Source organism: Streptococcus sp. IMAU 99161 (genome assembly GCF_014435245.1).
Classification (GTDB): domain Bacteria; phylum Bacillota; class Bacilli; order Lactobacillales; family Streptococcaceae; genus Streptococcus; species Streptococcus lactarius.
This window is the reverse complement of record NZ_JAAPAW010000014.1, coordinates 85,987-143,657: the sequence shown is the minus strand read 5'-3', so window position 1 is coordinate 143,657 and position 57,671 is coordinate 85,987. Positions and strand designations below refer to the sequence as shown.

At 42.5% G+C, this 57,671-nt stretch carries 58 protein-coding genes and 1 pseudogene (1 of these 59 running past the window's edge); 6 read left to right on the top strand and 53 right to left on the bottom strand.

All coding sequences use genetic code 11. From position 1 onward, the window contains the following. The 15 genes from HA044_RS09200 to HA044_RS09130 form a co-directional block, all read right to left on the bottom strand. Nucleotides 1–1,034, bottom strand: partial view of a peptide ABC transporter substrate-binding protein gene (locus tag HA044_RS09200; RefSeq protein ID WP_187540894.1) — the 5' portion only. 934 nt of this gene lie to the left of the window's left edge; the window shows 1,034 of its 1,968 coding nt (coding positions 1–1,034); the start codon lies at nucleotides 1,032–1,034; its stop codon lies off the left edge, out of view. A 265-nt stretch (nucleotides 1,035–1,299) separates the two neighbouring features. Next, nucleotides 1,300–1,923, bottom strand: a complete 624-nt coding sequence (nth, locus tag HA044_RS09195; RefSeq protein WP_187540893.1) for an endonuclease III — start codon at nucleotides 1,921–1,923, stop codon at nucleotides 1,300–1,302. Nucleotides 1,924–2,084: 161 nt separating this feature from the next. Beyond that, complete coding sequence (locus HA044_RS09190) at nucleotides 2,085–2,777, bottom strand: 5'-methylthioadenosine/adenosylhomocysteine nucleosidase (protein WP_187540892.1); 693 nt, start codon at nucleotides 2,775–2,777, stop codon at nucleotides 2,085–2,087. A 24-nt stretch (nucleotides 2,778–2,801) separates the two neighbouring features. After that, on the bottom strand, nucleotides 2,802–3,137 hold the full coding sequence (gene macP / locus HA044_RS09185) for a cell wall synthase accessory phosphoprotein MacP (protein WP_187540891.1): 336 nt from the start codon (nucleotides 3,135–3,137) through the stop codon (nucleotides 2,802–2,804). A gap of 11 nt (nucleotides 3,138–3,148) precedes the next feature. Continuing rightward, a complete protein-coding gene (locus tag HA044_RS09180) occupies nucleotides 3,149–3,694 on the bottom strand; it encodes an NUDIX hydrolase (RefSeq protein ID WP_187540890.1) in 546 nt (181 codons plus the stop codon). 9 nt (nucleotides 3,695–3,703) lie between these two features. After that, the gene (gene glmU, locus HA044_RS09175) at nucleotides 3,704–5,083 is read right to left on the bottom strand and encodes a bifunctional UDP-N-acetylglucosamine diphosphorylase/glucosamine-1-phosphate N-acetyltransferase GlmU (protein ID WP_187540889.1); all 1,380 of its coding nucleotides are present in this window, start codon (nucleotides 5,081–5,083) and stop codon (nucleotides 3,704–3,706) included. Nucleotides 5,084–5,467: 384 nt separating this feature from the next. Next, nucleotides 5,468–5,908, bottom strand: coding sequence for an ASCH domain-containing protein (locus HA044_RS09170; RefSeq protein ID WP_187540888.1), 441 nt, complete (start codon nucleotides 5,906–5,908; stop codon nucleotides 5,468–5,470). Further along, nucleotides 5,905–6,753, bottom strand: a complete 849-nt coding sequence (locus tag HA044_RS09165) for a putative PEP-binding protein (protein ID WP_187540887.1) — start codon at nucleotides 6,751–6,753, stop codon at nucleotides 5,905–5,907. Before HA044_RS09165 ends, HA044_RS09170 begins: the two co-directional genes overlap by 4 nt. Before the next feature lie 38 nt (nucleotides 6,754–6,791). Then, entirely contained in the window at nucleotides 6,792–7,523 is a 732-nt protein-coding gene (locus HA044_RS09160) for a GNAT family N-acetyltransferase (RefSeq protein ID WP_187540886.1), read from the bottom strand. A gap of 7 nt (nucleotides 7,524–7,530) precedes the next feature. Next, nucleotides 7,531–8,010, bottom strand: a complete 480-nt coding sequence (locus HA044_RS09155; RefSeq protein ID WP_187540885.1) for an NUDIX hydrolase — start codon at nucleotides 8,008–8,010, stop codon at nucleotides 7,531–7,533. A 9-nt stretch (nucleotides 8,011–8,019) separates the two neighbouring features. Further along, entirely contained in the window at nucleotides 8,020–8,718 is a 699-nt protein-coding gene (locus HA044_RS09150) for a 3-oxoacyl-ACP reductase (RefSeq protein WP_187540884.1), read from the bottom strand. After that, nucleotides 8,711–8,947, bottom strand: coding sequence for a DUF2829 domain-containing protein (locus HA044_RS09145; RefSeq protein ID WP_000141913.1), 237 nt, complete (start codon nucleotides 8,945–8,947; stop codon nucleotides 8,711–8,713). Before HA044_RS09145 ends, HA044_RS09150 begins: the two co-directional genes overlap by 8 nt. 109 nt (nucleotides 8,948–9,056) lie before the next feature. Next, a complete protein-coding gene (locus HA044_RS09140; protein ID WP_187540882.1) occupies nucleotides 9,057–9,887 on the bottom strand; it encodes a hypothetical protein in 831 nt (276 codons plus the stop codon). Further along, nucleotides 9,884–10,684: a hypothetical protein gene (locus HA044_RS09135; protein WP_187540881.1), complete on the bottom strand. Its 801-nt coding sequence runs from the start codon at nucleotides 10,682–10,684 to the stop codon at nucleotides 9,884–9,886. The genes HA044_RS09140 and HA044_RS09135 overlap by 4 nt, the downstream gene beginning before the upstream one ends. After that, nucleotides 10,681–11,007, bottom strand: a complete 327-nt coding sequence (locus HA044_RS09130; RefSeq protein ID WP_187540880.1) for a PadR family transcriptional regulator — start codon at nucleotides 11,005–11,007, stop codon at nucleotides 10,681–10,683. Before HA044_RS09130 ends, HA044_RS09135 begins: the two co-directional genes overlap by 4 nt. Before the next feature lie 259 nt (nucleotides 11,008–11,266). Between HA044_RS09130 and HA044_RS09125 the strand changes: the two genes are divergently transcribed. Beyond that, entirely contained in the window at nucleotides 11,267–13,231 is a 1,965-nt protein-coding gene (locus tag HA044_RS09125) for a peptide ABC transporter substrate-binding protein (protein ID WP_187540879.1), read from the top strand. A gap of 528 nt (nucleotides 13,232–13,759) precedes the next feature. On the opposite strand, the gene HA044_RS09120 is transcribed toward HA044_RS09125, so the two are convergent. From HA044_RS09120 to HA044_RS09100, 5 genes and pseudogenes are all read right to left on the bottom strand, one after another. Further along, a complete protein-coding gene (locus HA044_RS09120; RefSeq protein ID WP_187540878.1) occupies nucleotides 13,760–15,763 on the bottom strand; it encodes an FtsX-like permease family protein in 2,004 nt (667 codons plus the stop codon). Then, the gene (locus HA044_RS09115; RefSeq protein WP_187540877.1) at nucleotides 15,756–16,523 is read right to left on the bottom strand and encodes an ABC transporter ATP-binding protein; all 768 of its coding nucleotides are present in this window, start codon (nucleotides 16,521–16,523) and stop codon (nucleotides 15,756–15,758) included. Before HA044_RS09115 ends, HA044_RS09120 begins: the two co-directional genes overlap by 8 nt. 175 nt (nucleotides 16,524–16,698) lie before the next feature. After that, the gene (locus HA044_RS09110) at nucleotides 16,699–17,253 is read right to left on the bottom strand and encodes a hypothetical protein (RefSeq protein ID WP_187540876.1); all 555 of its coding nucleotides are present in this window, start codon (nucleotides 17,251–17,253) and stop codon (nucleotides 16,699–16,701) included. A gap of 215 nt (nucleotides 17,254–17,468) precedes the next feature. Then, nucleotides 17,469–18,587, bottom strand: coding sequence for a DUF4767 domain-containing protein (locus tag HA044_RS09105; protein ID WP_187540875.1), 1,119 nt, complete (start codon nucleotides 18,585–18,587; stop codon nucleotides 17,469–17,471). Between the two features lie 44 nt (nucleotides 18,588–18,631). After that, nucleotides 18,632–18,970: pseudogene (locus HA044_RS09100) on the bottom strand (PTS sugar transporter subunit IIC); the annotation flags it as partial. Nucleotides 18,971–19,172: 202 nt separating this feature from the next. On the opposite strand from HA044_RS09100, the gene HA044_RS09095 reads away from it, so the two are divergent. Continuing rightward, entirely contained in the window at nucleotides 19,173–19,868 is a 696-nt protein-coding gene (locus HA044_RS09095) for a VIT family protein (RefSeq protein WP_187540874.1), read from the top strand. A gap of 289 nt (nucleotides 19,869–20,157) precedes the next feature. On the opposite strand, the gene HA044_RS09090 is transcribed toward HA044_RS09095, so the two are convergent. The 16 genes from HA044_RS09090 to HA044_RS09015 all read right to left on the bottom strand — a co-directional run bounded on the left by HA044_RS09090 (nucleotide 20,158) and on the right by HA044_RS09015 (nucleotide 34,628). Beyond that, complete coding sequence (locus tag HA044_RS09090; protein ID WP_187540873.1) at nucleotides 20,158–20,697, bottom strand: NADPH-dependent FMN reductase; 540 nt, start codon at nucleotides 20,695–20,697, stop codon at nucleotides 20,158–20,160. Nucleotides 20,698–21,059: 362 nt separating this feature from the next. Then, nucleotides 21,060–21,983: an L-lactate dehydrogenase gene (locus tag HA044_RS09085; RefSeq protein ID WP_187540872.1), complete on the bottom strand. Its 924-nt coding sequence runs from the start codon at nucleotides 21,981–21,983 to the stop codon at nucleotides 21,060–21,062. Between the two features lie 154 nt (nucleotides 21,984–22,137). Then, the gene (locus tag HA044_RS09080) at nucleotides 22,138–22,347 is read right to left on the bottom strand and encodes a transposase (protein ID WP_222935360.1); all 210 of its coding nucleotides are present in this window, start codon (nucleotides 22,345–22,347) and stop codon (nucleotides 22,138–22,140) included. Between the two features lie 31 nt (nucleotides 22,348–22,378). Then, nucleotides 22,379–22,624 carry a transposase gene (locus HA044_RS09075; protein WP_187540871.1) on the bottom strand — a complete coding sequence of 82 codons (246 nt, stop codon included), beginning with the start codon at nucleotides 22,622–22,624 and terminating at the stop codon, nucleotides 22,379–22,381. A gap of 29 nt (nucleotides 22,625–22,653) precedes the next feature. Next, on the bottom strand, nucleotides 22,654–23,529 hold the full coding sequence (locus HA044_RS09070; RefSeq protein WP_187540870.1) for an Rpn family recombination-promoting nuclease/putative transposase: 876 nt from the start codon (nucleotides 23,527–23,529) through the stop codon (nucleotides 22,654–22,656). 86 nt (nucleotides 23,530–23,615) lie between these two features. Further along, complete coding sequence (locus HA044_RS09065; RefSeq protein ID WP_187540869.1) at nucleotides 23,616–24,701, bottom strand: HigA family addiction module antitoxin; 1,086 nt, start codon at nucleotides 24,699–24,701, stop codon at nucleotides 23,616–23,618. After that, entirely contained in the window at nucleotides 24,694–25,032 is a 339-nt protein-coding gene (locus tag HA044_RS09060) for a type II toxin-antitoxin system RelE/ParE family toxin (RefSeq protein WP_187540868.1), read from the bottom strand. Before HA044_RS09060 ends, HA044_RS09065 begins: the two co-directional genes overlap by 8 nt. Before the next feature lie 118 nt (nucleotides 25,033–25,150). After that, nucleotides 25,151–26,752 (bottom strand): type I restriction-modification system subunit M, encoded by a 1,602-nt coding sequence (locus tag HA044_RS09055; protein WP_187540867.1) that lies wholly within the window; start codon nucleotides 26,750–26,752, stop codon nucleotides 25,151–25,153. A 21-nt stretch (nucleotides 26,753–26,773) separates the two neighbouring features. Further along, nucleotides 26,774–27,067, bottom strand: a complete 294-nt coding sequence (locus tag HA044_RS09050; protein WP_021144391.1) for a helix-turn-helix domain-containing protein — start codon at nucleotides 27,065–27,067, stop codon at nucleotides 26,774–26,776. Continuing rightward, nucleotides 27,057–27,422 carry a type II toxin-antitoxin system RelE/ParE family toxin gene (locus HA044_RS09045; RefSeq protein WP_187540866.1) on the bottom strand — a complete coding sequence of 122 codons (366 nt, stop codon included), beginning with the start codon at nucleotides 27,420–27,422 and terminating at the stop codon, nucleotides 27,057–27,059. The genes HA044_RS09050 and HA044_RS09045 overlap by 11 nt, the downstream gene beginning before the upstream one ends. A gap of 162 nt (nucleotides 27,423–27,584) precedes the next feature. Beyond that, nucleotides 27,585–28,817, bottom strand: a complete 1,233-nt coding sequence (locus tag HA044_RS09040) for a restriction endonuclease subunit S (protein ID WP_187540914.1) — start codon at nucleotides 28,815–28,817, stop codon at nucleotides 27,585–27,587. 138 nt (nucleotides 28,818–28,955) lie between these two features. Next, a complete protein-coding gene (locus tag HA044_RS09035; protein WP_187540865.1) occupies nucleotides 28,956–29,852 on the bottom strand; it encodes a hypothetical protein in 897 nt (298 codons plus the stop codon). 395 nt (nucleotides 29,853–30,247) lie between these two features. Further along, nucleotides 30,248–33,241, bottom strand: coding sequence for a type I restriction endonuclease subunit R (locus tag HA044_RS09030; protein WP_187540864.1), 2,994 nt, complete (start codon nucleotides 33,239–33,241; stop codon nucleotides 30,248–30,250). Between the two features lie 126 nt (nucleotides 33,242–33,367). Then, the gene (locus tag HA044_RS09025; protein ID WP_187540863.1) at nucleotides 33,368–33,733 is read right to left on the bottom strand and encodes a TIGR02328 family protein; all 366 of its coding nucleotides are present in this window, start codon (nucleotides 33,731–33,733) and stop codon (nucleotides 33,368–33,370) included. Further along, complete coding sequence (locus HA044_RS09020) at nucleotides 33,734–34,141, bottom strand: YbgA family protein (protein ID WP_187540862.1); 408 nt, start codon at nucleotides 34,139–34,141, stop codon at nucleotides 33,734–33,736. Nucleotides 34,142–34,370: 229 nt separating this feature from the next. Further along, the gene (locus HA044_RS09015; RefSeq protein ID WP_003011864.1) at nucleotides 34,371–34,628 is read right to left on the bottom strand and encodes a SemiSWEET family transporter; all 258 of its coding nucleotides are present in this window, start codon (nucleotides 34,626–34,628) and stop codon (nucleotides 34,371–34,373) included. Between the two features lie 288 nt (nucleotides 34,629–34,916). On the opposite strand from HA044_RS09015, the gene HA044_RS09010 reads away from it, so the two are divergent. Further along, complete coding sequence (locus tag HA044_RS09010) at nucleotides 34,917–35,180, top strand: SemiSWEET family transporter (protein WP_003012241.1); 264 nt, start codon at nucleotides 34,917–34,919, stop codon at nucleotides 35,178–35,180. Between the two features lie 367 nt (nucleotides 35,181–35,547). Here the strand turns inward: HA044_RS09010 and HA044_RS09005 are convergent, their stop codons facing one another. The 5 genes from HA044_RS09005 to HA044_RS08990 all read right to left on the bottom strand — a co-directional run bounded on the left by HA044_RS09005 (nucleotide 35,548) and on the right by HA044_RS08990 (nucleotide 40,196). Next, nucleotides 35,548–37,533 (bottom strand): FtsX-like permease family protein, encoded by a 1,986-nt coding sequence (locus tag HA044_RS09005; RefSeq protein ID WP_187540861.1) that lies wholly within the window; start codon nucleotides 37,531–37,533, stop codon nucleotides 35,548–35,550. Beyond that, nucleotides 37,534–38,292 (bottom strand): ABC transporter ATP-binding protein, encoded by a 759-nt coding sequence (locus HA044_RS09000; protein WP_187540860.1) that lies wholly within the window; start codon nucleotides 38,290–38,292, stop codon nucleotides 37,534–37,536. A 15-nt stretch (nucleotides 38,293–38,307) separates the two neighbouring features. Then, the gene (locus HA044_RS10055) at nucleotides 38,308–38,436 is read right to left on the bottom strand and encodes a hypothetical protein (protein WP_262407562.1); all 129 of its coding nucleotides are present in this window, start codon (nucleotides 38,434–38,436) and stop codon (nucleotides 38,308–38,310) included. 115 nt (nucleotides 38,437–38,551) lie between these two features. After that, on the bottom strand, nucleotides 38,552–39,526 hold the full coding sequence (locus HA044_RS08995; RefSeq protein ID WP_187540859.1) for a sensor histidine kinase: 975 nt from the start codon (nucleotides 39,524–39,526) through the stop codon (nucleotides 38,552–38,554). Then, entirely contained in the window at nucleotides 39,519–40,196 is a 678-nt protein-coding gene (locus HA044_RS08990; RefSeq protein WP_187540858.1) for a response regulator transcription factor, read from the bottom strand. The genes HA044_RS08995 and HA044_RS08990 overlap by 8 nt, the downstream gene beginning before the upstream one ends. A 146-nt stretch (nucleotides 40,197–40,342) precedes the next feature. Between HA044_RS08990 and HA044_RS08985 the strand changes: the two genes are divergently transcribed. Next, entirely contained in the window at nucleotides 40,343–41,527 is a 1,185-nt protein-coding gene (locus HA044_RS08985) for a DUF2974 domain-containing protein (protein WP_187540857.1), read from the top strand. Nucleotides 41,528–41,613: 86 nt separating this feature from the next. Here the strand turns inward: HA044_RS08985 and HA044_RS08980 are convergent, their stop codons facing one another. The 3 genes from HA044_RS08980 to HA044_RS08970 all read right to left on the bottom strand — a co-directional run bounded on the left by HA044_RS08980 (nucleotide 41,614) and on the right by HA044_RS08970 (nucleotide 47,475). Beyond that, the gene (locus tag HA044_RS08980; protein ID WP_187540856.1) at nucleotides 41,614–44,880 is read right to left on the bottom strand and encodes a pneumococcal-type histidine triad protein; all 3,267 of its coding nucleotides are present in this window, start codon (nucleotides 44,878–44,880) and stop codon (nucleotides 41,614–41,616) included. 7 nt (nucleotides 44,881–44,887) lie between these two features. Beyond that, nucleotides 44,888–45,820: a metal ABC transporter solute-binding protein, Zn/Mn family gene (locus HA044_RS08975; RefSeq protein WP_187540913.1), complete on the bottom strand. Its 933-nt coding sequence runs from the start codon at nucleotides 45,818–45,820 to the stop codon at nucleotides 44,888–44,890. A 392-nt stretch (nucleotides 45,821–46,212) separates the two neighbouring features. After that, nucleotides 46,213–47,475 carry a DUF6287 domain-containing protein gene (locus HA044_RS08970; protein ID WP_187540855.1) on the bottom strand — a complete coding sequence of 421 codons (1,263 nt, stop codon included), beginning with the start codon at nucleotides 47,473–47,475 and terminating at the stop codon, nucleotides 46,213–46,215. Between the two features lie 251 nt (nucleotides 47,476–47,726). Here HA044_RS08970 and HA044_RS08965 point away from each other — a divergent pair, with 251 nt between their 5' ends. After that, nucleotides 47,727–48,248 (top strand): DUF2975 domain-containing protein, encoded by a 522-nt coding sequence (locus HA044_RS08965; RefSeq protein ID WP_187540854.1) that lies wholly within the window; start codon nucleotides 47,727–47,729, stop codon nucleotides 48,246–48,248. Between the two features lie 10 nt (nucleotides 48,249–48,258). After that, nucleotides 48,259–48,465, top strand: coding sequence for a helix-turn-helix transcriptional regulator (locus HA044_RS08960; RefSeq protein WP_003006064.1), 207 nt, complete (start codon nucleotides 48,259–48,261; stop codon nucleotides 48,463–48,465). Nucleotides 48,466–48,668: 203 nt separating this feature from the next. Here HA044_RS08960 and HA044_RS08955 read toward each other — a convergent pair whose 3' ends face one another. From HA044_RS08955 to HA044_RS10050, 9 genes are all read right to left on the bottom strand, one after another. Continuing rightward, nucleotides 48,669–50,540: an acyltransferase family protein gene (locus tag HA044_RS08955; RefSeq protein ID WP_187540853.1), complete on the bottom strand. Its 1,872-nt coding sequence runs from the start codon at nucleotides 50,538–50,540 to the stop codon at nucleotides 48,669–48,671. 87 nt (nucleotides 50,541–50,627) lie between these two features. Then, nucleotides 50,628–52,619 carry a methionine--tRNA ligase gene (gene metG, locus HA044_RS08950; protein ID WP_187540852.1) on the bottom strand — a complete coding sequence of 664 codons (1,992 nt, stop codon included), beginning with the start codon at nucleotides 52,617–52,619 and terminating at the stop codon, nucleotides 50,628–50,630. Nucleotides 52,620–52,781: 162 nt separating this feature from the next. Further along, nucleotides 52,782–53,474, bottom strand: a complete 693-nt coding sequence (locus tag HA044_RS08945) for a phosphoglycerate mutase (RefSeq protein ID WP_187540851.1) — start codon at nucleotides 53,472–53,474, stop codon at nucleotides 52,782–52,784. 170 nt (nucleotides 53,475–53,644) lie between these two features. Beyond that, on the bottom strand, nucleotides 53,645–54,169 hold the full coding sequence (locus tag HA044_RS08940) for a hypothetical protein (protein WP_187540850.1): 525 nt from the start codon (nucleotides 54,167–54,169) through the stop codon (nucleotides 53,645–53,647). Between the two features lie 2 nt (nucleotides 54,170–54,171). Further along, entirely contained in the window at nucleotides 54,172–54,999 is an 828-nt protein-coding gene (locus HA044_RS08935) for a hypothetical protein (RefSeq protein WP_187540849.1), read from the bottom strand. Between the two features lie 25 nt (nucleotides 55,000–55,024). After that, nucleotides 55,025–56,071 (bottom strand): hypothetical protein, encoded by a 1,047-nt coding sequence (locus HA044_RS08930; RefSeq protein ID WP_187540848.1) that lies wholly within the window; start codon nucleotides 56,069–56,071, stop codon nucleotides 55,025–55,027. Then, a complete protein-coding gene (locus HA044_RS08925) occupies nucleotides 56,040–56,486 on the bottom strand; it encodes a Fur family transcriptional regulator (RefSeq protein ID WP_187540847.1) in 447 nt (148 codons plus the stop codon). Before HA044_RS08925 ends, HA044_RS08930 begins: the two co-directional genes overlap by 32 nt. A 429-nt stretch (nucleotides 56,487–56,915) precedes the next feature. Then, nucleotides 56,916–57,191 carry an HU family DNA-binding protein gene (locus HA044_RS08920; protein WP_187540846.1) on the bottom strand — a complete coding sequence of 92 codons (276 nt, stop codon included), beginning with the start codon at nucleotides 57,189–57,191 and terminating at the stop codon, nucleotides 56,916–56,918. 111 nt (nucleotides 57,192–57,302) lie between these two features. After that, a partial coding sequence (locus HA044_RS10050) for a DegV family protein (RefSeq protein ID WP_262407561.1) occupies nucleotides 57,303–57,671 on the bottom strand: 369 nt, incomplete at its 5' end.

The window sequence follows — 57,671 nt, the reverse complement described above, 5'->3', positions numbered from 1 at the left end:
TTACGGTCAAAGGCAAAGTTCACTGCTTGACGGAAGTCCTTGTTCAAGATAGCTTTCTTGGTAGAAGCTTTCTGTTCATCGGTCGTTTTGCCTGTGTGGTCGTACTTTTGACGATCCAAGTTAAAGCCAAGATAGTAAGAAGTTCCCAGCTGTAAGCCATAAACGATATTGTTGCCAAAGTTCTTCTTCACATTCTTATAAGTCGAGCTGTTTGGCATCACACCCGCAAAGGAGTATTGACCTTTTTCAAAGCCTTTGATAATTGAATCTGGGTTTGATCCATCATTGAAGGTTAATTTAACATTGTCAATGTGAACATTTTTAGCATCGTAATAGTCTTTGCTTTTCACCAACTCGATTTCAGATTTAGAAGTTAATGATTTCAAGTAGTAAGGACCATTGTACAAGATGCTACTCGGTTTCAAAGAACCAAAGTCTTTTCCTTGAGATTCCAAGAATTTAGCGTTAACAGGGAAAAGAACACCTGAGGTTGTTTTTGAGTTCCAGAAGCTTTCAGGACGGACCAAGGTATATTGGATGGTGTGGTCATCTAAAGCTTTGACCCCGACGGTATTAAAGTCCTTGGTTTCCCCTTTGACGTAAGCATCCAAACCTTTGATCGAATTTTGAATCAAGAAGAGACCTTCTGATTTTGCTGCGACGGCATGTTGGATCCCTGTCACGAAGTCTTGAGCCGTCACTTTTCCATACTCTTCCCCTTCACTGGTATACCATTTGGCATCCTTGCGAAGTTTGTAGGTATAGGTTAATCCATCTTCAGAGACAGTCCAATCTTCTGCTAGACTTGGCACAAAGTTCCCGTATTGGTCATTTTCAAGAAGACCATCCACCAGGTTACTAGTGATATCCGAAGTTGTTGTACGAGTCGCTGTAATGTAATCCAAGGTATTTGGATCAGCCGAATAAACAAACGAGTAGGTTGCTTGTTTACTACTACCACCGCCACATGCTGCTAAGAGAAAAGCACCTGCAAGATAAACTCCTGCAAGAGCTAACAGTTTTTTTGCTTTCATCACGATCTCCTTATGTTAGATTTTTTATCATTATACACTATTTCTTAAAAAAAACCAAATAATTTTAGAAAATGTTCGTTATTTATGAATGAATATAATAAGATATCAAAAAGGAGAAGATGGACATCAGTCGCAATAAAAACAGTTATAGTCAGCTAAGTCAGAACATCCTATCCGATCAACTAGTCCCTTGTCCGCTCTTTTAATAAATATGCGTTTTAGTACAAAAAAGAACCTCTGCTCTTTTGAACAGAGGAACTGATTCCTAATCAAAATGATATAGTTGTGGGTACTGATCGCATTCAGGATTTTTAGGATGGCAGATAGCTCGTCCAAAGTATATCATGGCTTGATGGGCAGCTAGCCATTCGTTTTTTGGCAGAACATCCATGACCCGCTTTTCAACTTCCAAGGGTGTCGCTGATTTCTTGACAATCTCATGGTGCTTACAGATCCGTTCCACATGGGTATCGACAGCAAAAGCTGGAATTCCAAAGCCTACACTCAATACGACATTAGCCGTCTTGCGTCCTACTCCTGCCAGGCTTTCTAACTCTTCACGGGTCTGAGGGACTTGCCCATCAAAGTTGTCTAGCAGTTGTTGGGCACATTTTTTGAGAAATTTGGCCTTATTGCGATAGAGACCTAATTTGGAAATATGCTTGGCGATGTCTGCTTCACTAGCTACTGCCATGGCTTGTGGGGTTGGAAATGCCGCAAACAGACCAGGTGTCGCTTTGTTAACAGCCGCATCAGTCGTCTGGGCAGAGAGCATGACTGCCACTAATAATTCAAAATGATTACGAAAATCTAGACTCGGTTTAGCATCCGGAAAGAGGGCAATAATTTCTTCAATCACATGACGGGCCCGTTTCTTTGATAACACCATAATTTCTCCTTTACTTTACTAATCCCTATTATAGCATGAACGTTTCCTATTTCTGAAAAAATCCGCTTCAGAAAAGTAAGAGGGATAGAATGAATTTTAAATGAAATTCACCCTATCCCTCTTCTATCTATCTGAGAGACTCCTTCAGTCTATTATTTATTTTACACCAATCTCTTCAAGAAAGTAATCAAAGTTTGAGCCGATCGTTCGCCAGCTTCTACGATAAATTCATCAAAAGAGATATTGGCTGCGTGATCTGCTGTATCGCTCATGGCGCGAATGACCATGAAGGGACGTCCAGTCGCGTGCGCCGCTTGGGCAATGGCTGCCCCCTCCATCTCAACTGCCAATACTTCTGGGAACTGCTCCCGAATCGCTGCAACCTTTTCTTCGCTCGCGATAAAGCTATCCCCAGTTGCAATCAGGCCGACATGAGTCGTTGCAGCTTCCTCAGCTAAAACTTTTTTCATTTCTGATACGAAATAACGACTAGATTCAAAGTAAAGTGGTTGGCCCACCATCTGGCCATACTTGTAGCCAAAAGCCGTCACATCCACATCGTGATAGGCCAATTTGTCCGCAAGGACGATATCCCCAACAGACATTCCAGGTGCAACGGCACCTGCAGAACCCGTATTGATAATGGCTTCCACTTTGAAATCATTGGCTAGGATCGCTACACTCATAGCAGACATCACTTTCCCGATGCCACTTTCCACCAGAACCACTTCATGGCGACCAATCGATCCCGTATAGTAGACTTTCCCAAGACGCAGATGCTTTTCCCCATTTTCAAGGGCTTCAACCAGGATCTTTAACTCCTGTGGCATGGCTGCGATAATTCCAATTTTCATGTCAGTTTTCTCCTTGTGATGACCTTACAAACGCCAAATCGCCAGAATCAAGACGATGAGGAGCGCAATAATCCAAAATAAAATGGTATTGAGTTTGGATTGGAGCACACTTTCTTTTTGCTCTTCAATGCGACGACTCTTTGTGACTGTTGGTTCCACTTGGATCTGCAAGGTATCTTGCGAATAACTGGCCCTTGGGCGTTCCATGCGTTTTTCTCTCACGGGACGTTCATAACCAAATCCTCTATGGTCTGTCCGAATGATTTTTGTCTCTTCCTCATCGACCATTCTTGGCCCTCTGACATCCTCACCACGTCGTGCCCGCTCGATCATTTCATCGGTTAATAAAGGTTTTCCCATCGGATCCTCCTCTATTTATTGGTTAATTCCCAGTATTGGATCGCCATAATCGTCTTGGCATCACAGATTTCGCCAGACTGGATCAAATCTTTGGCTTCCGTCAAAGTCACTTCTAAGAGTTCCAAGGTCTCATCTGCATCTTGCGGACGAGGATTTTCCACCTTTTTCAAGTTGGTCGCAACATAGAGTTTAATCCGTTCGTTACAAAATCCAATGGCTGAATAAAAATCATAGAGCAACTTTAGATCCGCTGTGTAGCCAATTTCTTCTTCCAATTCACGCAGAGCAGCCGCTTTGGGATCTGCATTTTCTCCTTTTTCCAACTTTCCAGCCGGAATCTCTACAGAGGTCTTTTCGATCGCCTTGCGGTACTGTTTGACCAAGATGGTCTTTCCTTCTTCTGTGATGGGCAAGACAGCTACAGCTCCATTATGGAAGATAAGATCGCGCTGCGCTTGACCTTTTCCATCAGGCAACTCTACTTGATCAGTCACCACTTTGAAAATCGGTCCTTGATAGAGTTCCTTGCGTTCAAGGGTTTTTTCTTCAAAATTCATACGAATCTCCTATTTATTTTTAGGATGATGGGGCAAACGAAGAGCATATTCTTCTTTGTTCACTTGACGGCCACGACCAATGGCAATCGCATCAGCTGGCACATCCTTGGTAATGGTTGAGCCTGCTCCAACTAATGAATTGTCGCCTAATTCAACTGGCGCAATGATGGTCGAATTCGAACCAACAAAGACATTGTTTCCGATGGTCGTTTTAAACTTGTGTTGGCCATCATAATTCACCGTGATGGTTCCCGCACCAAAATTGACGTTGCTGCCGACTTCACTATTACCGATATAGGTCAGGTGACCTGCCTTAGTATTTTCGCCAATAGACGAACCTTTGACTTCGACAAAGTTTCCAATATGGACATCTTTAGCGAGGCTAGAAGCTGGACGAATATGAGCGTATGGTCCTACTGTCACGCCGTCGGCTACCGTGCTCTCCTCAATCATGGAGTTGGTAATCACGGCACCTACTCCAATTTCACTGTCCGAAATATAAGTTCCATTGGTTAAGACGGTTTCAGCCCCAATTTTTGTGTGCCCTTTTAGGGTAACATTGGCTTCGATTTGCACTTCCGGTGCGATTTCAACATCGACATCGATATAGGTCGCATCTGGATTAACAAAGCTCACTCCATTCACCATATGAGCTTGGTTGATACGGCGACGCATGATGCCTTCTGCTGTCGCAAGGGCCACACGGTCATTAACCCCAAGACTTTCATCAAAGTCTTTGAGCGTATAGGCCCCGACTTTTTCACCTGCTTCTCGGAAAATACCGATGACATCTGTGATATAGTATTCACCTTGGGCATTGTTGGTGTTGATATTCTTCAAAGCTTCAAAGAGGCGCGCATTGTCAAAGACATACGTCCCTGTATTGATTTCCTTGATTTGTTTTTCAAAATCTGTCGCATCTTTTTGCTCGACGATGCGAAGCACTTCCGCATTGTCATTACGAACAATCCGACCATAGCCAAATGGATTGGTTGCTTCGGCTGTCAGAATCGTTGCCACATTTTTGTGGTTGATATGAAAGTCGATCAAGTGTTTGAGGCTTTCACCGGTAATCAAAGGAGTATCTCCTGCAATGACAAGGGTGTGGCCTTCAAGACCTTCCAAGACTGGCTCTGCCATCATGACCGCATGACCAGTTCCCAATTGCTCGGTTTGTTTGACAAACTCTGTTTGACCTTCTAATACCTTTTCTACCAATTCCGCCTTGTGACCCACAACCGTTACGGTCTTTTCAGGTGAGATAGCTCCAACACTACGGAAGACATGCTCCAACATAGAGATCCCTGCAACCTTATGAAGAACCTTGGGCAGATCTGATTTCATACGGGTACCTTTCCCCGCTGCTAAAATAATGGCATAATTTGGCATAACATTTCTCTTTTCTGTACAATATCGTACTTATTATACCATTTTTCACCCCTTTTGGAAAATAAGATCCAAACCAAAAAGAAAGTGGGAAAGAACTTCGACTAATTAAACAAAAGTTGAAAAGGTTCCCCAAACCTTTTCAATTTTCCCACCCCCGCACAGCTCCAACAGTCTGGGAGACTGTTGGAGGTTGCAGATAAAGAAAACATTGTTTTCCATCTTCATAGGTCATCTTTGGAGCTAAGTAGCGAACAAATACTTAGGAACCTTGCTTCGCAAGTCCTATCCACCACCTAAAAGCAGTGCTTTGAGCAATCAACCACTGCGTCATACAGTTATTCCCATTAAACATCGAAGGCTGGACAGTTTTTGCCCAGCCTTGTTCTATAATGGATAAACTTTACGAAATTCTTCTAAAACCACCTTGCTGTCAGGTGTAAAAGCCAGACCAGCTTCCTCCAGCCACTCCGTGAAAAATTCCTCATGAACCTGACGCCAATAGGCGAGGGATTTGTCACCTTCCCCTTCTTTGAAGGCATGATCAGCTGACACTTGATGGAAGGGCTGAACAGAAACCTTGGTAATTTCGATAATGCAGACAGCTTGATCTTGACTGTCTAAAACAACATCAAAGGTTCCTTCTTGGGGAAGGGGTTCGTCCTCTAGTGCGTAAAGGTCATAAGCTGAAGCTGTTGCTGTTTTTTCGCCTGTAAACACCAGTTCCGCTAAAAGGTCTGGTTCCACTCCAAAAGCCCAGGCATCTATCTCATCTCCGATAGAGGGGTTCATTTGCTTATAGGCATTCCACATTTCTTGAGGTGTCATAGGTTACTCCTTTGTAATTTTTTACTTTTTTCTTTTATGTGTTTAAGGTGATCTGGATGGTCAATTTCTAAATCAAAAATCTCTGGAATAGAGCTGTAATGGAGAATGCATTCGATACCCATCTGATTCATTTGTTGTATGAAAGAAGTATTCAGATAGCCTGCTACAGCAAAATCAATCTTGTTCTTCCTTGCTTTATCCTGCATCTGTCTTAACATATCTAACATAATTGGATTTTCCATATCATGCCATTGACTGTTCCTCACAGTCGCAAAAATAAAAGAAGTTAAATCATTCATTCCAACTACAATCTTTGAAATGCCCGTTTCCAGTATCCTGTCCAAGTCGAAATAAGCTGATGGTAATTCAATCATCGTGCCGACTTTCCCAGTAAAACCATACTGACGCAATACTCTAATAGCTTGTTTTAATTGTTCGGCACCATTGACAAAAGGAAAAACAACAGACAGATTGGGATTGGTTTGATAAACTTCTGTAACAACATTTGTCTCAGCCTGAAATTCATCTGGACAAGCCAACAAACGCCTGATACCTCTGTATCCAAATAAGGGGTGGCGTTCGTCAAAATACTCTTTAGTCCCATCTAGAATATTTGCTTCTGCATTTGTTAACTCTGAAAAGCGATACCAAACTTCTTCATCTGAGTACAAATGACAAATAGTGTCTAGATAATCTTTCACAAATTGCTGACAATTTGGTAATAGTATGTTTTGGTTTAGTTCTCTCAACAAGTATTCCCCACGAATCAAGCCGACGTGGTGCAATAAATGGGGATAAACTTTTTCAACAATTTTTTCGCCACTAAGAGCTAGTTGATTTTGCATGTTCATTCACCTCGTCTTAAAAGATACAATATCAGATATCAGTATACGACACTTTCCTCTAGTTCAAAAGCTTCATAAGGTTCAACTAACTTATATCCTAAAAATTCTGCTACTTTTTTAGAAGCCTCGTTATGAGCATCCCAAAGTGGAAACATATCTCTATTTAAACTCTCTAGAATCATTGCAGCACCAAGTTTTTTAGCAAATCCATTTCCTTGTTTGTCTGGTCTAGTTGCAACTTCCACTTCAACTGCTCCATGGTAAACTAACCCTGAGGAAATCCCAGCAATCACTTCATTATTTTTAAGAATCACAAAGCCAAATCCACCTTTTAAAGCAAAATCCTGGTAAGACTCAAAATTCCCCTGTAAATCTTGTGACCATTCTTCCTCAGAAAGGCAGTTATAAATACGATTATCAATAGGTACAAGATTGTAATCTTCCTCTAACTGAGTAACCAGATCATTTAGAAATTCAACTTGAAAATTTGCCTTATCCTTAAAAGAATAGCGAGTAAAAGAAATTAATCCAACTTGCCGATGCAGAAAATCTTGCCACTTAGTGTCTTCTGAAATAATAATCTTATAATCTAAACCATATTGCCTAACAAAATCTTCCCAAAATCTGGAATCCAACTCCCCTGCTAGGTATAGAAAATTCCCAATATCATAAAAACTAGTTGTCCTATCACCGTTTCGATAAACAGTCCCGATTTGAGATTTAAGGCCATAGAGAACCATATATTTCTTCCATGTTTTAAATAGTTCCATTATCCCTCTATTTTACCTTCCAATTCATGTAAGAGGTCTTGTCCAATTCTGGAAATCCTCGTAACTCTGCCTTTAGCTTTAATACTAAGGGCGAAGCATTTTCTTGGGTCATCTGCTCAATAGGGACCCAAACTGCCTTTGCTGAATCATTACTTCCATCAAGAACCTCCTGAGGAAGGGTTTGTTGAGAGCTCTCGAAATCGAGTACGATATCATAAAAGGCCATGATATGATGCACTGAGAAATCTTTCCCCTCTTCTTGAACCAGCACGTCATAAATTCTAGGATTTGAATAAGAGCTAAGCGTATAGCCCGTCTCTTCCAAAACTTCTCTCTTGAGGGTTTCTGTCAACCCCTCACCGAGTTCCTGACTACCACCAGGTAAATCAAAACGATGCTGATAAGGTCCTCTTGTTTTTTCAGTACAGAGAAGTTTCCCCTCTTGAAGACAGACTCCGTATACACCAAAGTGATGCTTGATTTCCATCAAATCCTCCTACTTCAAACTCCATCCGCCGTCAATCGTCAGGATTTGCCCCTGCATGGCGGATGCCTTCCCGCTAGCCAAAAAGAGGCTGACTTCTGCCACTTCTTCTGGCTCTATCCAGCGCTTGATGGGGGTTTCGCTAGCCACCCAGTCTGCTAGGCCACCTGGCTCAAAGTCCGCAGCGGTCATGCCCGTTTTGACAGCACCTGGTGCGATGCCAAAGACCTGAACTCCAGCTTCTGCATAATCCAGCGCCAACTGCTTGGTAAAGCCCGCCAGAGCATGCTTAGACGAGGTATAGGCGTGACCGCCACCTCCAGCTAGACTGGAGGCAATGGAGCACATATTGATGATGATCCCTTGTTTCTTCTCCAACATTTGAGTCAGATAATGCCGTGTCATCTCTACCGGAGTCACATAATTGATCTCAAAGATCTCTTGAATTTCCTGAGCGCTTTGCTCAAGAAGCGGTTTGTAATCATCCAAAACGCCAGCCGTATTACACAAGACGTCGACCTCAGGACACCAGTCAAAAATTGGTTCCAAGTCAAGAGTTAAATCACGTTGTAAAAAGTGAAAATCGCCTTGTAAGTCAGGATTCCGGCCCTGATCCACCCCATAAATCTGGTAGCCCTTTTCTAAAAATAGACGAGCTTGGGCCAGGCCAATCCCTGAGCTCACGCCCGTAATCAAGACCCGTTTAGTCATGGACTTCCACCCAATCTGTCGCTAAGACATCACAAGGAGTCGGGCTCCACATAGAAAAACCTTCCCCTTCGCCAGAGACGTTAATGAGGAAATAAGGCGTCACTTCTAGAGCTACCCCATTTTGCTCGATGGTATCAAACAATTGAACATAGTTCTCTGCTCCACCCCAGCCCGTACGTACATACTTTTTCTTGGCCTTTAAGCCTGGTAAAATCTCTTCAAATGTCATGATTTTCTCCTTTATTATCATTCCTAGTTACACCTTTCATTATACCAAAAATCAGGCTTGCTCGTTGGTTTCCAACAGTAAAAAGGGGAGCGTCCTCCCCCTTTTCTTTCTATTCACCACTTTTCTCCTTGTCCTTTTTCAAGTCACGAATTATGAACCGATAGTAAATCATCAATCCTATACCAATGATCACCGTAGGCAAAATGATGGTCATGCTAGGATTCTGAATTCCTTGCACCAAGGTCCAGCGATGTAAGAAGCCAACCACTAAAAAGGCGACGATAGGAAAGACGAAGGCTCGGCCAAACTCATCTCTCCATTGCCAAAGAATAAGAGCTCCACTAGCCCCTGTCATAAGGAGAGTATCCCAAGGATTTGGCACTGTCAACCAAGCAAGGGCTGGTAAGAAACGAACTCCCACTATTTCACTGAAAAAATAGAATCCTAGAACCAAAACGATTGCCACATGGATTGCTTTTTTCGACTTTTCTTCTGCAAAAATGAGGCGACGAAGGAGATAGAAGAGTAGCCCAATTGCTAGGAGTCCCAACATGATGTCAGTCAAATAGACTAGTGGTTTGAGCACAAGGACCGCTTGGGAGGCAAACTCACTTAAGAGGCGATAAAAAATGACGATTCCTGGGACAATCGCTCCATATTGCAGAATAGACCGAGCCGATTCTCTAGGCATATTCTCGATAATTTGGTCTGCCATTATCTTTGGATCGAGACCAAAATAGTCCTTTGCCGTCAAGCCATCCGCTCCTGCTTGCGAAAAATCTACCGCTAAATTATAGACCTGCTCTCTTAAAGCCTCCTCCTTATATAGGAAACCTGCAAGATTGAAATAATCCCATAGGTCTTGGAAATAGACTTGATCCTCCTGGCTAAAGGTTTGTATCAAGGCCTGCGTTTCTTCATAATAACTAACGGTTTTCATACTTCTTCCTTCTTTCTTTGGAGACGAAATACAAGGAGGGTCAGGACGAGTCCCATGAGAGGAAGGAGCCAGCCTAATAAGTGAGCAGTTCCCTGATTCACAAGACGAATCCAGCATCCAGTAACTAGGAAAGTCAGACCCATGACTAGTAGACTCGTCATCAGACGATCTCTGCTTCTATAAGCCATAACTACAAATCCAAGTAAGACTAGGACAGCAAGAGCAATCCCCCAACCATCTGATAAGAAGAGACTCCCAATGTGGCCAAAATTGATCGAAAATAGTCGGACGATGTTCAGAAACACCATCAGGGTGATCACACTGATAAAAGCAGCCCAAGACCACTTCATTTCTCCATAGCTCTGTTTGGACCAAAGCCACGTGATGAACTGGCTAAACACCAAGAAATTGAATAAAATAACAACATAGGTTAAAGGTTCGATTTTCAGTGGCATCATCCAGGTAAAATCCATTAAATAACGCATGCCAACTAAGATCACCCCAAGTAGGAAGACGAGTCCCACATAAGATCCTAAAGAACGTTTAGGTAACTCCGAAAGAATTTGATCCACCATCGCCCGTGGATCCTTTCCAAAATAATCTACTGCCCGAACGCCTTCTTTCTCAGCAACCTTTAAGTCACATACCATATTGTAAAGTTGTTCACCGAGTGCTTCATCATCATAAAAATAGGCCTTGGCCCCAATATAGGCCACCATTTTTTTCACATAGGCTCGGTCCTCCTTGTGTAGATGAATCAATTCATCTGACATTTTTTCTGTATAACTTTCTATCATTCTGCTCCCTCCCTCTTGATACGGTCTACTTTTGTGACTAGCTCATGCCACTGGTCCCAAAATTCTTCTAAACGCTCTTCTCCAGCATCACTGAGTGAAAAATACTTACGATCAGGACCATCCGGAGACGGCCTCATTTCCCCATGAATAATTCCTTGTTTCTCCAATTTTTGAAGCAAGGGATAAATGGTCCCCGCAACAATCTTGTCAAATCTCATCTCTTTGAGACTTTGGATCAATTCATAACCATAAATGGGCTTTTTGGAAATAATCTCAAGCACACAGCCCTCCAAGACTCCCTTTAATAATTGGGACTCTTTCATCTTTCTCACCTCTTTTTTACTACCTTACTAGTTTGTTTTACATACTAGTCTTTTCACTATTAGTATACTCTTTCTTAACTAGTATGTAAAGCATAATAGTAAAAATTTTTTTAAAATTTTTTGAATCCTTAAAAATGCCTTAAAATAAAGGCTTTCCAGCCCTCAAGTGTGTAAATATACAAAAAAAGTACAAAAAACACTTTATTTTGGCAATTGATTGGAGTATAATAAACGTAATTATTCAAAAGGAGTTGTGAATATGAAAAAATCTAAGCTTGCTCTCTTAGCAGGTGTAGCCGCAGCATCAACACTTTTCCTTGCTGCTTGTGGTTCATCTTCTAATTCATCAAATGGGACAACCTATAAATATGTTTATAGTACTGACCCTGATACCTTGAATTATTTGACTTCAAACCGTTCAACAACTAGTGATATCACTACCAACTTAGTTGATGGTTTGTTCGAAAATGACCAATATGGTAACTTGATTCCTGCCCTTGCGGAAGACTGGTCTGTTTCTAAAGACGGTTTGACTTATACCTACAAGCTTCGTAAAGATGCGAAGTGGTATGACTCAGAAGGAAACGAATACGCAGATGTAACTGCAAAAGACTTCGTTACTTCTCTTAAATATGTTGCAGATAAAAAATCTGACGCCCTTTACTTGGTTCAAAATTCTGTCAAAGGATTGGATGACTACGTAAATGGTAAGACGAAAGACTTCTCAACAGTTGGTGTCAAAGCCGTTGACGATCATACTCTTCAATACACTTTGAACCAACCAGAATCATTCTGGAATTCTAAATTGACGACTTCTACTATGATGCCAGTTAATGCGAAATTCCTTGAATCAGCTGGTAAAGACTTTGGTAGTGTGAAACCAACAGGAATCCTCTACAACGGTCCATACATTATGAAGTCCTTCACTTCAAAATCACAAATTGAGTTGGACAAAAACCCTAACTACTACGACAAGAAAAATGTTCACATCGACACTGTCAAATTGACTTACTTCGATGGATCAGACCAAGACTATCTTGCTCGTAACTTCTCAGACGGTAACTTAACTTCTGCTCGTCTCTTCCCTACAAGCTCTACATACAGTACAATCCAAAAGAAATTCAAAGATAACATTATCTATTCTCAACAAGATGCTACTGTTTACTATGCTTACTTCAACGTAAACCGTCAAAACTACGGTCACACTTCAAAGAAATCTGACGAACAAAAGAATAGCACTAAGACAGCTCTTCAAAACAAAGACTTCCGTCAAGCCTTGAACTTTGCTTTGGATAGAACTTCATACAGTGCCCAATCAAACGGTAAAGAAGCAGCAACGAAAACTCTTCGTTCCCTTCTTGTTCCTCCAACATTTGTACAAGCAAACGGTAAAGACTTCGGTACTCTCGTCGAACAAAAACTTGCTACAGCTGGAGACGAATGGAAAGGCGTAAGCTTTGCCGATGCTCAAGACAGCTTGCATAACACTGATAAAGCGAAAGCTGAACTTGAAAAAGCAAAAGCTGCATTGCAATCACAAGGTGTTCAATTCCCAATCCATATCGACTATGTTGTTGACCAATCTTCAAACTCTATTGTTCAACAAGCAGACTCTATGAAGAACTCTATTGAAACTGCCCTTGGTAAAGACAATGTCGTGATCGATGTACAAAAATTGTCTACTGACGATGCAGATAACGCTACTTACTTTGCACAATCACCAGAACAAAAAGACTTTGACTTAGACATCGGTGGTTGGGGACCTGACTTCCAAGACCCTTCTACTTACCTTGACATTTTGAACCCAACAGACGGTCCAACATTGACTGGTATGGGTCTTGATCCTAAGAAAGACCAAGCTCTTATCGAAAAACTTGGTTTGAACGAATACAAACAATTGCTTGATGATGCAAATGCTGAAAAATTGGATACCAATAAACGTTATGAAAAATACGCTGCTGCACAAGCTTGGTTGACAGAAAACGCAATTGTTCTTCCTATCTACTCTAAAGGTGGTGTTCCATCTATCACTAAAGTAACTCCATTCTCATCACCAAATTCATTGGTTGGTATTAAAGGAGATACAAACTACTTCAAGTACAAGAAAGTACAAGATAAGACCGTTACAACTGCTGACTACGAAAAAGCTTACAAACAATGGCTCAAAGATAAAGCAGAGTCAAACAAGAAAGCTCAAGCAGATCTTGCAAAACACGTGAAATAATCACGTTTTAAAACACCGGGGATTACATCCTCGGTGTTTTAAAATGTAGACAAATTGTTTCTTTATATAGAACAAGTTAGGAATATATAAAGAATTAAGATAATACATCCAATTAGGCTCATTCAATCATACACTGAAACTTTCCGCCGTGAGAAAAGTGCTAGAAACACTATTGTTTCTAGTACTCGGGAGTTTTGAAACTTTAGGTTCAAAACTAATTGAACACGGGCTGCGAATTGTGTCAAAAAGATAAGTTCTCCTAGAATCGAAAGATTCTGCGTCAAACTTCCTATTTTGACTTTATCCGCAGACGCCCTTTGTATCTTAATAAGTCATGGAACTTCCTGGATTGCTGAAATCATCCACTGGATAATTTCACCTAACGTCCGTACTCACCTAAGGGAAGTTTCTAAGATGACTTCGTCTTCAATCAAAAACACTGGGGATCTCCTCGGTGTTTTTGATTGAAACAGTATTCCAGGTGATCTCTTTTTCACCTATTTTCCTAAGCTTCGATCGTATCGAATGCTATCTCACGACAATCTTCCGATAACTTCTAGAAGTCAGAAGAAAGACGAGGACATAGGAGATGAAAAAGACAGCGCAGATAGAAAGAGTTGTTTGAAGCACCAAGCCAGCATTATTCGCTCCTAAGATGGCAACGATTTTTGCAATCATCTTGTAGGCTACTCCTAAGTAGAGGAAGGAGAAAAACAATGGAAGGAAAAAGACGGTGAGAATCTGTTTGCGAATCGTAGTAGCCGTTTGCTTTTGGTCCAATCCTACTTGTTGCAAAATCACAAAATTTTCCCGGTCCTCATAGCCCTCTGAAATCTGCTTGTAGTAAATTACGAGAACCGTGGCTAATAGAAAGATCACAGATAGGAAAACTCCAATAAAGAGGACTGTCCCTGCTGATTCACGCCACTCTTTCTCTATGCTGTATCGTTCATATCCACCAAAATAAGTCGCACCATATTGACTCATTTTGTCTGTCGAATATAGCTCTTTGGTCACGCCACCGATGAAATCTTGGTTCTCTTTATCTTTTGCAGTAATAGAGAATTCTAAATTCTTATCAACTTTTAGACCCAGTTGGTTCAAGTCAGGAAGAACAAGGTACAAGCCCATTTGATGTTGAAACAAGCTGCCTTGAGAAAGTTTTCCTTGGATAAAATTAGAATCTAGTTTTTGTTTAATTGTGAAGGTCTTGCCATTGATTTCTAATTGCGAATCTAATCTTCCAGGATACTGATACCCATAGGCTAGGATTTCATTTTCCCCAATCTCAACTTTTTGACCGGTCAGTTGTTCGTAGGTCGCCTGATCAAAAAAGTAGACGGTTCCTTCTGTCTTTAACTCCTGATCAGTTGCTGGAGTGGACTGGTCATTCACCTCTAAGACCTTTCCATCAGTCTTTCGAATTTCAGCCGACCAGTATGTTGTCTGAGTCACTTGATAATCTGATAGATGTGTCGCATCGGCTGTTTTCTTAATTTGGGCTTGAACATCCTCAATAACTGGTTCTGTTTCAGCATCTGAAGTCATATGCCCCACACTAATCATGTAATCGGAAGGGTAAACAGTATCTAGGTAATTCTGCCCTCCAATAAAGATATTGAGTGACCCGGTTAAGGTGACCAAGACCATGGTGGATAGAATACTAATGGTTGCAAGGCCCGCTGCATTTTTTCGCATCCGAGCGATTAAGTTAGAGACGGATATAAAATTCTCTGGCTTGTAATAGTAGGATTTCCGACCTTTAAGAAATCTTAAGAAGGTAATGGATCCTGCGTTGAATAAGAGATAAGTCGCCAGAATAACCAAGATGACAGCAATAAAGAATCCTTGAACCGCTGCAACTGGACGCTCAACGGTTAGCGCCAAATAGAAGGCAATTCCTAAGAGCCCTAGTCCTAACAGAGTTTGGACTAGCAAGAAGCGTCCCTTCTTCTCTCCTGCCTTTTTCTTTTGCATGAGGTTTAGGGAACTGTAGCGCAAGAGGCGGAAAGAATTCAGCAAAAGAATGAGGGCAAAAGCTAAGGCTAACCCAAGTAAAGTGTCAAGGACAGCTCCTAGCTGGAAGGTTGATTGAATGACGACTGGAAGTCCCATACATTTTAAGAGCAAGGCAAAAATCAAGCGATCAAACAAGAGACCCAAGCCCAGCCCCGCTCCAACTGTGAGGATATAGAAGATAAGCAATTCCCATAAGGTCATGACGAGGAGGTGCTTCTTCTCCATTCCCAGAACACTGTAGAGTCCCAGTTCTTTGGAACGATTTTTCATGACATAGCCATTGGCATAAGCCACCAAAATGATGACGACCAACTGGACGACGAAACTACCAAAACCAAGAACAGTTCTCGCCGCTCCCCCTCCGTAAGAATCCTCTAGATGAGGGGTCGATGCCAAGGCGATAAAGCTATAGAGGATCATAGTCGTTAAAATGACAGCTATAGCAAAAGGGTAATAAAGCTTACGATTTTGTTTGAGGTTGGAAAGAGCTAATTTACTTGTTAATTTAAACACCGCTATCCTCCTTACCCGCCATGACCGTCAGAGTATCTGAGATTTCTTGGAACATCTGACGTTCTGTTTTTTCCCCGCGGAAGATCTGGTTATAGAGAATTCCGTCCTTGATAAAGAGCACGCGCTTGGCCCGAGCTGCCGCTGCGGTTGAGTGGGTCACCATGAGGATGGTTTGGCCCATGGTATTGATATCTTCAAAGACATCGAGCAATGCAGCCGATGACTTGGAATCCAGCGCCCCTGTTGGCTCATCAGCAAGGAGAATTTCAGGTGAAGTGATAATGGCCCGTGCTACAGCCACCCGTTGTTTTTGCCCACCAGAGATCTCGTAAGGGTATTTTTCTAAGAGCTGGTGAATGCCCAATTCCCGACTGACGCTCTCCACCTTGCTCATCATTTCCTTGACGGGCCTGCGAGAAAGGACCAAAGGTAAGAGGATATTGTCCTTGACAGACAAGGTATCCAGCAGGTTGAAGTCTTGAAAGACAAATCCTAGTTTTTCCCGACGGAAACTGGACGCATCCTTGTTCCTGATAGTTGAAGTATCAGTGCCGTTGAGGTAGACCCGTCCTTCGGTCGGCTGGTCTAGCATGGCTAGAATATTGAGGAGGGTGGATTTCCCGGATCCTGATTCCCCCATGATGGCGACGTATTCGCCCTTCTCAACGGTAAAATGGATATCCTTTAAGGCTTCAACCTGGGTTCCTTGAAAGCGGGTTTTGTAGATTTTTTTGATGTGTTGAACGTCTAGTAGGGTCATGGTTCTTTCCTTTCTAGCTCGATAAAAGCTTCCATCTTTTTTTACAAATCTATTGTACTAAAACTGAAGCGCTTTCACCATAACATAACCTTACATTTTCCCCTTTATTTCTTACATTTTTGTAAGAAAGCAAAAATAGGCTAGGACTTGAGGTCCTAACCTATTTATTTTTTGATTATTCAGCTGATGAAGAGGTAGCTTTCCCAAGAGATTCGTAGACACCTTTAAGAATGTTTGTCATTGAGTCACGAGCTGTTCTAATTTGTTGCAAGAAAGGTGTACGCCCTTGCTCAGGAACAAGCGTGTCATCTGAACCTGCACTTGATAGCATGGTATTGAATTGAGCTTTTGAGTTATCCAAAGCCTTAATCGCTGGTTCTACTTGTTGAGTGTATGCAGATCTTTGTGCTTCTGGAATTTGTTGGCCGATATCTTGTGCGTATTTTTTATAGCTATCTACTAATTTACCATAAAGATTTTTAAAATCACCAATTGTTTTGGCGTTATCGATTTCTTCATCTGTCAACAAGACAACTTCTGGAACATCAACTGAAGTTTTTGATGATTTAGATGAGCTTTTTGATTTGCTAGTTGAAGTAGATGATTTTTCTACTTTGCTAGAAGAAGCTTTCGCATCTTTGCTTGATGAGTTTGAAGCAGTTTTACCAGAACATGCTGCTAAGGCTGCAACTGATAAAAGTGCTACACCGGCTGTAAGAATTTTTTTCATTTGTATTCTCCTATAATGTATGGTTGAATTTATTTTAAAATATTTTTTCATTTCTGTCAACCATTTTACAGAAGGCCAGTAACTATCTAGGCTTTTTATTACTAGCTTTTAACATTTTTTATTTACTAAACAACAATATCTCCCATTGTATATTTATTCTATAATTGAATAAAAAAGCCAGAAAACAGATCATTCTCTGGCTTTGTTCTCTTTCCCTATTCATGGAGCAATTGAGTGAATTCTTCTTGAAGTTCCTTGTTGTCCGTTGGTTTTAGGTACATCTTCCCGCCATTGGTCGTTGGGGAATGAAAGACGATCCCCTCTCCAGTATCTGTAATGGCAAAGAAATAACTATGCACATCTGGATACTTATCCCAATTGCTATAGCGTTCTACAATACGATACTTGGCATTTCCTTGACCCGTATCTGTGTATATGGCATCCATCTTGCTATTGTCCCCAAGAGTATAGAGATTGTCGGCTCCTACATCACCGCCAGCGATGCCTTTTTGATAATTGGGTTGCCCCATCTTTTGACCCCAGGTTTTCATAAATTCCGCTAATTTGGCTGATTTTTCAGCATTCCAAGGCCTTTTCTCCTGACTTTGGGTATCGCTTCCTGAAGGTGTGTTGCCAAAGCTTTGCCAATCAAAACTCTTGAGATCGAGTTTCTCTTCATCTGATTTGCCAAAAATGGTATTGAGATCCGATCCAGGGACCTGAACTTCTTCTTCCTTGACTTTACTTGCCATTTGTGGGGCCTTTTCGAGACGTGAGAGTACTGCTTCACCACGGACCGTCCCTGACAACCAGCTAACTTCTAGGACTTCTCCTCCCTTATAGAGCGTTGTTGCATTGCGTGCTCCTCCGTGTCCAGCGACGAAACCTTCTGCTAGCAAGGTCGGCTTTTTGTCCTTGAGGTAATAAACGCCCGTCACAAAGTAGCTCCCATCACTCTGCTGATTGGCGATGATCATCTCGTCTACTCCATCGCTATTTAGGTCCTTAAAAGCATAGCGGACGGTTTCTGGCTGATTGATCACCGTCTCGATCACCCAGCTATTGATCATCCGATCTTCTTTGGCTAATTCATCATTCAATTTGGAAATGGCATCCAAATCTTTTAAAGTGGCAAAAATCTTTTGGTAGTCTGAAAAAACAGACTGGTATAATTGTTTGTTGTCTGCTTTTTTCGCTTGTTTCTTTGCTGAAGACTGGCTAGTTGCAACCTCTTTTTTAGGACTGGACTGGCGCTGGTATCTTTGGTAGCATCCCGTCAGCAAAACCATGCTCGAAGCCACGATTCCCAACTGCATCCATTGTTTTCTTTTCATCTTTTCTCCTTTTGTCTTCCGGGTTTTCATCCTAATCTTTATTATACTAACAGAGCTGTAACACCAGCTGTTCCTGTACTTCTGCCGTAGTGGCCAGCTGTATATTTCCCCGCAAAGTAGCTCGCTAAAGGTCCTGCCAAACCTCCAAGGAAGTTCGAAAAATTGACCAGAACTTGGCTAACAGCTCGATCCCATGGCAACCAACTATCCATCGAAAAGAGTTGGTGGATATAGCCCCGATCAGAGAAGACAGATAAGGCAATCACCCGCACAATTCCTGAAAATAGGAAAAAAGGAAATAGGGAAACCAGAGTTTTCTGGGTAATTTGGATCAAACTTTTTTCTCGTAACCAGTAAAACTTCTGGACTAAATACTGGGTCATGTGGCCTCCTCTTTGCTTTTAGTTACTTCATCAGCTTCTAGTATCTTTTTCTATTATAGCATACCAGCAGACTAACATTTTCTTTGAAAGATTGTTGTCGGTTTATGAGAATTGTCGAACTTTTATCATTTAAGGCAAACGGCTTGCTTTCTTTCTGGATTTTATTTATAATCATTCTAAATAAGAAGCAAGGAGAACAATGATGACTGAAACAAAACATGGAGTAGATGAGTCTTTTAGCGATCGTTTAAATATTTTACGGGCAGCCGTTCTTGGAGCAAATGATGGGATTATTTCGATTGCTGGAGTGGTTATCGGGGTAGCCAGTGCGACACATAATATCTGGATCATTTTCCTTTCTGGCTTATCAGCCGTTCTTGCAGGTGCCTTTTCGATGGCCGGAGGTGAATATGTCTCTGTATCGACTCAAAAAGATACCGAAGAAGCTGCTGTGAACCGCGAACAAGCCCTCTTGGATCGCGATCCAAAGTTAGCCAGAGATTCCTTGTATCAGGCCTATATCCAAAACGGAGAATGTGAAACCTCTGCGCAAATTATGACCGAACGGGCCTTTCGGAAACACCCCCTTAAAGCCCTCGTTGAAGAAAAATATGGGATTGAATACGAGGAATTTACCAATCCTTGGCATGCTGCGGCATCTAGCTTTCTTGCTTTTTCAGTTGGTTCTCTTCCTCCGATGCTGTCCATCATTCTCTTTCCGGCCAAGACTCGGATTCCCGTCACGGTCATTGTCGTTGGACTATCTTTGATCTTCACAGGCTATACCAGCGCAAAACTTGGGAAAGCTCCGACACGTCCAGCCATGCTACGCAACCTCATCATCGGCCTCCTCACCATGGCTGTGACCTACTTCTTTGGACAACTCTTTAGTATCTAAAAAGAGAGTGGGACAGAAATCGGTCATTCGTTAGAATTCGATTTCGTCGTCCCACCTCCGCACAGCTTCAACAGTCTGGGAGACTGTTGAAGGTTGCAGATAAAGGAAACATAGTTTCCGTCAACATAGGGCATCTTTGAAGCTTAAAAAGCGAACAAAGACTTAGGATACTTGCTTCGCAAGTTCTATCCGCCACCTCAAAGCAGTGCTTTGAGCACTCAACCACTGCGTCTTGCTCGACAATCCAAAGACAATTAATAGGCTAGGACTTTTGTCCTAGCCTATTTTCTTATGCTTCCAATAAGACTTGGGCTTGTTTTTTCAGTCCTTCCACTGCTTCGTCCGTCAAGATTAATTTACCTGTTCCCCAGGCTTCTGGGTTTACGGTTGTTCCAGTGAATTCTCCAACTACTTGAGTCCGAACGAATGGCAAGAGCGCTTGGTATGCCGCAAACATTGGTTCGTGTCCAGCATTGGCTACTGAAGAAACCGTTACGATCTTGTCTTGAAGGGCAGATGGACCACGAGTTTCTGACAGGTCAAGGGCACGGCTAAGCCAGTCGATCAGGTTTTTCACTACGCCTGGAATCGCAAAGTTGTAGACTGGTGAGAAGATCCAGATGGCATCCGCAGCAAGAACCGCATCACGCGCTACTTGCACAGCTGGCAGGGTTGGTGTTTCCAAATCTTGGTTCATCATTGGGATGTCCTTGTAGTCCAAGTAAGTCACCGTTGCTTTTCCTTTAAGAAGGCTTTCTGCTTTCTGGGCCATTTGGTGGTTGAAAGATCCTTGACGAAGGGATCCAACGATAAATAATATGTTTTTCATAGTTGCTTCCTATCTTGTTGTAACATTATTTGTTACAATAGCTATTATACAGGATCGAAATGTAATGTCAATTATTACAACTCGGATTTTCCTAACTTTTATGAAAGTCACCGAGAAAGTTCTATGATGAGAGCCCACTCAACCACTGCGTCTTGCTCGACAATCCAAAGACAAGAAGAGGCTAGGACTTTTTGTCCCAGCCTCTTCAATGGTTGATAGAACGAACTGTATGACCTGGTGGTTGATTGCTCAAGCACTACTTTTCAGTTGCGGATCACCCTTTGACCAATCTTTCTTCACTTCTAGCTTTAAAGACGACCTATAAATGTTTCCTTTATCTGCAACCTCCAAGAGTGTTTCTGCTAGGCGTGCTCCAAGCCTTTACGTGTATTTTCCTTGATCGTTTCAGCTGAATGAAGCAATTTTTCTTTTTCTTCTTCTGTTAAATGCAAGTCAATTCTTTCGATGATTCCTTTGCGTCCAACAATCGCTGGGTAACCAAGGTAAGTTCCGTATTCTGGACGATAATTGGATACAGGCATTTCTTCGTGGCTGTCATTGATGACAGCTTCTGCTAGACGTTGCGCTGCTGCCGCAATCCCAAAGTTGGTGTAGAATTTGCCAAAGAAGACAGTGTGGCCACCTCGCAAGGATTCATAGTTGATAGCATCTAGCTCTTCTTGTGAGAAGAGATCCGTGATCGCATGTCCCTTGACACGAACTTGGCTCCAAGCGACAAATTGAGAATTTCCGTGTTCACCAAGGTTATAGCCAGAGACACTAGCAGGATTCACTTGCAACCGATCAGCGACGGCGCGTTTCATCCGAGCTGTATCCAGCAATGTTCCTGTCCCAATGACTTGTTCTTTAGGAAGACCCGTGTATTGTTGATAGAGTTGCGTAACCGCATCCACCGGATTGGTCACTACAACCAAGACACCGTGGAATCCAGAAGCTTTCAAATCACGTCCCACTTGTACCACTTGCTTACTAGTAAATGGAAGTTCCGCAAAACGATCATTCGTGTTATTCGCCTGAAGCTCGATATTTCCAAGAGTAGAGACTACCACATCCGCATCTTGAAGAGCAGCATAATCATTGACCGTGATATGCACCGGATAACCTGTATTGGCAACCATATCACAAAAGTCCAAAGCATCCGACTTGACCTTTTTTTCATTCGTGTCAATCAAGACCAAATGATCGCAAGTATGTTTCAAAACCATGCTATGAGCCAAGGTTGCACCCACATGGCCCAAACCAATAATACCAATTTTTCTTGTCATCAGAATCCTCTTTTCTAGTATCGATCACACTGTTGGTGAGGATAGCTCTTTGTTGACTCTATTTTATCACAATTCCAGCAAGCCGGATGAAAAAAATAGAAAAATTTCCAAGTTTTTTTCAAATGGAAAAAGAGGCGATGCCTCCTTTTATGACTCAGGAAAGAAGAGTCTCCATTTCTTCAAAGGACAAACCCGTCATATCCGAGTTGAGTTTAAGCGTCATTCCTCGTGAGATCATCTCGCGAATCAATTGTAAGCGAGCTTCGTTTCGACCTTGTTCAAGACCTTCTTCGCGTGCTTCGTCTATCGCTGTTTCCATAGTCATATCATAGTTTTCTTGAATCCGAATTCGCTCGTCTATCATGATCTTCTCCTCCTTGGTCCAGCTATAGATATTACACTAACATAGATTTGATCTCTTTAAGCGACAAACCCGTCATATCTGAGATCAGCTCAGGCGTCATTCCTCGTGAGACCATTTTGCGGATTAACTGCAGACGTTCTTCATTACGACCTTGTTCCAGACCTTGTTCTAGACCTTGTGTTAAGCCTTGTTCCAGACCTTCTTCGCGCGCTTCATCAATAGCCGTCTCCAAGGTCATATCATAATTTTCTTGAATGCGAATACGCTCGTCTATCATGTTCTTCTCCTCCTTGGTCTAGCTAGATCTTACGCTAATATAGATTTGATCTCTTCAAGCGACAAACCCGTCATCTCCGATATAAGATCAGACGACATTCCTCGTGAAACCATCTCGCATACTAACTGTTTACGACCTTGTTCCAAACCTTCTTCGCGTGCTTCGTCAATCGCCGTTTCCATGGTCATATCATAATTTTCTTGAATGCGAATACGCTCGTCTATCATGGTCTTTTCCTCCTTGGTCCAGCTAGATGAATCTAGTAATGAATCTGCGTGAGCCACGGCCTGACTGGGAGCTTTTGTAAAGGGAAGATTCCCAAAAAACTCCAACCACTGTCTGCCTGCATCTGTCAGGTTCTCATCTTTATTATACTTGTCTAGCTCTAAAAAGGCAACCTGCAGAAGATTTTGGTGCTTACCATTTTTATAATAGGCCTTGAGTTGCTTGCCAGACCGGCTATTGGTCAGCCAGTATTTGTTGATGGCGGCCTCTTCGTCTAGTAAGAGCGACTTCTCCAAAATCGCAATCCCATAGACGGGCTCCATCTGCTCGTACATCTTATGTGTCTGTCCTTGCTGGCGCAATTTTTGTACATTCTCCACCAGCTGATTGGCCAGATAATAATGGAATCGATTCAAGAAATACTGCTGCTTGCGAATCTGGATCTCGATGATCACCTCGGTCCCATCATGGAGCTTGGCCCTCACATCCACCGCAGTGGAGAACAAGTCATCCTCCTCATAGGCCATGCTGTGGGGCTGGCTTCCCTCTACAATCTGAGCGTCCGCCACATCCAGCTCCAAAATGTCTCGAATAAAAGCCGTCGTCACCTCTGGCAAACTAAAAATCTTCTTGGCCATAATGTCCAAGGTCGGCGATACATGCGCGTGTCTCTTTTGCATCCCTGCTCCTTTTCGATAAAAAATAGAGGGAAGGTCCCTCTACTTCTATAATTCGAAAAAAATTTGGGAATGTTACTACAAGCCTATTACGAAACTAAGTAATAGCTCTCTTTTAGTTCTCTATATCTGTCAAAGCTGAGAATGCCGTCATTTTGCAATCTGCCTAAAACGACACTAGGATGAATATCGATTTTCTCAGCAAAATCTAGAATATCTGACTTATCAAAATTTCCTTTTTCAACAAAAGCTTGATAGTCTTCGGGTCCAATCAAGAGATCTTTTGCAAACTGATCTGCCCGTTCCTCAGAACGTCGGTAAGATTCACCATTTCCATCATCTGATGAAAAATCGTTCTCTAGAACATGTCCTATCTCATGGAAAAGTGAGAACCAGAAAATATCGGATACTTTATTTCGATCTGTGAGTAAAAGCAAGGCACTACCATTTCCAAATTTTTTCGTAGCACCATTTAGATTGGCATTTGGCAAAGCAGGTAGACCGACTAGAACAACACCACAATCTAGCAATATCTCTTTCAATTTTGGATAGAAAATATCTGGAGATAATCTGGTTAAATCCCGTAAAGCAGGCAGGCTTCTCTCCAACTTTCTGCGATTGAGCTTGGTAGTTGTTGTATCACGTGCTTTTTTAGATGCCAACTCCAGCATGACATTGGAGTTCACTATACTTTTAGTCGTGAACTCACGCGTATTTCGATAACTCACCTGATTGTTAAAAGATGAGAACTTTTCTAAACTCGCCACTCCCAGAATCTTGCGAAGTTCGACAATCTTTTCTTTCAATGTATAGCGTTTATCTGGAACGTAGCCTTCTGCCTTAAAATACTTGAAATCAATCATCTCACAGATTTCTTTCTCGCTACCTTCTTCTAGCTCTTTTTGTTCTACAATCTCTGCAACTTTTACATCATAAGCATTTTGAAGATTGAGCCAAGTTTGCATGGAAACTCCGCTTAGCTTGGCTAACTTATGAGCCGTTTCTTTACTAATGGACTCCTCCGCATTGACAAGCTTGCTGACAGTCTTTGACGAAACTCCTAAGCGCTCCGCAAATTCTTTCTGCGTTACGTTATAATCTTCAATCAACTCTCCAACATACTGACCTGGATGAAAAGCAATCAGGTCTTTGTATTCAACAATTTTTTTACTCATAATGATTGCTGACCTCCTCTATTTTTAGGATTTCGATTTCAATAGGACGAGGAAATACCTTTTCTAGATCCTCTTCACGAAAACCGACAATCAACCGATAGGAACTTTTCCGACCATCTATATCCAAAGCAAACTGCCCTTGTCTATTTCCCTTGAGTTGGTGAAAGTGATATTTAGGAAAAGCTATCACACTAGCCAAAGAATCTGCTGCCTCCAAAAAGGTAATCAACTGATGCAACTTTACAGCAATCTTATCCGAAAAATCCTTTTTCGCCCGCCTCAGCTCTGTGCACTGCTTTTCAACAGTTTTATTTGTATAGATAAGCTTCATAGATCCCTTTCTGTTAAATTAAATTACCTTTTAGGTAATTTAATTGTATCAGATTAGCAATAAAAAGACCAGTTAAAACTTTCATTAACTGGCCCTTAGTTTATCAAAGACTGATAGCCTACCCCTTAAACTCCTCGACAAATTTCTTGAGTTCGGCATCGGCTTCTGGTGTCGTTCCATGAAGCTGGCTGAGCATGTCTAATAGAGAAGCTGTCTGGGTTTCAATAGTCGCATTGGTTTGGTTGATCTTAGCCACGATGTCTGTCAGTGGCTCAACTTCTTCTTCCTCAAAGGTATCCACATAGCGTGGGATATTGAGGTTGTAGTCATTCTCGACGATCTCCTCAAAGCTAGCCAGGTGAGCAAACTTATCCATGTCTTCTCTGCTCTTATAAGCGTTGAGAATCTTCTCGATATGGGCATCCGTCATAATATTCTGGTTCTTGCCCTTGTCAAATTCCTTAGAGGCATCGATAAAGTAAACGTCCCGATTGGTCCGGTTCTTTTTGAGAATGATAACCGTCGTTGGGATGCTGGTATTGAAGAAGATATTGGCAGGAAGACCGATCACGGTATCAATGGCCCCTTCTTCTAGCAAGGCCTTGCGAATGGTTCCTTCAGCATTGCCACGGAAAAGGACCCCGTGAGGGAGGACGATGGCCATCACACCATTATCTTGTTTCAAGTGATAGTAACCGTGCAAGAGAAAGGCGAAGTCAGCCTTGGACTGAGGCGCTAGCTTGCCAAATGGGGAGAAGCGAGGATCTTGGAGGAAGCCAGAGCTTGCGGACCACTTAGCTGAGTACGGTGGGTTCATGAGAACCCCATCAAAGTTGGTCGGCTCCTGGGTCGGCCAGTCTTCGTCCAACGTATCGGCATTGTGCAAGAACTGGTTTTCCACCGGAACCCCGTGTAGGATCATATTCATCCGAGCCAGGTTATAGGTTGAGGTATTGAGTTCCTGACCAAAGTACTGGACCGTTTGAGGCTGGTGAGAATACTTCTTGGCATTGAGCAAGAGGGAGCCTGATCCCATGGTGGCATCGTAGATGGTAAAACCCTGCACGTCTTCACGCCCTAAAAAGGCAATCTGGGTCATGAGTTTGGCTACAGGCTGGGGCGTGTAGAACTCTCCTGCCTTCTTTCCAGAGTCGGTCGCAAACTGACCGATCAAGTACTCATAAGCATCCCCAAGCATATCACCTGCATGACCTGCCACATCTAGCACTGCCAGCTCTTTCATGACAGCAGCCACTAGCTGGTTTTGCTTTTGAGGAGTAGCCCCTAGCTTTTTGGAATAGAGATCAATGTCCTCAAAGAGATTCTCATAGAGGTCATCACTTTGCTCGATATCTCGGAAGCCCTGAGCTAGATCTTCTAGCTGGAAGGTCCCTTCATTGACCCGGTCCACCAAGGCCGTAAAGGTCAAGTCTGGCTTGATGACATAGTTGAGCTCATCAGTGATGACAGAGATCAAGTCCTCTTGAGAGTCAGGATCCTCATAGTAGGACCGGTAAAGCGCCAAGGCTTCATCCAGACTCTCTGTCTCCTCCTCCATGGTCTCCGCCACGAAGAAGAGCAACTTATCTGAGAGGTACTTGTAAAAGATCATCCCCAAGAGATAAGACTTATAGTCATTGGCATCCATCTTAGAGCGGAGCACGTCCGCTGAGTTCCACAGGGCTTGGTAGAGCGACTGGGAGGTTTGTGTTGTTTCCATAGTAATTCTTTCTGATTTCTTTTAGACCTTTTCTTGTTCCAGTGGGACGACAGCGAGGGTCTTGCCTAGACTGGCTAAAACTTTTAAAACTGTGTCCAATTGAGGACTGGTCTTTCCCGTCTCCATCCGAGCGATGACCGGTTGGCTGACCCCACTGAGTTCTTCTAGTTTCTTTTGGCTAATGCCCTTTTCATGCCGAGCCTCGATCAGCTCTGTCATAATGGCGACCCGTAGATCACTTTCCAGGATTTCTTCCTTGGTGAAGAGCTCTGCCCTCACATCTTTCCAATTACTGCCGATAGCACTATTCTTCATCTCTTAGCCCTCTTTCCTTCAAATCTTGCAACTCCCGCTTGGCTTTCTCGATCTCTCGTCTGGGTGTCTTTTGCGTCTTTTTGACAAAATGATGCAGTAAGACAAAGCTCCCATCTAGCCAAGCCACGAATAAAATCCGATCCCGCAAGGGTCTCAACTCCCAGATCTCCGCATCCAGATGCTTGATGTAGGGTTGGCCAGCACGTGTTCCATGCTGGCTCAAAAGTTCGATGTAGTCATTGAGCTTGTTGAGTTTGATCCGGCTGTCCTTGTTATCGCGACGAGCCAGCTTCCTCATGTAGTCGAGGACCGGTTGATTCCCCTGTTTGTCCTTATAAAAATAAATAGCGTGCACAAAGCAACCCCTTTTCGAATTTATTATAACTCTAAAGTTATTAAAAGTAAATACTTTTAAGTTATTAAGTACTAAGGCGCACCCTTTGAAAGTTTCAAAGGGACTCACTTATACTATTCGAAAAAGGCTGTGCTTATGGATATTGATAAGGGATTTTGAAGGTTAGATAAACATGTCTTGCAAGAGTTTCTTTTTGAGTGTTTCAAGCTGTGAAATTTTTTCTTGATGAGCAGAGATTAGGTTATCAAGGTTAGAGAAATAGGCACCGATGGCTTGTTGTTCTTCGCATTTTGGTATATCCAACTCATATTCCCCATATTCCTTACCATTAACTCCTGGTTGCCCCGATCTTTGAGAAGTTACTTTTACATACTGTGTGAATCTATCAGTCAATGTATTTTGAAAAATAAATTTTGAATCAAATTTTTCTTTTATTCGAGCACGAATCAAGAAACCGGCAAAATAAACTTTGCCATCTTTTATGTCATAAAGATACGTTTTCCCAACACTTGCACCAGTACGAGCAAATAATATATCTTTCTCGCACAATAGATAGTTGTCGCATTCACTTACGTTAATATCTGGAGATGTTAGACTATTTTCTTTAAATTTACGAGAAACATCATCAATATCAGTTATACGAATATATTTATTTTCTCCATCAAATTCCTTAGCTGAGGCATTTAATCCGTATTCGATGCTCTCAGTTACATCTTTCAGCTTCACTTTTTTCCACTCACCTTCAAATCCATCCAAACGTATCTCAGGAACTGTCTGTCCAGCTTTGGGAAACAACTTGAAAAGCATGGTTGCCTTGAGAGATTGGTAGTTGGCGAGATTGTCCTTGTAGCTACCCAGAAGATCGTCTAGAGTGCGGAAAAGAGTACCTATGGCGGATTGTTCTTCTATTGATTCCGGAATACAAAATTCAAAGGAATCAATTTCTTTGGAAGATATATTTGGTTGTGCACCTGCTACTAATACAGCATTTAGTTGGTTAGTAAATGCTTTCGTCTGCAGAACAGAGGAGAGAAAATCATAGTCTACCGCCCCATTATTCTGGAAATAACCTACACGTTGATTTTGATAATATTCTTCCTCAGAATCTAACATAGCTATTTTCCCTGTTGTTGCACCTGACATAGCTAATAAAAGTGAACGTCCTTTAAGTACGAATTTCTCATCTGGGTTTAACTTTGAATAATATTCAAATTCACCTCCAACAGTCCCATCAAATCCAATATTTGAGATTCTAACAATTGGAATTCCAACATTTTGAAATTTTTCACTTTTAAAAGCAAATCCTCCACGTAACGGAGCAAGACTCTGTAATTTTTTTCTAGTCCATGCTTCTAAGAAGTTTTTAACTCTTATTTTCGGTATTATAGTTTTCAAACTCTTTTCCTTACTCACTCTATTTCTCTTTTCTTTTTTTATTATATCACGAATCAAAATAATAAATGTGTTAATAACAAATTAAAAAGAGAAGAAAATACTTCTTCTCTAATTAGCACTATTCAATTATTTATGAAGTTATAAAAGACTAATCAACTCATCATCAAGCATTGATTTATTGTCTCTATATTTTTCTGAATGCTCCATGTAATCTATAAAATACCCTGGAGAAGAAGTTGTTGAATCTAGAATATAATTCTTCTGCTTATCTTCATTGTACGGTTTATTGATTTTAAGTTCTCTCAGAGTTTTTTTAGAGTATGGTTTTCCTTTTGCATCCTGATACATCGGTAATAGCTGTAATCGACTAAAGATATTAGAAACATATTTTGCTGGAGATATAATATATCTCTTACTAACTATTGTTTTTGGAACCAGAATCAATAATCTGTCTTTTTTATTTTCCTCTGGATCCAACACATAAGGACTCTCAAACTTTGCCCATTCATGATTCTTATGATCCCAATATTCAAAAGTTTTTGTATCACTACTAATCTGAAGTCCATGTATTTTAGCTTGTTTTAACGAAAAAATAATAAGCTCTTTTTTCAACAAACTGACAATCAAATCTGACATTCTGTCTTCAGAAAATCTCTTAGTAAACAAAGGCATAGCTACTGAAGTTAATGCTTTTTCTTGGACAGGTAAAACAGATGATTTTACAAAACTAAAAAATTGGTCAAGCATCTGCATAGAGACACCTTTCCCTTTTGAGTTATTTGAAGAATATCCTAAATGCGTTGCATTACATTCTTTCGAATGTGAAAACAGAGTAAACGAATCTTTCTTGTTCCCTTCACAATAAATATCATAAGACTGCTTAATAAAATCATCCACAATTATTTGAAATTTTTCTGGCAATAACAAAGGATCTACAAATAACATAACATCTTCATTTGTATCGACATCTAAAAAGTCTAAACCTTTTTGGATTTGTTCTCTATTTAAATATTTTGATAATCGTATACCGATCACCTACTTTCAATAAAATTTGTAGAATGTAGGTTAGGATTTTTCACTTAGATTTACAATCTATCAAATAAATGATACACTAGATGTGGAATTTTTGAATAGTACTTTCCTGAACTAGCGAAAATCCTAATCCTATCAAGTCGTCAGCGGCAACTGACGTCTTTTTTTCTACATTTAAAATTATAGCATACAAAAATAAAAAATCAATATCTTGTGGTATTTATCGAGAATAAATTTTCCAAACACAATATATAGTTGATTATTGCCTTGTCAAGTTCATATTCCTATCATAATCTATATGTAGTGTATTTAATTTCTTAATGCAAAACCCAAAATCTCCCCTAGAACAGTCATTCTAGGGGAGATTTTGAATTTTATATTGATACTTTCTTCATATCCTACCTCCCCACTCTCAGTGGTTCAATCACCTCTTCGATCAGTTGGGTATAGGCTTCTTTGATTTGTTTTTTGTAGCTGAGTGGGTTGAGGGCATCTGCTACTTCTGCTTTATAGTCTTTGTAGCGTTGGCTCTTGGTCAGCTGGCTTTCGCCGGCTTGTTTTTTGGCACCTTTACGGTAGTGTTGGATATAGTAGCGCAGTTCGTCAGCTCCGATATACCAGCGTTTGGCGAAGCTTGCGATATGGCTATCGATGATGGATTCGATCATCTGGTCCAAGACTCCGGTGATAGATTGTCCTCGGTAGCGTTCGGGCTCTTCTTGGACTTGGGTCCAAAGGTTTTGGATGATCTCGGCTAGGCTTGGATTGGTCCGGTTCAGGCTCTCGATATAGCTATTCACGGCTGCGATATCCTTGTCACTGAGGGCTTGCTGGTCATTTTCCTCCTGCTGGATCATACTCTGGATCAGCATCAGGATATAAGCATAATTGATCTCATCGACTTGGACAGACTCTAGTTCATAGTGGATGTCCAGCTCATCTTGGCCGTCCACTTCTGGACCCCTGCTCTTGATCTCCGCCAGGATATTTTGATAGAGGCCCAGATAGACTTCGAGCTGGCTGTCGCTGAGGCCTGTTTCTTGATAAATCTCCTCTTTATCATACTCCGAGTAGACGCGAATCGAGGCTTGATATTTGTCAAAGACCTGATAGGCTTTGGCGACCTTGCGGAGCTGGGCCGTTGGTGCCTGCTCAAGAGCGACTCCCTCTTCTTCGAAGTCTGTGACTTGACCTTTAAACTCCGCCCAGGCTTTTAAGAAGTTGCGCTTCTCTTCTTCCCAGCTTGGTGCTAGGACCTCATTTTCTCCCCCATTAGAGTAGAGCTTGAGGGCATTGTCGACGGCTTCCTTAAAGGCTTGAGGGCGCTGAAAGGTGATGATATGCCCGAAGTGCTTCTTGTCATCAAATATCCGATTGGTCCGGCTAAAGGCCTGTATCAAGTCCTGTGGACGCATGGGCTTGCGATCAATAAAGAGGGTAGAAAGACAAGGTGCATCAAAGCCCGTCAAAAGACGGTCGACCACGATGACTAGGTCCAACTGCTCATTGCGGTAGAGGTACTTGTCCTGCTTTCTAGCCAGGCGATTGTTGACATCGCTATTAAAGCCCCGCAGATCCGCTAGGCTAAAATGCGTGCCAAACTCTTGGTTGTAGTCCTCCATGACCTGCTTCATGTGGTCTTGGTAGCCGATGGACTCTTCCTCATTTTCAGATACTGAGTAGGTGATGGTGAATTTTGGAAAATCTGGTAGGTATTGTTTGACCCGTTCGGAAACTTTGACCCGCTCCTTGCCAGCGAGAATGCTCTTGAGCAGATTATAATAAGCCTGTGCTCGTGGGATGGACTTGACTGTCAAAATAGCCTCATAGCTCTTTCCGACCCCTTTAGGGATATTGAGCTGTTGCTGGCTCTTATTGACGATGGCATCAAGGACCTCTAGCATGTGCTCCTTGTCCTCATAGGCCTGGTCTGGGATCTCTTCTTCTAGGAGATCAGAGATGATGGTATTGCGGTAGTCTACCTTAAAGCCCAGAACTGCTCCATCATGGATGGCTTCCTTGACGGTGTATTCATGCAGGCGGTCGCCATACTGTTGGTGGGTGGTCTGAGCCAGGTCTCCCACTTGTTTGCGTTTGTTTTCCTTAAAGATCGGAGTCCCTGTAAAGCCGTACCAGAGAGAGTTCTTGAAGTAGGCCTTGATCTCCTTTTGCGTCTGTGGCGTAACCGCCCGATGGCACTCATCCACGACAAAGGCCACACGCAGGTCCTTGATCTTCCCAGCATCCCGCTGGTACTTCCCTTCTTCGAACTTACGCATCATGGTTGTGATTTTCTGGATGGTCGTGACCACCACGCGCTTGTCATTACCCCCAAGGCGCTTGACCAGCTCATGGGTATTGTCCGTCTCGTCGATGTCGATGACATCATTGGCCGCATAAGAGAGGAAGGACGAAGTCGTCTGCTGGTCCAGGTCTCTGCGGTCGACGACAAAGATGGTCTTTTGGATGGCTGGGATCTGCAAGAGATTGCGTGCTACCTTGTAAGAGGTCAGGGTCTTACCTGAACCGGTCGTATGCCAGATATAGCCCGACTCTTGACGGCGAGAGGCTTCCTGCACGGCCTCGATGGCATGGATCTGGTAAGGACGCAGGAGAATGAGAGCCTTCTTACTATCGTCGATGACCGAGTACTGCATGACCATCTGGTGGGCCCGGGGGATGGAGAGAACCTCATGAGCAAAGCTATTGAGATCGATCATGGGTTGGTTGTCCTTGTCCACCCACTTGGTCAGGAATTGCTTGTTTAGCTTGCTTTCACGGGCTGCAGCGATATAGCGTGTGTCGACTTTATTGGTCACGACAAACATCTGCAAGCTGGAGTAAATTCCCCGGAACTTGCCTTCACGGTCGTATTTTTTGATCTGATGAAAGGCATCTAGAAAGGCCACTCGTGGACTTTTGAGTTCGATATGAATGAGAGGCAGGCCATTGATCAGAAGGGTCGTATCTAGCCGTCGATCCTGGTCTAGTGGATAGGCCTTGTCGCGTTCGACTTGGTTGACCACTTCATAGCTTGACTTCCCAGCTGCGATATTGTCCCGCCAGATGACCGCCAGACGGATAGTCCCCAGACTAGCATCTTCTCGCTGGACTTCTACCTTGGCGATGCCATTTTCACCTGCTAGCCACTTAGCCGCTTCATAGTAGCTGACAAAGTTGAGCTGGTTCTTGATCTGGCGCTTTTCTTGGTTGGTCAAAGGATGGTCTGCCAGCAAGGCGACATTATTTTGTGCGAGCTTGTCAAAGAAATTGTCCCATAACTGGTCTTCGTTCTTGAGATCCTCGCGATAAGTCCACTGACTCTCTCCCGATGTCAACTGCTGGATCAACTGTCTTTCAATCTCAAGTTCTGGAGTTGCTACTGCCTTCATCCGTCTATCCTTTTCCTGTGCATAATCTCCTATTATTATAGCATGTTTGGGAAGTAAATTAACGTTTTCAAAGCATTTTGTTGAGATTTGGCGCAAAAAAACGAACCTGGTCTGGTTCGTTTTTTACTAGTCTAGTTGAATCCCTTTTTCTGCTAGGTTATCTAAGCATTCTTGGAGGTAACTATCCTGGTGCTCGGGATAGATAGGGGTGCTCAAGGCTTCCTCTTCCAGTTCTAGATAGGCTGGGCAGGTCTTGCCTCGATAGGTCGACTCCCACCACTCTGGGCTGACCTTGTAGCCACGATCGGTCATCTCCTCCATGATCAGGCAGTGATAGGCATAGAGGCGATAGGGCGAGTAGTCAAAGACATAGTTGACCGTCGCGTGCTTCTTGCCCCAGCCATTACCCCTTAGGGCGCAGCATTCCCGGTGTTGGCCCAGGAGCTGGGGGCGTGGGAGTTTGGGGATCAAGTCTTGGTGCCACAGTCTCATCTATTGACCTCCTAGTAGTGTCGAGTCTTGTAAGTAGCGATTAGGATAGCGCTCAAGGAGAGTCTGGATTCCCTTGATCAGATCCTCTTGGCTAGCTTGCCCATGCTGGTACTTCTCAAGTAGCAACATAAAGTCCGCCTTTTCCTCTGCAGTCGCCTGCTTTTTGAAATAACCCCAGATATGCTGGAAGGCATTGGAGACCTGGCCACGATTTTCTGGCAAGGCCAGTGCTTGCTGGATCAGGTCCTCGACGTGGCTGACCTCCACTTGGTCTTGCTTGAGGTATTCCCGGATTTCCTTGTAAATGTTGCTGGAACGACTCAGCACCAGGTACTTATTTTTCGCCCATAGGACTTGGCAGTGATGTTTTTGATCCACTCGTGTCTCCTTTTGATCTTCTCTATCCATAGTCCTCTCATTATACCATGGAAAGGAGTCATTCCATCAAAAAAAGGCTGGGACAAAAGTCCTGGCCTCTCAATTTTCTTTGGATTGTCGAGCAAGACGCAGTGGTTGAGTGGGCTCTACTACGCTGATTTCATCAGCTTTTACAGCCCTACTCAACTGTGCGGAGGTGGGACGACGAAATCGAATTCTAACGAATTACCGATTTCTATCCCACTCTCTCTTTCATTGATTACAAGGCTGTGATAGCTGTGATCAAACCAAAGATGATCCCTGGTGCATTAGCTGCAGCAAGTGGGATATCGCGTTCTTTTTTGAAGAGTCCGTAGTAAACCCAAAGACTACAGTTGATGGCTGCCACTAAAGGTTGAATAAAGTTTCCTTTGTGACCCGCGAGGTTATCCATGATTTGTGGGAAGTAAGACACATACATCATAACAGACATAAAGGTCGCAACCCAACCAAGAATTTTCATTTGTTTTTCATTCATTTTGAAACTACCATTTCCTTTTCTTTTTTTAAAGTATGCACTATTCTACCTTTTGTCCTTTACAAATTCAAGTCTTTTTTTCAAATGTTACCGAACTGTAAAGTGTCACAATCTTGTGATTTTGCAGGAAGATGGATTTCTTTTCGAGAGAGTCTTCTCTCTAGTTGCTATTTTTTTGACACATTGTCTAATTTTGTGCGAATGTAATCATTTTCATCTTGCATAGCATGCAAATTAATTGCATTTTCTTCCTACTTATGCTATTTTGATACACAGAGGTAAAATTTTATGAATAAACAAAAAATCAACCAAATCGTTGGCTCGATCGGTGCCTTTATTGGGATTATCGTTTTCATTGCCTACATCCCACAAATTATTGCTAATTTACAGGGAAATAAGGCCCAACCTTTCCAACCCTTGTCAGCTGCTATTTCTTGCTTGATCTGGGTCATTTATGGTTGGACAAAGGAACCTAAAAAAGACTGGATTTTGATCATTCCGAATTCGGCAGGTGTCATCCTAGGGGGATTGACTTTCCTTACATCACTTTAATAGAAAGTGAACAAAGACTGAACTCTACGGGTTCAGTCTTTTTTGTGTATCCCTTTGAAAAACAAAAACAATCGCAGTCGGTTTTCGTACAAAAAAGCCCGCTATGAGCAAGCTAAAAAAATTGACAATTCTTTTCTTTGAATAACCTATGCTGGATTATTGTGCAAAAATATCCAAATAATATCTGATTATTATTAGAGTATATTGAAACTTTCCGCTGTGAGAAAAGTGCCTGAAATAATTATGTTTCAGGCACTCGGAATTATTGAGACCTTAGGCTCAATAATTAGTCATGGAACTTCTTCGAAGTTCGCTGACGTCCGTACTCACCTAAGGAAAGTTTCTAATTTAATTTGAGTTTCTTTTCTTAAATCTGCACAATCTTACGATAGCTCCGAGAGGTGATCCAAAAGACGATTAGGTAGGTGATGAGAAAGACAGCACAGACGCTGAGGGTCACGATGAGGACTTGGCTACTATTGATGACACCGAGCACTTTAAGGATCAGGCGGATCATATGGTAGGCAAAGGCCAGGTGGACAAAGGCAAAGATAAGAGGGAGGAAGAAGACGGTCCGCACTTGACGGTTGATGGTCCGTTTGACCTCGTTTTCATCGAGCCCCACCTGTTGGAGGATGACGAAGCGGTCACGGTCTTCATAGCCTTCTGAGATTTGCTTGTAGTAGATGACGATGACGGTTCCGACCATAAAGATCAATGACAAGAAAATACCGATAAAGAAGATGCCACCAAAGAGGCTATTGATCTCTGCAACATCATTGGCACGGTTACCTCCATAGATATATGTTCCTTGGCCCTGTTGGCTGCTCAATTCATCGATTAGCTTGTCATAGCTGGCTGCTAGCTTGAGTTGCTGCTCTTCACCGACATTGACATTGATGCCACCGTAGATATTGGTATAGATGGCAAGATTTGGAAACTGGGCGACAAAGGCTGAGAGGTCTGGCACGATCAGGTAATTGAAATCCTCCGTCAGCATATTAAACTGATTTGGAACATGATCGGTGATAAAATCTTTGCTCACTTCTTCCTTGACTTGGAAGTCTTGCCCATTGATAGTGAACTGCTTTTGACCTGTCAGAGCCTTGTTATGAGCAAAGAGGATGACTTGGTTGCCGGTCAGATCGACCTTTTCTCCGGTCATTTGCTCATAGCTAGCTGCATCAAAGACCATAAAGACAGTTTTAGGAGTGACGCCGCGTTCATCAGCTGGATAGACGGTGAAGTCTGTACCCTTTTGTGATTTGACCCCAAAGTTGGCATAGGTCATCAGGTCGCGATTCTTGATCTCAAGATGATGCTCAGAAGCAAATTCATCAAATTTCTGATTGATTTGCTCCAGATCTACCCCTTTCCCTTGAACAGAGAAATCATGAGGAGCGATGATTTTCTTGAACATTTCGCCACCGACATAGATGTTGGTGGCAGCAGAGATCGTCACCAGCACCATGGTCGAGAGGATGGCAATGGTCGCAAGGCCCACCGCATTTTTCTTCATACGATAGATGAGGTTAGAGACCGAGATCATGTTGTTGGGTTGGTAATAATAGTTCTTCTTTTTCTTAAGCAGGTGCAAGAAGACGGTGATCCCAGCATTAAAGAGTAAGTAGGTCCCGATCATAACCAAGATAACGGCTAGAAAGAAGGTCACAAGCGCAATGATGGGGTCTTTGACAGACAAAGCTAGGTAGTAGCCAAAACCAAGAGAGGCTAAGCCCAGGATGGTTTGGGGCCACAAGAATCGAGCTTTCTTTTCTCCACTAGCTTTCTCACGCGTCAATTGCAGGGCATTCAAACGGAGAATCCGCCAAACGTTGAGGAAAACTAGGAGTCCAAAGATGAGACCAAAGGTGACAAAGACCAAGACCACAATCCCAGGTTGGAAGGTGGATACTAGCTGAACCTTCATCTTCATCAGTTTCAAGAGAAAGGCAAAGATCAACTTGTCAAAGAGAGCTCCGATCAAGACACCGGCTGAGATGGTTAGAAATCCAAAAAGCAAGAGTTCTTTGAAAATCATGCTGATGAGATGGCGTTTCTCAAGACCTAGCATGCTGTAGATACCCAGCTCTTTGGAGCGGTTTTTCATGACAAAGCTATTGGCATAGAGCACGATGATGGCTCCCGCAGCATTGACCACGAACAGTCCCAAGACGAGGGTAAAGATCATGGAATCGCCCCCTCGAAGCTCGTGAATGTGGGGATTAAAGGTCAGGGAGTCAAAGAGATAGGCGATGGTCACTGCGAGAATGACCGCGATCGCAAAGGGATAATAGAGCTTGCGGTTCTTGATGAGATTAGAACAAGCTAATTTAGTGGTTAATCGTAACATCTATTCCACCTCACTTGCCATGACCGTCAAGGTATCCGAGATTTCTTGGAACATCTGACGCTCTGTTTTTTCCCCGCGGAAGATCTGGTTGTAGAGAATTCCATCTTTGATAAAGAGCACGCGCTTGGCCCGAGCTGCTGCTGCGGTTGAGTGAGTCACCATGAGGATGGTTTGGCCCATGCTATTGATATCTTCAAAGACATCGAGCAAAGCAGCCGAAGACTTGGAATCCAGCGCCCCTGTTGGCTCATCAGCAAGGAGAATTTCAGGTGAAGTGATAATGGCCCGTGCAACAGCCACCCGTTGTTTTTGCCCACCAGAAATTTCGTAAGGATATTTCTCTAGAAGTTGGTGAATGCCCAACTCCCGACTGACGCTATCCACCTTAGTCATCATTTCCTTGACGGGTCTGCGAGAAAGGACGAGAGGGAGAAGGATATTGTCCTTGACGGACAAGGTATCCAGCAGATTAAAGTCTTGAAAGACAAATCCTAGTTTTTCCCGACGGAAGCTCGATGCATCCTTGTTCTTGATGGTTGAAGTATCGGTACCATTGAGGTAGACCCGTCCTTCGGTCGGCTGATCCAGCATGGCTAGGATATTGAGGAGGGTCGATTTCCCAGACCCTGATTCCCCCATGATGGCAACGTATTCGCCCTTTTCAACGGTAAAATGAATGTCCTTTAGGGCTTCAACTTGCGTCCCTTGAAAGCGGGTTTTGTAGATTTTTTTGATGTGTTGAACGTCTAGTAATGACATACTTTTCTCCTTTTACTAGTAGATCAAGAAAAATTCCTGGGTTTGGTGTAGGACTTGGCGACCAAATTCCACCTTTTCCAAATCGGCTTGGTTACAGGGTTTCTCAGTCTTTTTGAGTTCTTTCATCCATTTCAAGAGTTTCATTTTCTTGACCTCCTTCATTTGATGAGACTATTGTACAAAAAATAAAAGGCGGCTACCATAACCTAACCTTTCATTTTGCCGTTTATTTCTTACATTTTTGTAAGATGGAAAAAAACTAATCCATAACCAACTTCTTCTCTTCAAAGCGAATGGCGACGGTTGTGCCTTTGCCAACCTCTGAGTGGAGGCTAATCTTGTGGCCCAATTGCTCTGCTATTTTCTTAGACAGATAGAGGCCCAGACCTGACGATTGCTGGGTCATGTGGCCATTGTAGCCGGAGAAGCCCCGCTCAAAGACACGGAGGACATCGCTATTTTTGATCCCAATCCCGCTGTCTTTTATATAGAGGGTCTGGTCCTTGAAATAGATCTCAATGCCACCTGTGCTGGTGTATTTGAGGCTATTGGACAAGAGCTGCTCGATGATGACCAAGAGCCACTTGCGATCGGTAATGACGGCGACATCCAAATCATGCAGGTTCACTGTCAAGTTCTTTTGGATAAAAAAGAGGGCATATTTGCGGACCACTTCTTTGACCAAGTCTTCTACCGACACGCGCTTTAAGACCAGATCGTCATGAAAACTCTCCAATCGCAGGTACTGCAGAACCAGATTGGCATAAGAATCAATTTTGAAAAGTTCCTGCTCCATCTGCTGCTTGATAATAGGTGTCTCGACATCTTGGACCAAGAGCTGGCTAGCTGCAATGGGCGTCTTAATCTGGTGAACCCAGAGGGTGTAGTAATCCATCAGGTCATTGAACTTGGCCTGGGCTACTTTGCCTTGCTCCAGGCGCGACTGCTGTTCTTCCGTGTATTTTTCATAAAGGAGGTGTTCCAGTGGTGAGGCAACATCTATTTCCTCATACAGCAAGGCTTTGCGGTACTCCTGAAAAGTCATAGCGAAATCCCAGATCAAGATACAGAGGGTAAAAAATCCTAGCACCAGGGTCGCATAGAGGAAAACCGTCCCCGTTTCTGGAAAAAGATAGGCAAAGACCAAATCAACGATCAAAAAGATGAGCAATAGATAGAGCAGGCGCCTGCGGGATACCACATACTGCCAGAAGATCTTTCCATATTTATTCATGGGCCAACCCATAACCGATGCCTTTCTTGGTTTCGATGAAATTTGACAAGCCAGCCTCTTCTAATTTCTTGCGAAGGCGGGCCACATTGACAGACAAGGTATTGTCATCAATAAAGAAGTCGCTATTCCAGAGCTCTTTCATCATATCATCCCGCGCCACGATACTGCCCGCATGCTCAAAGAGGACGCGCAGGATCTGAAATTCATTCTTGGTCAACTTGATGACTTCCCCTTCATAGACCAAGTCCGTAGACTTGAGATTGAGGATGGCACCACGGTGCTCCAGCAGATTTTGATCGGTCCCAAATTCGTAAGAGCGGCGCAAGAGTCCTTGGACCTTGGCAAGGAGCACATTTTGGTCAAAAGGCTTGGTGACAAAGTCGTCCCCCCCCATATTGATGGCCATGACAATATCCATGGCTTGATCCCGGGAAGAAAGAAACATGATCGGAACCTTTGAAACCTTGCGAATCTCCTGGCACCAGTGGTACCCATTGTAGAGAGGCAAGCCAATATCCATGAGAATCAAGTGGGGGTCGGTTTCGACAAAGATCCCGAGGACATCCATAAAATCCTCTACTGCGACCACTTCATAGCCCCATTGTTCCAATAATTGTTTGACCTGTTGACGAATAATTTCATCATCTTCCACTAAAAGAATTTTATGCATGGCTTTCTTTCCTTCTTTTTTCTCCTTCCTATTATAACAGATTAAGCAGCGGAGAAAAAGATCAAGCGCAGACTTCTTATCAGGGGGCCCTTTTTCTACCCCCATTTTTGTGCTATACTGATAGAAATACCACACAGGAGGCACCGATGTCGACGATTTTTGATTACCTAAAAGAAGTGACCCACGATTCCATCTATGACCGTCCCTTCAAGGAACTGGATGTCCTCGCATTGACAGAGCTGACCTATCTGCCTTTTGGACATATTGTGCCTCAAGGAGATACAACAGGGATCCAAATGCGTCTGTCTGATGCGATGGAACTTATCGATCGGACCACCAATTTCATCGTAAGCAACCAGCACCTGCAATTAGTTGATGAGCTCGCTACTTCTATGCGCTTTAAGAACATCAAACTCCTCAACTATGTCGACGAGTACGATCCTGATGTGCAAAAACAGTTTGCGGCCATGACCTATCGTCTTACCATGGATGTCTATTTAGTCGTGTTTCGAGGGACGGATGACACCTTGATCGGCTGGAAGGAAGACTTCCACATGACCTATATGGACCATATCCCAGCCCAGAGACGCGCAGCCAGCTACCTGCAAAACGTCATGAAGGAATTTCCGAAAGGGCGCTTCTTAGTAGCCGGCCACTCCAAAGGAGGTAATCTCGCAACCTATGCCTGCACTTACCTGCCGGATTCTTTGTTTGAGCGGGTCGACACTATCTACAGCTTCGATGCTCCTGGCCTCAACCAGGCCATTATCGAGACCGAAGGCTACCAGCGCACGTCCCCAAACATTCGTCGCTTTGTCCCTCAAGGATCCATCGTTGGGATGATGTTGGAGGTTCCAGAACCAACGATTATTGTCAAAAGTCGCGCCTTTGGTGGCTTTGCCCAGCACGATGCTTTTACTTGGATGATTGAGAAGGATACATTTGTGACCCTGGATCAAACCAGTCCCGATAGCCAGCAAACCGACGAGACCCTGAAGCAGTGGGTTCGCGAAACATCTGCGGATGAGCGCAAGAAGTTCTTTAATACCTTTTTTGGCATTTTTCTGGACGCAGGTATCACTTCGATTAATGATTTGAGGAACTTGAAAAATTTCTCCAAGATCAAAGAGATCTTTCAAAATGCTCAAGACCTAGATCCTACAGAAAGGGAAATGCTAGAACGTCTAGCCAAGCAACTCCTCGATACCCGTGTCAAAGCCTGGAAAAAATGGCAGACGGTGCCTCGCATCCTGGTTCAAATGACTGCATTTTTCAAGCGAAAAAAAGCAGTCGAGACCGCCTCACCACTGCTCCTAGAGCACAAGGAATGAAACTCAACAACTGAAAAAAGGGACCTCCTCTTCTATTCACTAGAACTCAAAAAGCATCTGAAAGTTTTCAGATGCTTTTCTATTTTCTATTGGTCCTGAGAAGATGGAGCATCTGGCGTGCCTTCTTCTATGGAAGTTGGTCTTGCAGGCTCTGTTTCTGTCTCAGTTGTGGCAGGCTTGTTTCCTTCTGAAGCGGCTGCTTTTGTTTCCACTGGAGTCTCTGCAGTGACAGGCGTTTCAGTTGTGGTAGCTGGTTTGGTCACTTCGGTTGCAGATGGCATTGCTGCTAACTCTGCCTGAAAGGCTTGGATAGCATGTAGTAATGCTGCCTTGTCACTCTTTGGATTAGCCAATTGGTCAAAGAGAGCTTCTAAGCGATCAAATACAGCATCACTAGCCCCCTTGTCCTGCAATTGTTGGTGAAGCGCCATCAATTGGTTATAGAGCTGTTGATAAAGGGCGACATCCCCAATTTGAGGCTCTTCCGTTTGCTTTTGTTTTTGCTTTTCAATGGTGTCACTAATTTCGCGTAACAGAGCTTGTCCACTTGCAATCGCCTTGTCTGGATCCGTCTCATTTCCCAGCTGAGCCAAACTTGCTTCAAAGGCAGTTCGTTTGGCCTGGTCTTCGACTTGTGGCAAGAGCGACTGGATTTGCTCCGAGAGGGCTGTCAGGATGCTGGTTCGTTGACGGGCTTCTGTCGCCTTGTCCAACTCTCCATACAAGCCCTTGAGGAAATCGTAAACCGCTAAGTTATAAGATGGGGCTTGACTTCCTTTTTGATCCAAAACTGTTTTTTCAATAGGATAGGTTTGGCCTTTTTCTTGAGAGAAGAGCTGGTCAATTGCCTGCTTGGTTTGGTAGAGTTCCATAAAGTGAGCCTTAGCATCCCAGGCTTCTTCAAAGGCTTGGGCTCGATAGAGTTTCAAAGCTAGATCTGCCGCCTTGGTGCGCAGTTCTGGTGTCAAGCGCTCGTCGCTCAAGCTTTGGTAGAAGTACTTGAGATAGTCGACCGAGGTCACACCCGTCCGATCTTGCATCTCCTGAACAGCTTCTAATAGCTTCCCTTCCTGCTCTAAACGCTTGCTGTCCTTGGCAGCATAGGCTTCTTGCAGTTGTGAGACCAATCCTTCCTTCTTCAGTTGGAAGGCTTCTGTGTCTAGCAAGCGCACTTGTTCCAGCAATTCCTGGTATCGATGATCGAGGGCTGTCTCTTCTTTTGGCTTGATCGCTTGAGTCGCATGGATGTATTGCTGGTCAACCTGCTTAAGACTGGCTAGGTAGCCTTCTGTTGAGTTACTTGGGAAGCTCTTGACATTTTCCAAGAAGTGGCCCAAGATGAGCTCAATCCGTCGTTGTTGCAATGGATCAGAAGCGTAAAGAGTCCGGCTTTCTGCTAAAAGTTGGTTGACCCTATCTTCTACGACTTTCTTGTCCAAGTCTCCTTTTTTGTAAGGAGATTGGATGGTTGGAAGACGGTGGGCTAAGTAGTCTGTTAGTCCCGCTGATCGCACCTTGATGTAGTGGTTGTGATCGCCATGTGGGATGACAAACTGGCCATTTTCAATCTGGAGGCTATAAGGAGAAATCCCCGAGCGAAGCGCTGTTGCATAGAGTTCATTGATAAAGTCTAGTTCAGGATTGCCAGTTTCAAGCGGAATCCGAACATGTTCCTTCCGAACGGCATAAGGGTGGATGTGGGTCGGATCGTATTCTTGGTCTGGATTGTTAAAGACAAAGAAACCATTGGAAATCTTAATGGCCTCACGAGGGACGCCGTAGGTCTTGCTGATGTACTGGATCTTTTCCTCATCTGAGGCATCACGAGAATAGCTGGCGACATCATCTGTCAGTGGCTGCCCCTTATCCTCTTCTTTCTTACCTGCCAGAGTTGCCTCTGCTGCTGCAATCTCTTGAGGAGAAAGGTCCTTTTTATAGAAATAATGAGCGTGGTTGCCATGAGCGACCATGTAACCGTCCTCGTCCTTACTGATGACCATATCTGCATGGAAACCATGATCGTGCTCCTCTTCGTGCTCGTGATCATGACTGTCCCCATGTTCATGCTCGTGACTATCTCCATGTTCATGCTCGTGCTCATGGTCAATCGGTTTTGTACTTGGACTTGAAGGCCGGCTTGGACTTATTTCAGCAGGTGTGGTAGCACCTTGGGCCCGAAGCAGTTGGAATTGCCGCGCCAGCTCACGTTCTAAAGGAGATAGGGAGCTGTAAGGGATAAAGTGGAAATGATCCCCGTGAGGGTAGACAATTCCTTGATCAGTCCACTTGGTAATCTTACTTGGATCAAAGACAGAACCATCAGATTCCACATGCCGAGAAGACAGAGGGGTTTTCTGCAATTCTTCCATCAGATTGCTGAGAGTTGGACTCGGTTTGGATGTGGACGGTGTAGAAGTCGTTGGTGTCACATGGGAATTGGTTGGACTTGGTGACGGCTGGTTGCTCGCTTGCTTCCCAAGGCTTGGAGAGGCTTGATCTGGAGTTCCTTGCCCTTGTTCTGTGCTTGCTCCAGCTAGGCGTGAGATTCCAGCCTGGTGGCCACTTTGACCGCTTAGGACAGAGAGGGCTGCTGCTAACTCGCCAGCAGATAAGGCACTCTTTGGAATATAATGGTAATGTCCGCCATGGGGCACAATGAAGCCATCCCCTGTATCTGAAATAACATCTCCAGGGCTAAAAACATAACCATCGTCCGTACGATAGCCTCCTCCTGAATGCTTTTTAGCAGTCAGCGTTTCAAGGGTCTTCCCCTCTTTTATCGCTTGACTTGGCTGACGAAAATCTCGAGTTTTAACCCCTTTATGCGAGGAGCTAGCCTGTACCGATCCCGTTTCCCCTTCTTCTTTAGCGCCTCCTTTTTGCTGTTGAGCGATCTCTTCGATCGAGCGCACATTGACCGTATGCTGAGCATCCTTTAAGTAGAGATAGTATTTCCCAGCGCGTTTAATGATATAGCCATCCTTGACCTTGCTGACAATATCAGCTTCTTGGAGCTGATAGGTTGGATCTCGCAAAATCAACTCCTCACTAAAGATGGCATCAAATGGGACCTTACCACTATAGTAATGAAAATGATCCCCATGAGAAGTGACAAAGCCGTCATCCGTAATTTTTATGACAATCTGCTCCGCCTGAGTCTTTTCCTTGGCATTGACCGCTTCGATGCTGTCTTCCTTTTTGCTAGAGGCAGTCGATGACGCTTTCTTTTCTGCCTGTAGATACTGAATCTGATTCTTTTTCTCTTCCTTAGCTTGTGGTTGCTGACTGAGTACATAGGCACATAGCCCTATTCCCAAAGTTGCTACAATTCCAATCGTTCCCTTTTTCTTCATCCTTGATTTACTCCTCTAATTCCTTGGCTAAACTCGCCATATTTTCTTCCAAATTTGCTAATAGATCCTTATCGTTTTGCGGATCAGCTTCCAGTGGATCCAAGACCTTGACACGCGCCCCTGTTGCCTTGGCGATACTATCTGCCACCTTTGACGACGTGTGCTTCTCTACGAAGATCGTTTTCACCTGATAATCTTTAACAAACTGCTGGATCTCTGCCAATTGCCGGGCGGTTGGTTCTTGCTCTGGAGAAATCCCTGCAATCCCTAATTGCTTGAGACCAAAGCGTTTGGCCAGATAAGAAAAGGCCGTATGCTGGGTCACAAAAGTCTTTTGCTTGGCCTTGTCAAAGACAGGCTGGTAGCGGGCTACTAGTTCCTCACAGCGCTTTTCAAGCTTTTGGGCATTGGCCTGATAAAGCTTCCTATTCTTTGGATCGATCTCTCCCAAGCGCTGAGCGATGATCTTTCCTTCTTCTGCAATTTTCGCAGGGTCCAACCAGGTATGCGGGTCATACAGGTGCTTGGCTTCTTTTCCTTGCCCAGCCTCGACATCCTCTAAGCCAGCCACCTTATCAAGGTTCATTCCTTGACTCCCTTCGATCACCTGTAACTTGGAACCTTGTAGATTAGGATCTAAACGACCAGCCCATGATTCCAGGGTCTGAGAATGATAGACAAATACATCCGCATCATAGATCTGAGCCACTTCCTTGGTTGAGGGCTCGTAATCATGAATCCCTGCACCTGACTGAACCATCCAGATGTCATTTTGATCACCAGAAATTTCTTTGACCAGGGCATAGATGGGATAAAAACTCGTGACAATTTTAAGGCCTTTTCTAGAAGGGGGCTTTCTTGCATTTCCTTGGCTAGCACAAGCCGTAAGCAGAAAGAAACCGAGGAACAAGAGTCCCAAAACCTTCATTTTTCTCCTCATCATTCTTCACCTCTATATTATTTCGTTAACCAGTTTATTAATCGGTTAATTAACTAGTTAATAATACTCCTAATCATTTGCTTTGTCAAGTTTTTTTTTCACATTTTTTTCCTTTTAATGCTAGGGACTAACCTTTTACTAGCCTCCACGACCTTTCCTTGCAGAAAAAAAGAGGCTGGGACAAAAGTCCTAGCCTCTCAATTGTCTTTGGATTGTCGAGCAAGACGCAGTGGTAGAATGGGCTCTACTACGCTGATTTCATCAGCTTTTACAGCCCTACTCAACTGTGCAGAGGTGGGACGACGAAATCGAATTCTAACGAATGCCCGATTTCTGTCCCACTCTCTTTTTTGTACCATGTTCCAGACCTGCCACTCACTATCAATCGTCTATTATTGACGGTAGAAATATTGATCGGCTGGATAGTTGCCTGCTGATTGGGTGACGACAAGACGTGCCTTGCTGGTATCAGACTGATCTCCATCTGGATTTTGGAAACCAATTTTCAAGAGTCCGATCGCTGTACCGGTCTCACCCATCTTCATCTCAACATAAGGGATCTTGCTCTTCTTATCTGAGTCTGCTACAGCCTTAAGGCTTCCTTGACCCTTGACTTTTCCATCTGCTTGGATGACGATCTCAGCTCCCTTGCCATTGCGCCAAGTTCCGGCCAAGCTTGAGAAGTCACCACCGTTAATGGCTCCAATGTCCAAGTCTTTCTCTTTTTTCGGTTGTGGGTAAGCTTTCCACCACTCTTGATGGTAATCACGGAAAGCCGCCTGACCAAAGAAGATCCGACGTTCTTGTGACGCTACTCCATCGGGGCCTGTTACACCCGCAGGGATCAAGTACAAGGTTTGTTCTTGCCCTTGGATAGCCGTCGCATTGGCCCCTACGAAATAAACTTCATAATAGCCCTTTCGCTTCTTCGGTTCCTTGTCTTTGTTGAGAAGATAATTAGCCCGAGTTCCCCCACTCCAGAAAGTCCAGCCTGTCTCGCCATTTACAATACTCGGGAAGGCACTGGTCTTGTTTTGGTAATATTCATCTGGCGTAAAACCATAGAGCTTAAAGCCTGAAGCCGCGATTTCTTTTTCATAGGAGTCATTGGAATAGCTCCCTTCAAACGGCGTGAGATTGCCATCAAGGACAACATCATTGGGATCCGTCGATTTGAAAAAATCCTCCCGATTGGCAAAGACCATCTCGTGGTCAGGATTTTTGTCAGACATGGTCACCGTGATCAAGGGTTTCTTGTCCGTCTTGTATTTGAAGACACGAACCGTGACTGTGAAATCAGTGTTGCCATCTGATTTCTTCATCTTACCTGTCGAGATTTTATTGGCCCCTTCAACCTTCCAATCCGTGCTAAAGGTCGCAGAGACTTTCCCATCATCCGTCTGGTAGTCAATCTTCCAAGACTTGTCCTTCTTTTCGATTTTAGCCGTATCCCGCTCATTGGAAACATAGTCACCACTCAAATCGATCGCTTTTTCTTTTTGCTTGGTCGGTTTTTTAGTGGTTTGATTAAACTCCTTTTGATGATCTGGTTGGATGTTGGAGCTAGAGTAGAGATAAACTCCTCCAATCAGAACAGCTGCTCCGGCAAGCCCCAGAATCGGTATCAAGTATTTTTTCTTCCATTTAAGATTCATTTTTCTACCTCCATGGAATTCGATCTATACACTAGTATACCCTAAATCCAAAGTATAGTAAAATTCCCCTCCATGTAGTGTTTTTTTAGCTGGTAAGCTATCTTTCTCTTATGTTTGGAGAATTCATTGTTTTTCAAACAATATATTTTGTTTTACGTTATTTTTTTATTGTTTTTCGATATTTTTTCTTGACTATTTTAAAAAAACAGGTATACTATAAGTGAACAATAAATTACCCAAGGAGGTTTGCCATGAAAAACTCTAAAACCTTAAAGAACGTTATCGACGTTCTTACTGCCTTCATTTACTTCTGCGGGATTACAACAGTCCTTGCACTGCTTGTCCACCTGCTTTCCCGCATGGGCCTTTTCAAAGATCTCATTCAATCAGGTCGCTTGTCCTTTGATGTCAATGGCATTCAGCTCTTCCCAAAAACTCCGCAGCCTCTCTGGCAGCTGCTCTTCCCACTAGTCTCAAGTGCTATTTACATTTATCTTCTCCTCACCATTCGTAGCTTCCTCCAAAATCTCTACCAAGAAAAGATCTTTTCTCACTCCAACATTGATCTTTGTAACCGAGCTTGGAAGATCCTCTTGGTCTTGTCCTTTCTGTCTGGCTCAATCGAAACTAGTGGCAATGCTCATCTTCTTCCCTTCACCTTCCAATTGACCTTTAACACGGGACTTCTCCTCTCTGTCCCTATTGTCTGGGCGCTTGGCAAGATTTTAGAGAGAGGGATAGCGATCGCAGAAGAAAATGAGCTAACTATTTAAGGAGGGGGCTATGATTATCGTCAATCTAGATGTCATGCTGGCCAAGCGAAAGATGAAATCCAATGAGCTAGCTGACAAAATCGGCATCACCACAGCCAACCTTTCCATCCTCAAGACCGGCAAGGCCAAAGCCATCCGCTTCACCACCCTTGAAGCCATCTGCAAAGAACTCGACTGCCAGCCAGGAGATATCCTGGAATACCGGCCAGATGAATAGAAACTGGATTAAGAAAATATAAATAAAATATTATTTTAAGTAAAACTAACTAATTCTTTCTATGAAAAACGCATAGTAATAAGGTCTTTAAAGATCTACCACTATGCGTTTTTATGATGTTAAAGAAAGGGTTTCCAGTATCAAAAAGATACTCACAAAACCAAGCAAGCTATTAAATATGCTTGAATGAGCTTTTCTCAGTTTTACTGAGTCTTGTTCTTAAATAAATTATCAATCCACAACTTACCATACTGAATAGCACCTACTTCATTTGGATGGAAACCATCTGCTTCAAACCATTCTGTATCGTGGGGAGCTGATAGCTGATACCATGGTACTATTGTCAGGTTTTTATATTTTTTTGCTGAGTCTTCAAGTAATTTATTCACTTGATTCGTCCACCAGTAAGTCGAACTTGGAAGATTGATCGTTGTCCAATAAACTTTCTTCCCATCAAGAATTTTCATTATTTGCGATACTTGGGACTCGTTTAGAACACCTTGTCCTCCTTGATTTGTTCCAATCGATAGAATGACAGTTTTAACATCTGGATGTTGTTCAACAAGAGTCTGAATATGAGAGATAGTATCTTCAGGTGCAATCCCAAATGTAGCATCCATAACCATATTCGGAAATACTTCTGAAAGATTATTATAAGTCTTAGTAAAAATTGAGTCTCCAATAGCTAGGATAGGGGTTTGACTAGCTTGGTAGAGTTGATAAGTTGTCACATCATACTTTTTAGCTAATTCTTCATATGGAGCAAGATCTTCCTTACTAACTTTATTTTTTATTGGCTTCGTAATTTTAATTTTCTTGTTTTTTGCAGCTTCAATCACTTTCTGATTTGACTTAATATCTTGCACGATCTTGTCTTGAGCCTTATCTGTATTCGGTGAAAGGAATACGATAGTCATTGAAATAGCTACTAATGAAGCCATAGCATAGACTCGAACTTTATCTTTTGAAAAGCCATTTTTTGAGATGACATTTTTTATTTTACGAAATAGCTGACGATAATTTACACGACGTAAAGGTACTTCAACAAATCTAAAAGAAAGTTCAGATAATCCAATGATCAGTACTAATGAAAAGAAATAGTAAAATAACCCATGTCCTAATCGAGCTTCCATTAAAACTAACACTGGCATTTGCCACAAATAAATACCATATGAACGTTTTCCAAGATAATCAAATAATCTATTAGAAAATAATTTTTCAACACCGAAATTTGGAGAAACTACTAAGGCGACAAGTAATATCGAACAGAAACTAAAGAAGAACATACCTCCTCGATAGGTAATCCATGAACGATCGGGTAACAAAAACAGAAATACTAAAATAATTGAAAAGAGTCCAATAAAGAATTTAGATATAAAGCGTCTTCCTTTTTCATTGGGCCGTAGTTTTATAATTTTATCACTCGGCCAAATAAATGCAAGAGCTGCACCCAGTAAAATACTAAATAAGCGTGTATCTGTTCCATAATAAATTCTTGACGGATCCTGATTGGAATGGTACAAAACTGCCATCTCTAAGGCTGAAATAATTGCAAATATGGCTAGAGCTCTAAATATTTTCCATCTATCTTTTACTTTGCGAATTAAAAACAGACAGACAGCAGGCCAAACTAGATAGAACTGAGCTTCAATTGCCAAGCTATAAAAATGGCTAAATGGAGCTTCTGCCATTAATCTTGTAAAATAAGATGCTCCCTTATCAATCTGCCACCAGTTATTAAACATTAAAAGACTTGAAACAAATACCATTCGTAAGTGGTTTAAAAAATTGGGCTGAAACAAGAAAGTATAAAACCCCGTGACAAGTATAACGAATATCATAGCCGGATATAGCCTTTTTATACGTCTCCTATAAAAACCAATTACATCAATCTGTTTATTATCCTGATACTCTTGTAACAATAAATCTGTTATTAAATAACCTGAAACTACAAAAAATAGAACAACTCCTAGATAGCCACCTTTTACCTGTTGAGGAAACATGTGGTAAAGAATAACAAATATGACTCCTAAAGATCTGAGGCCATCAAATCCACGAATATATCGTCTTTTCAAAAATAATTTCCTTTCAAAAATATATTATTTTTCATTAAAAATTGATAAAATTCAAATAATATACCTACATATAGGATGAAGATTTTTTTACCCAATGATGCTTCCATTTGGTACAGATGGATCAACCGTTAAGACTGTTAATTGATCCCCGTGTTCAGCGGAAAGAATCATGCCTTGACTGACATATTTCTTCATCATCTTGCGTGGTTTGAGGTTAGCCACGATTTGGAGTTTCTTGCCGACCAATTCTTGTTCATTTGGATAGAATTTCGCGATACCAGAGAGGATTTGACGATCTTCACCATCTCCTGCATCTAGGCGGAAGCGAAGCAATTTGTCTGAGCCTTCGACGCGTTCCACTTCTTTGACTTCTGCTACACGGATTTCAACCTTGTCAAAGTCTTCAAACTTGATCTCGTCTTTTTCAGACTTGAGTTCCACTTCTTCTGGAATCCATTCTTTTTCTTGTGGTTTACCAGCAGTCATTTGAGATTGGATGTAGGCAATTTCTTCATCCATGTCCAGACGTGGGAAAATTGGAGTTCCTTTGGCAACTACTGTGACATTTTCAGGGAAGCCAGCTAAGGTCAAGTTTTCAAGATCGAAGTTCAAGCCCAAGCCAAGTTGTTCCATGATGGCGTTTGAGGTATTCATCATGAATGGTTGGATGAGGTGAGCTACGACACGAAGGCTTGCTGCCAAGTGAGCCATGACCGCTGCCAATTGTTTCTTATCACCATCTTCTTTGGCAAGGACCCAAGGAGCTGTCTCGTCGATATATTTATTGGTACGAGAGATGATATTCCATACTGCTTCTAAAGCGCGTGGGTAATCAACCGCGTTCATTTGCTTGTGGTATTCAGCGATGTTTTCTTCGACTACCTTGGCCAAATCTGCATCAAATGCTGTGACATTTTCGACATAAGCTGGGACTTGACCACCAAAGTATTTGTTAATCATGGCTACCGTCCGGTTGAGGAGGTTTCCAAGGTCATTGGCCAATTCATAGTTGATGCGGGCCACGTAGTCTTCTGGTGTAAAGGTACCATCTGAACCAACCGGCAAGCTGCGCATGAGGTAGTAACGAAGTGGATCCAAGCCGAAGCGTTCCACCAACATTTCTGGGTAGATGACATTTCCTTTAGACTTAGACATCTTACCGTCTTTCATGACAAACCAACCATGACCAATCAAACGTTCTGGCAATTTGATATCGAGCATCATGAGAAGGATTGGCCAGTAGATGGAGTGGAAACGAAGGATGTCTTTTCCGACCATGTGGAAGACGGTTCCGTTCCAGAATTTGTCAAAGTTTTCATGATCTTCTTGGCCATAACCAAGAGCTGTCACATAGTTAAGAAGGGCATCAAACCAAACGTAGACAACGTGTCTAGGATTAGATGGAACTGGGACTCCCCAGGTAAAGGTAGTCCGAGATACCGCCAAGTCTTCCAAACCGGGCTCGATGAAGTTTTTCAACATTTCATTAAGACGGCCATCTGGCGTGATGAAATCAGGTTGGGATTTGAAAAATTCAACCAAACGGTCTTGGTATTTGCTGAGGCGAAGGAAATAAGATTCTTCAGAAACCCATTCTACTTCGTGGCCTGATGGGGCTACCCCACCGACGACCTTACCATTCTCATCACGGTAGACCTCAGCCAATTGGCTTTCCGTAAAGAACTCTTCATCAGAGACTGAATACCAACCAGAGTATTCACCAAGGTAGATGTCATCTTGCGCCAGTAGGCGTTCAAAGACTTGGGCCACCACTTTTTCATGGTAATCGTCTGTCGTACGGATGAATTTATCGTATGAGATATCGAGTAATTGCCAGAGTTCTTTTACTCCAACTGCCATCCCATCTACATAAGCTTGCGGCGTGATCCCAGCTTCTTCTGCTTTTTGCTGGATCTTTTGCCCGTGCTCATCAAGACCAGTCAGGTAGAACACATCGTAGTTCATCATACGTTTGTAACGCGCCAAGACGTCACAGGCGATCGTTGTGTATGCTGAACCAATGTGCAATTTACCAGATGGGTAATAGATAGGGGTTGTGATGTAGAATGATTTTGTCATGTTTCTTTTCCTTTCAGGGCTAATGGAACCCAATTTAGTAACACTCTATTATAACATTTTTAGAAGGCCCTGAAAACCCAAAACCAGCTAGGAGCATGGAAAGACAAGCAAAAAAGCTGACCGAAGTCAGCTTTTTTACTAATGATAACAAATCCTGCTATCTTACTTACCAAGATAGTATTCTTTCACAACGTTCAATTTTTCGTCAAATTCGAATACCAATGGTGGGAAGTTAGGGATTTCTACACCCATGATTTCATCGTCTGACAAGCCTTTGATATGTTTTACAAGGGCACGGATTGAGTTACCATGTGCTCCTACGAATACATTTTTACCGTCTTTAAGAGCTGGAGCGATTTTATCTTCCCAGAATGGAAGGGCACGTTCCAAGGTAACTTTCAAGTTTTCAGCATCTGGAATGACTGAGTCATCAAGTGAAGCGTAACGACGGTCTGTGTGTGCTGAATGTTCGTCATCATGTGCCATAGCAGGAGGCAATACATCGTATGAACGACGCCAGATGTGAACTTGTTCATCACCAAATTGTTCAGCAGCTTCTGCTTTGTTTTTACCAGTCAAACCACCGTAGTGACGTTCGTTCAAGCGCCATGATTTTTCAACTGGAACCCAAAGTTGGTCAGATGCTTCAAGCGCAAGGTTTGTTGTTTTGATCGCACGTTTCAATACTGAAGTGTATGCTTGGTCAAATTCGATACCAGCTTCTTTGATCAATTTACCAGCGTCGATCGCTTGTTGTGTACCTTTTTCAGACAAATCAACATCAGCCCAACCAGTGAAAAGGTTAGCTTTGTTCCATTCAGACTCACCGTGGCGAGCAAAAACCAATTTTACCATTTGATGGATCTCCTTTTATTCTTCGAGGTTGTCCCCGTTTTTCTATTCTATTTTACTAGATTTCACATGAAAAAGCTAGTCCCGACGTTGGAAAAGTGCAATTTCTCACAAAAAAGAGCCTGACGGCTCTGGTTTAAAAACAAGGTACGTTTTTATTCTTTTGAGACTGGCTATTCTGTTGCTTGATGTTCTTTCGCACTTTCTTCTCCTGAAGGATGATAGCGTCTATAAACGATCCCACTGACATTCCACCACTCTCTGAGGATAAAAATCCAATAGAAAGCCTGACACAAGTAAAATCCCCAATACAACTGAAGAATGTCTATTTGAACCGTTAAAGAAAATAGGGTGTAGATCAGAATGATGCTACAGGCTACAAATATTAACAGTGATTGAAGGTGCGCTAGTAGCGGAAGTCCTATTTTAGTGAGAATAGATCGAAGTACAATTGCGACGGCCGGAAGTACCAAAAGAATCACTAGTGAAATGGTAAAATAAGAATTAAGAAGACCTTCGAACTCTTTGGCATTGTAGAGAGAATGTTCACCTAGGAAGATCGTAAACTGAGACGAATCATTTTCCCCTATTTTTGGATGTATATAAAACGGTGACATCAATAGGATCAAAACATAGGCCGTAAATAAGCCAAGCTGACTCATTAAATGATGATTAAATTTTATTTTATCTTTTAACATTCTTATATCCAATTTTCTACCTGACCATTTCTAATTTGAACAATCTCGCCAACCTGTTTACCTTTGATTGCTATAGAATAATAACCATCTGGTAATTCTGTTTTTTGCAAAAGTTGTTTCAATTGTTCTGGTAACTTAATATCTAAGCGATCTAATCGATCGATCTGTTTAGGAAGTTCAATTTGTATATAGATAGCTCCATTTTTTAATGCATCCTTTAAAGGAAAACCATACCAGCCAGCCAATTTAGTCCGCTTTTCTTCTATTGATTGTTTTTCGTAATCAGTATACCAAAAAATAGATTTAGCAGATAAATAACCATCCGAAAGGGATTCTTTCAGTTGGATCGTTGTCTCCTTTAACTCACTTGCTTGATGTATTTTATCCTGCAGTTCTTTTTCTAATGGTTTTCTCTCAGGGTTTACTTCTAAAGCCTTTTCAATAATTGGCAAATATGGTCTAGAATCCTCGTCGTAAAAGGATGTTAAACCACTGATGATCCCTTTATTATTTGGATTATCTAGTTGATCAAAATAAGGCATAACCATTTTTTTAAATCGAACTTCTTTTTTCAAAGGAATTGAAATTTTTTCACCGTTTATTTTTTCAGTATACAAATAATTCACATCCGGTAAAGCATCGGACCGAGTCCATGAAAAACCTGTAATCTGTATATTCCCATGGTAATTTCGACTACTGTAATATCCTTTAAGACTAGATTCTAAATTTCTATAAAAGTAAATCCCTACGATGACTGTAAAAACTAGAAACACTAGGCAAAATTTAACCTTATTACTATTTATCTTCATCTTTTTTAACCTTTTTCTCATCTACAACTTTTTGTCTCTACTTGCTTTATTGATCAGAATAATTAGATGCATCAGTAAATAAATTTTTCATGATTGATTCACCATCAGAAAATGTTATATTTTTTTTCAAAATAATTAGAAAGCCATATTTCTTTAACATTGAAAGTAGTTGGCTATCTTTTACCTTTTTTTCTCTAGAAGTAGGGCTTGTACTACTATCACTAGTTTCATCATTATTCTCTTCCTCTTTTTTATAACGGATCCATGGCAAGTCAATATCCATTTTTTCTATTTCTTCATAGTAAGTGGACGTTTTATAATCCAACGAAGAGTCCACTTGACGATTTCCACTAAAACTAAATTTGATTGCTTCTTTTGGACGCTTTTGACTTACCTTTTGTGTTCGAAGGTTGATGAACAGGACATCATCATCTGTTACACGAACACCAACATAGTCGTCTTTTCCATCAGAGTACATAATAGAGTTCATCGACCCGTTAATGGTTTTGTAGCCCTTCTCTTGGGCAATTTTTAAGACATCAATCAGATGTCCCTCTCCATCCTCTTTTCCAAGTTGATAATAACGGATCTTAAAGTATTCTTCTGAATCTTTCCTATTTTGACTAATCTTCCTTAGTTTAGAATCTTGGAAAGCGAGATACCGATGCCCTACCGCATAGTCAGAACTATTCCAATCTTCCTTTTTCTTAAACGAGAGTGCCACAATTGGGAGTTCATCATCCTCCCCTTCAATTGTAGCGTAATCCGTCAGTCTTTGACCTCTTCCAACATACTTATAGTTTCTCTCATGGACAAGATAGGCTACTTCTTTTGAGTAAAAGAAGGACCAGGCACCACCAACCAGCATAACAGTCACGACAACTAGGGAAAGAATATGCCACATTTCCCAAGAAAAGTTTTCCAGCTTTTTCATCTTTTTCTTCCTCTCATTGGTTATTCTAATTATTATATCATGATTGAAACTATTTTTCTCATGGTATAAAATATAGGTGGTTTTCCGTTGCGCAAAAAAGAGCCTAACGGCTCTGGTTTCTCTTACTTTAATTTTTCTGACAGTCGGGGCAAATACCATAGACCGTCATCTGGGTCTTGGTGATCCGATAGCCACTCTGACTAGCGGCTTCTTCACGAAGATCAGGCACATCGATTTCAACATCGGCAATGCGGCCACATTTTTCACAGACAACATTCAAATGTTCATGGCCCATGAAATCGAAATAGGTCGTGGTATCGTTGCGAACCTTGATCTCAGAAACAACCCCCTCGTCTATCAAAACTTTGATGTTGTTATATACGGTAGCCAAACTCATACCCGGAAATTGAGGCAACAAATCGCGATAAATCTTCTCAGCACTTGGATGTTCATGACTCGCCACTAGATAGGCTAGAACGGCTCTACGTGTATCCGTTATCCGAATACCCTTGGTACGCAGACTCTGCAAGACTTCTTCTACACATTCTTCTTCCTTACGATGCAATGCGTTCACTATGTTTCCCCCTTCCCAAAGTTTATTTGGATCAACCGATCACCTTATTATAACATGTTTCAAGCTAAATTCTCTAATTAGAATGATTTTTTTAAGGTCTATCTCTAAATCTTCGTGGTTCGAAATTGTTGGCAGTGAGCAAATAGCTAAACATATCAATTCCATCTCACTCTCAGCCAATCCAGCTGGTCATCCAACGCACGCTACCGAGAATGATCTTGACCACAAGGATCATAAAACAAAACTCCAGCACCCACCACAGGCCTTTTAGGAGATACAAAATAGGGCGAAGAAATAAGATGGCTACTAATCCTACAATCAAGCGCATAGCGGATCCTCTCTTTCGTATTTCTTATTATACGCTGAGAACCAAAGTCTGTCCAACAAAAAAGCATCCTAGAAAACTAGGATGACTTTTCAAAATTGCAATTATTTAACTGCTTCTTTAAGAGCTTTACCAGCTTTGAATGCTGGAACTTTAGAAGCTGCGATTTTGATTTCTTTACCAGTTTGTGGGTTGCGACCTTTACGAGCTGCACGTTCACGAACTTCAAAGTTACCAAAACCGATCAATTGAACTTTTTCACCTTTTGCAAGGTAAGATGAAACTGCTGCAAATACAGCGTCAACTGCTGCTGCTGAGTCTTTCTTAGTCAATTCTGTAGCTTCTGCCACTTTTGCGATCAAATCTTGTTTGTTAGCCATTTAACAAATCCTCCAATTTTTTTTAGGCTTTACGCCTTAACAGTACTATAATATCTAAAAAATACCTTTAGGTCAAGTACAAAACCCATTTTTTCAAACTTTTATTAGACCTTATTCATATCGGACCAAAACGGCAAAGGCATTTTCACCTGTATGGGTTTGAATAATGGATCCAGTTTCTAGTACGGAAATGGATTTTTCCACTAAAGATTGGAGCTGAGCCTTCATTTCATTGGCCCAATCTGGTGTCCCTGCATACGAGATCCCAATTTCTGCTACCTTCTTGTGGGACAGTTTTTCTGTCAACTCATCCAACCATTTTTTAAAGGTTTTATTGCCACGTCCTTTAACAATTGGCTCAAGCTTGTCATCCTTCATCTCCATCACCACACGGATATTGAGAAGAGAGCTCAGGAGTCCTGAAACACGGCCAATCCGGCCACCTTTGACCAGATTTTCCAGAGTGGAAACCCCGATGAA

Bases quoted from the DNA above. Each gene is read 5' to 3' on its own strand.
- nth (WP_187540893.1), bottom strand. From the start codon at position 1,923: ATGGTGTTATCAAAGAAACGGGCCCGTCATGTGATTGAAGAAATTATT.
- HA044_RS09190 (WP_187540892.1), bottom strand. From the start codon at position 2,777: ATGAAAATTGGAATTATCGCAGCCATGCCACAGGAGTTAAAGATCCTG.
- macP (WP_187540891.1), bottom strand. From the start codon at position 3,137: ATGGGAAAACCTTTATTAACCGATGAAATGATCGAGCGGGCACGACGT.
- HA044_RS09180 (WP_187540890.1), bottom strand. From the start codon at position 3,694: ATGAATTTTGAAGAAAAAACCCTTGAACGCAAGGAACTCTATCAAGGA.
- glmU (WP_187540889.1), bottom strand. From the start codon at position 5,083: ATGCCAAATTATGCCATTATTTTAGCAGCGGGGAAAGGTACCCGTATG.
- HA044_RS09170 (WP_187540888.1), bottom strand. From the start codon at position 5,908: ATGACACCTCAAGAAATGTGGAATGCCTATAAGCAAATGAACCCCTCT.
- HA044_RS09165 (WP_187540887.1), bottom strand. From the start codon at position 6,753: ATGCAAAATCAACTAGCTCTTAGTGGCGAAAAAATTGTTGAAAAAGTT.
- HA044_RS09160 (WP_187540886.1), bottom strand. From the start codon at position 7,523: ATGGAACTATTTAAAACATGGAAGAAATATATGGTTCTCTATGGCCTT.
- HA044_RS09155 (WP_187540885.1), bottom strand. From the start codon at position 8,010: ATGGAAATCAAGCATCACTTTGGTGTATACGGAGTCTGTCTTCAAGAG.
- HA044_RS09150 (WP_187540884.1), bottom strand. From the start codon at position 8,718: ATGACTAAACGGGTCTTGATTACGGGCGTGAGCTCAGGGATTGGCCTG.
- HA044_RS09145 (WP_000141913.1), bottom strand. From the start codon at position 8,947: ATGACATTTGAAGAGATTTTACCAGGCTTAAAGGCCAAGAAAAAGTAT.
- HA044_RS09140 (WP_187540882.1), bottom strand. From the start codon at position 9,887: ATGAAAACCGTTAGTTATTATGAAGAAACGCAGGCCTTGATACAAACC.
- HA044_RS09135 (WP_187540881.1), bottom strand. From the start codon at position 10,684: ATGATAGAAAGTTATACAGAAAAAATGTCAGATGAATTGATTCATCTA.
- HA044_RS09130 (WP_187540880.1), bottom strand. From the start codon at position 11,007: ATGAAAGAGTCCCAATTATTAAAGGGAGTCTTGGAGGGCTGTGTGCTT.
- HA044_RS09125 (WP_187540879.1), top strand. From the start codon at position 11,267: ATGAAAAAATCTAAGCTTGCTCTCTTAGCAGGTGTAGCCGCAGCATCA.
- HA044_RS09115 (WP_187540877.1), bottom strand. From the start codon at position 16,523: ATGACCCTACTAGACGTTCAACACATCAAAAAAATCTACAAAACCCGC.
- HA044_RS09110 (WP_187540876.1), bottom strand. From the start codon at position 17,253: ATGAAAAAAATTCTTACAGCCGGTGTAGCACTTTTATCAGTTGCAGCC.
- HA044_RS09105 (WP_187540875.1), bottom strand. From the start codon at position 18,587: ATGAAAAGAAAACAATGGATGCAGTTGGGAATCGTGGCTTCGAGCATG.
- HA044_RS09095 (WP_187540874.1), top strand. From the start codon at position 19,173: ATGACTGAAACAAAACATGGAGTAGATGAGTCTTTTAGCGATCGTTTA.
- HA044_RS09090 (WP_187540873.1), bottom strand. From the start codon at position 20,697: ATGAAAAACATATTATTTATCGTTGGATCCCTTCGTCAAGGATCTTTC.
- HA044_RS09085 (WP_187540872.1), bottom strand. From the start codon at position 21,983: ATGACAAGAAAAATTGGTATTATTGGTTTGGGCCATGTGGGTGCAACC.
- HA044_RS09080 (WP_222935360.1), bottom strand. From the start codon at position 22,347: ATGATAGACGAGCGAATTCGGATTCAAGAAAACTATGATATGACTATG.
- HA044_RS09075 (WP_187540871.1), bottom strand. From the start codon at position 22,624: ATGATAGACGAGCGTATTCGCATTCAAGAAAATTATGATATGACCTTG.
- HA044_RS09070 (WP_187540870.1), bottom strand. From the start codon at position 23,529: ATGCAAAAGAGACACGCGCATGTATCGCCGACCTTGGACATTATGGCC.
- HA044_RS09065 (WP_187540869.1), bottom strand. From the start codon at position 24,701: ATGAGTAAAAAAATTGTTGAATACAAAGACCTGATTGCTTTTCATCCA.
- HA044_RS09060 (WP_187540868.1), bottom strand. From the start codon at position 25,032: ATGAAGCTTATCTATACAAATAAAACTGTTGAAAAGCAGTGCACAGAG.
- HA044_RS09055 (WP_187540867.1), bottom strand. From the start codon at position 26,752: ATGGAAACAACACAAACCTCCCAGTCGCTCTACCAAGCCCTGTGGAAC.
- HA044_RS09050 (WP_021144391.1), bottom strand. From the start codon at position 27,067: ATGAAGAATAGTGCTATCGGCAGTAATTGGAAAGATGTGAGGGCAGAG.
- HA044_RS09030 (WP_187540864.1), bottom strand. From the start codon at position 33,241: ATGAAGGCAGTAGCAACTCCAGAACTTGAGATTGAAAGACAGTTGATC.
- HA044_RS09025 (WP_187540863.1), bottom strand. From the start codon at position 33,733: ATGAGACTGTGGCACCAAGACTTGATCCCCAAACTCCCACGCCCCCAG.
- HA044_RS09020 (WP_187540862.1), bottom strand. From the start codon at position 34,141: ATGGATAGAGAAGATCAAAAGGAGACACGAGTGGATCAAAAACATCAC.
- HA044_RS09015 (WP_003011864.1), bottom strand. From the start codon at position 34,628: ATGAATGAAAAACAAATGAAAATTCTTGGTTGGGTTGCGACCTTTATG.
- HA044_RS09010 (WP_003012241.1), top strand. From the start codon at position 34,917: ATGAATAAACAAAAAATCAACCAAATCGTTGGCTCGATCGGTGCCTTT.
- HA044_RS09005 (WP_187540861.1), bottom strand. From the start codon at position 37,533: ATGTTACGATTAACCACTAAATTAGCTTGTTCTAATCTCATCAAGAAC.
- HA044_RS09000 (WP_187540860.1), bottom strand. From the start codon at position 38,292: ATGTCATTACTAGACGTTCAACACATCAAAAAAATCTACAAAACCCGC.
- HA044_RS10055 (WP_262407562.1), bottom strand. From the start codon at position 38,436: ATGAAACTCTTGAAATGGATGAAAGAACTCAAAAAGACTGAGAAACCC.
- HA044_RS08995 (WP_187540859.1), bottom strand. From the start codon at position 39,526: ATGAATAAATATGGAAAGATCTTCTGGCAGTATGTGGTATCCCGCAGG.
- HA044_RS08990 (WP_187540858.1), bottom strand. From the start codon at position 40,196: ATGCATAAAATTCTTTTAGTGGAAGATGATGAAATTATTCGTCAACAG.
- HA044_RS08985 (WP_187540857.1), top strand. From the start codon at position 40,343: ATGTCGACGATTTTTGATTACCTAAAAGAAGTGACCCACGATTCCATC.
- HA044_RS08980 (WP_187540856.1), bottom strand. From the start codon at position 44,880: ATGAAGAAAAAGGGAACGATTGGAATTGTAGCAACTTTGGGAATAGGG.
- HA044_RS08975 (WP_187540913.1), bottom strand. From the start codon at position 45,820: ATGAGGAGAAAAATGAAGGTTTTGGGACTCTTGTTCCTCGGTTTCTTT.
- HA044_RS08970 (WP_187540855.1), bottom strand. From the start codon at position 47,475: ATGAATCTTAAATGGAAGAAAAAATACTTGATACCGATTCTGGGGCTT.
- HA044_RS08965 (WP_187540854.1), top strand. From the start codon at position 47,727: ATGAAAAACTCTAAAACCTTAAAGAACGTTATCGACGTTCTTACTGCC.
- HA044_RS08960 (WP_003006064.1), top strand. From the start codon at position 48,259: ATGATTATCGTCAATCTAGATGTCATGCTGGCCAAGCGAAAGATGAAA.
- metG (WP_187540852.1), bottom strand. From the start codon at position 52,619: ATGACAAAATCATTCTACATCACAACCCCTATCTATTACCCATCTGGT.
- HA044_RS08945 (WP_187540851.1), bottom strand. From the start codon at position 53,474: ATGGTAAAATTGGTTTTTGCTCGCCACGGTGAGTCTGAATGGAACAAA.
- HA044_RS08940 (WP_187540850.1), bottom strand. From the start codon at position 54,169: ATGTTAAAAGATAAAATAAAATTTAATCATCATTTAATGAGTCAGCTT.
- HA044_RS08935 (WP_187540849.1), bottom strand. From the start codon at position 54,999: ATGAGAAAAAGGTTAAAAAAGATGAAGATAAATAGTAATAAGGTTAAA.
- HA044_RS08930 (WP_187540848.1), bottom strand. From the start codon at position 56,071: ATGGTATTTGCCCCGACTGTCAGAAAAATTAAAGTAAGAGAAACCAGA.
- HA044_RS08920 (WP_187540846.1), bottom strand. From the start codon at position 57,191: ATGGCTAACAAACAAGATTTGATCGCAAAAGTGGCAGAAGCTACAGAA.